Origin of the sequence: Curtobacterium flaccumfaciens (assembly GCF_018598405.1) — a bacterium.
Taxonomy (GTDB): Bacteria; Actinomycetota; Actinomycetes; order Actinomycetales; family Microbacteriaceae; genus Curtobacterium; species Curtobacterium aurantiacum.
The window spans coordinates 57,672-115,342 of the sequence record NZ_JAHEWS010000007.1; the positions used below are offsets into that span (position 1 = coordinate 57,672).

53 protein-coding genes and 2 riboswitches (2 of these 55 cut by a window edge) are annotated in these 57,671 nt (G+C 71.0%); of the genes, 25 read left to right on the top strand and 28 right to left on the bottom strand.

Translation table 11 applies throughout. The features are described 5' to 3' along the window. Nucleotides 1-58, top strand: partial view of a phosphotransferase gene (locus tag KK097_RS06110; protein ID WP_214529043.1) — the 3' portion only. Its footprint begins 941 nt before the window's first position; 58 of the gene's 999 nt are visible here — the last part of the coding sequence; its start codon lies off the left edge, out of view; its stop codon occupies nt 56-58. 208 nt (nt 59-266) lie between these two features. On the opposite strand, the gene KK097_RS06115 is transcribed toward KK097_RS06110, so the two are convergent. Beyond that, nucleotides 267-3,647 (bottom strand): ATP-dependent helicase, encoded by a 3,381-nt coding sequence (locus tag KK097_RS06115; protein ID WP_307858366.1) that lies wholly within the window; start codon nt 3,645-3,647, stop codon nt 267-269. Next, nucleotides 3,644-6,799, bottom strand: coding sequence for a UrvD/REP family ATP-dependent DNA helicase (locus KK097_RS06120; RefSeq protein WP_214544058.1), 3,156 nt, complete (start codon nt 6,797-6,799; stop codon nt 3,644-3,646). Before KK097_RS06120 ends, KK097_RS06115 begins: the two co-directional genes overlap by 4 nt. A gap of 128 nt (nt 6,800-6,927) precedes the next feature. Here KK097_RS06120 and KK097_RS06125 point away from each other — a divergent pair, with 128 nt between their 5' ends. Further along, nucleotides 6,928-7,152, top strand: a complete 225-nt coding sequence (locus KK097_RS06125) for a DUF3107 domain-containing protein (RefSeq protein ID WP_214529041.1) — start codon at nt 6,928-6,930, stop codon at nt 7,150-7,152. Between the two features lie 4 nt (nt 7,153-7,156). After that, entirely contained in the window at nt 7,157-7,453 is a 297-nt protein-coding gene (locus KK097_RS06130; protein WP_214544059.1) for a hypothetical protein, read from the top strand. A gap of 20 nt (nt 7,454-7,473) precedes the next feature. Here KK097_RS06130 and KK097_RS06135 read toward each other — a convergent pair whose 3' ends face one another. Further along, the gene (locus KK097_RS06135; RefSeq protein ID WP_307858367.1) at nt 7,474-8,187 is read right to left on the bottom strand and encodes a ferritin-like fold-containing protein; all 714 of its coding nucleotides are present in this window, start codon (nt 8,185-8,187) and stop codon (nt 7,474-7,476) included. Between the two features lie 159 nt (nt 8,188-8,346). Here KK097_RS06135 and KK097_RS06140 point away from each other — a divergent pair, with 159 nt between their 5' ends. Beyond that, nucleotides 8,347-9,864: a DEAD/DEAH box helicase gene (locus KK097_RS06140; protein ID WP_214529038.1), complete on the top strand. Its 1,518-nt coding sequence runs from the start codon at nt 8,347-8,349 to the stop codon at nt 9,862-9,864. 163 nt (nt 9,865-10,027) lie between these two features. Here the strand turns inward: KK097_RS06140 and KK097_RS06145 are convergent, their stop codons facing one another. Continuing rightward, a complete protein-coding gene (locus KK097_RS06145) occupies nt 10,028-10,900 on the bottom strand; it encodes a PHP domain-containing protein (protein WP_214529037.1) in 873 nt (290 codons plus the stop codon). A gap of 69 nt (nt 10,901-10,969) precedes the next feature. Between KK097_RS06145 and KK097_RS06150 the strand changes: the two genes are divergently transcribed. After that, a complete protein-coding gene (locus KK097_RS06150; RefSeq protein WP_214544060.1) occupies nt 10,970-12,454 on the top strand; it encodes an aminopeptidase P family protein in 1,485 nt (494 codons plus the stop codon). 10 nt (nt 12,455-12,464) lie between these two features. After that, nucleotides 12,465-12,941, top strand: a complete 477-nt coding sequence (locus KK097_RS17975) for a GNAT family N-acetyltransferase (RefSeq protein WP_214529035.1) — start codon at nt 12,465-12,467, stop codon at nt 12,939-12,941. Between the two features lie 395 nt (nt 12,942-13,336). Here KK097_RS17975 and KK097_RS06160 read toward each other — a convergent pair whose 3' ends face one another. After that, a complete protein-coding gene (locus KK097_RS06160; protein WP_214544061.1) occupies nt 13,337-14,230 on the bottom strand; it encodes a YflT domain-containing protein in 894 nt (297 codons plus the stop codon). A 118-nt stretch (nt 14,231-14,348) separates the two neighbouring features. On the opposite strand from KK097_RS06160, the gene KK097_RS06165 reads away from it, so the two are divergent. The 4 genes from KK097_RS06165 to KK097_RS06180 are packed head-to-tail and all read left to right on the top strand — an operon-like array spanning nt 14,349 to nt 18,230. Continuing rightward, the gene (locus KK097_RS06165) at nt 14,349-15,668 is read left to right on the top strand and encodes a magnesium transporter MgtE N-terminal domain-containing protein (protein ID WP_214529033.1); all 1,320 of its coding nucleotides are present in this window, start codon (nt 14,349-14,351) and stop codon (nt 15,666-15,668) included. A gap of 52 nt (nt 15,669-15,720) precedes the next feature. Then, nucleotides 15,721-16,218: a DUF1003 domain-containing protein gene (locus tag KK097_RS06170; RefSeq protein WP_214529062.1), complete on the top strand. Its 498-nt coding sequence runs from the start codon at nt 15,721-15,723 to the stop codon at nt 16,216-16,218. Next, nucleotides 16,211-17,371, top strand: coding sequence for a P-loop NTPase (locus tag KK097_RS06175; RefSeq protein ID WP_214544062.1), 1,161 nt, complete (start codon nt 16,211-16,213; stop codon nt 17,369-17,371). Before KK097_RS06170 ends, KK097_RS06175 begins: the two co-directional genes overlap by 8 nt. A 10-nt stretch (nt 17,372-17,381) precedes the next feature. Further along, nucleotides 17,382-18,230 carry a class I SAM-dependent methyltransferase gene (locus tag KK097_RS06180; protein ID WP_214529031.1) on the top strand — a complete coding sequence of 283 codons (849 nt, stop codon included), beginning with the start codon at nt 17,382-17,384 and terminating at the stop codon, nt 18,228-18,230. 82 nt (nt 18,231-18,312) lie between these two features. Here the strand turns inward: KK097_RS06180 and KK097_RS06185 are convergent, their stop codons facing one another. After that, nucleotides 18,313-18,681 carry a twin-arginine translocase TatA/TatE family subunit gene (locus KK097_RS06185; protein WP_214529030.1) on the bottom strand — a complete coding sequence of 123 codons (369 nt, stop codon included), beginning with the start codon at nt 18,679-18,681 and terminating at the stop codon, nt 18,313-18,315. Between the two features lie 64 nt (nt 18,682-18,745). Here KK097_RS06185 and KK097_RS06190 point away from each other — a divergent pair, with 64 nt between their 5' ends. After that, nucleotides 18,746-19,378, top strand: a complete 633-nt coding sequence (locus KK097_RS06190) for an O-methyltransferase (RefSeq protein ID WP_017887052.1) — start codon at nt 18,746-18,748, stop codon at nt 19,376-19,378. Between the two features lie 27 nt (nt 19,379-19,405). Here KK097_RS06190 and KK097_RS06195 read toward each other — a convergent pair whose 3' ends face one another. From KK097_RS06195 to dapE, 4 genes are all read right to left on the bottom strand, one after another. After that, entirely contained in the window at nt 19,406-20,125 is a 720-nt protein-coding gene (locus KK097_RS06195) for an AAA family ATPase (RefSeq protein WP_307858368.1), read from the bottom strand. Between the two features lie 114 nt (nt 20,126-20,239). Then, nucleotides 20,240-20,410 carry a DUF3117 domain-containing protein gene (locus KK097_RS06200; protein WP_017887054.1) on the bottom strand — a complete coding sequence of 57 codons (171 nt, stop codon included), beginning with the start codon at nt 20,408-20,410 and terminating at the stop codon, nt 20,240-20,242. 147 nt (nt 20,411-20,557) lie between these two features. Next, the gene (locus KK097_RS06205) at nt 20,558-21,802 is read right to left on the bottom strand and encodes a hypothetical protein (RefSeq protein WP_214544063.1); all 1,245 of its coding nucleotides are present in this window, start codon (nt 21,800-21,802) and stop codon (nt 20,558-20,560) included. Continuing rightward, nucleotides 21,787-22,869 (bottom strand): succinyl-diaminopimelate desuccinylase, encoded by a 1,083-nt coding sequence (gene dapE / locus KK097_RS06210; RefSeq protein WP_214544064.1) that lies wholly within the window; start codon nt 22,867-22,869, stop codon nt 21,787-21,789. The genes KK097_RS06205 and dapE overlap by 16 nt, the downstream gene beginning before the upstream one ends. Before the next feature lie 119 nt (nt 22,870-22,988). Between dapE and dapD the strand changes: the two genes are divergently transcribed. Next, nucleotides 22,989-23,954, top strand: coding sequence for a 2,3,4,5-tetrahydropyridine-2,6-dicarboxylate N-succinyltransferase (gene dapD, locus KK097_RS06215; RefSeq protein WP_214529027.1), 966 nt, complete (start codon nt 22,989-22,991; stop codon nt 23,952-23,954). 229 nt (nt 23,955-24,183) lie between these two features. Here the strand turns inward: dapD and KK097_RS06220 are convergent, their stop codons facing one another. The 7 genes from KK097_RS06220 to typA all read right to left on the bottom strand — a co-directional run bounded on the left by KK097_RS06220 (nt 24,184) and on the right by typA (nt 32,318). Beyond that, nucleotides 24,184-25,482 carry a citrate synthase gene (locus KK097_RS06220; RefSeq protein ID WP_214544114.1) on the bottom strand — a complete coding sequence of 433 codons (1,299 nt, stop codon included), beginning with the start codon at nt 25,480-25,482 and terminating at the stop codon, nt 24,184-24,186. A gap of 164 nt (nt 25,483-25,646) precedes the next feature. Beyond that, nucleotides 25,647-26,765 (bottom strand): succinyldiaminopimelate transaminase, encoded by a 1,119-nt coding sequence (gene dapC / locus KK097_RS06225; RefSeq protein ID WP_214544065.1) that lies wholly within the window; start codon nt 26,763-26,765, stop codon nt 25,647-25,649. An 11-nt stretch (nt 26,766-26,776) separates the two neighbouring features. After that, complete coding sequence (fdxA, locus tag KK097_RS06230) at nt 26,777-27,094, bottom strand: ferredoxin (protein ID WP_058728223.1); 318 nt, start codon at nt 27,092-27,094, stop codon at nt 26,777-26,779. Between the two features lie 35 nt (nt 27,095-27,129). Next, nucleotides 27,130-28,314: a PIG-L family deacetylase gene (locus KK097_RS06235; protein WP_214544066.1), complete on the bottom strand. Its 1,185-nt coding sequence runs from the start codon at nt 28,312-28,314 to the stop codon at nt 27,130-27,132. Between the two features lie 19 nt (nt 28,315-28,333). Further along, nucleotides 28,334-28,882, bottom strand: a complete 549-nt coding sequence (locus KK097_RS06240; protein WP_214529024.1) for a hypothetical protein — start codon at nt 28,880-28,882, stop codon at nt 28,334-28,336. A 218-nt stretch (nt 28,883-29,100) separates the two neighbouring features. Further along, a complete protein-coding gene (locus KK097_RS06245; protein WP_214529023.1) occupies nt 29,101-30,294 on the bottom strand; it encodes an amidohydrolase in 1,194 nt (397 codons plus the stop codon). Between the two features lie 101 nt (nt 30,295-30,395). After that, the gene (gene typA, locus KK097_RS06250) at nt 30,396-32,318 is read right to left on the bottom strand and encodes a translational GTPase TypA (protein WP_214529022.1); all 1,923 of its coding nucleotides are present in this window, start codon (nt 32,316-32,318) and stop codon (nt 30,396-30,398) included. A gap of 138 nt (nt 32,319-32,456) precedes the next feature. On the opposite strand from typA, the gene KK097_RS06255 reads away from it, so the two are divergent. From KK097_RS06255 to KK097_RS18390, 3 genes are all read left to right on the top strand, one after another. Continuing rightward, entirely contained in the window at nt 32,457-33,206 is a 750-nt protein-coding gene (locus tag KK097_RS06255) for a CPBP family intramembrane glutamic endopeptidase (protein ID WP_214544067.1), read from the top strand. Between the two features lie 76 nt (nt 33,207-33,282). After that, nucleotides 33,283-33,762 carry a peroxiredoxin gene (locus KK097_RS06260; RefSeq protein WP_214544068.1) on the top strand — a complete coding sequence of 160 codons (480 nt, stop codon included), beginning with the start codon at nt 33,283-33,285 and terminating at the stop codon, nt 33,760-33,762. A gap of 193 nt (nt 33,763-33,955) precedes the next feature. Beyond that, on the top strand, nt 33,956-34,507 hold the full coding sequence (locus KK097_RS18390) for a PH domain-containing protein (protein ID WP_214544069.1): 552 nt from the start codon (nt 33,956-33,958) through the stop codon (nt 34,505-34,507). A 109-nt stretch (nt 34,508-34,616) separates the two neighbouring features. On the opposite strand, the gene KK097_RS06270 is transcribed toward KK097_RS18390, so the two are convergent. After that, nucleotides 34,617-36,335 (bottom strand): ABC transporter family substrate-binding protein, encoded by a 1,719-nt coding sequence (locus tag KK097_RS06270; RefSeq protein WP_214544070.1) that lies wholly within the window; start codon nt 36,333-36,335, stop codon nt 34,617-34,619. Between the two features lie 256 nt (nt 36,336-36,591). Between KK097_RS06270 and KK097_RS06275 the strand changes: the two genes are divergently transcribed. Genes KK097_RS06275 through KK097_RS06285 form a run of 3 tightly spaced genes read left to right on the top strand, consistent with a single transcriptional unit; the run spans nt 36,592 to nt 40,651 of the window. Further along, nucleotides 36,592-37,572, top strand: a complete 981-nt coding sequence (locus KK097_RS06275; protein WP_214529017.1) for an ABC transporter permease — start codon at nt 36,592-36,594, stop codon at nt 37,570-37,572. A 3-nt stretch (nt 37,573-37,575) separates the two neighbouring features. Next, a complete protein-coding gene (locus KK097_RS06280; RefSeq protein WP_214529016.1) occupies nt 37,576-38,514 on the top strand; it encodes an ABC transporter permease in 939 nt (312 codons plus the stop codon). Then, complete coding sequence (locus KK097_RS06285; protein ID WP_214544071.1) at nt 38,507-40,651, top strand: dipeptide ABC transporter ATP-binding protein; 2,145 nt, start codon at nt 38,507-38,509, stop codon at nt 40,649-40,651. Before KK097_RS06280 ends, KK097_RS06285 begins: the two co-directional genes overlap by 8 nt. 104 nt (nt 40,652-40,755) lie before the next feature. Here KK097_RS06285 and KK097_RS06290 read toward each other — a convergent pair whose 3' ends face one another. The 8 genes from KK097_RS06290 to gcvT all read right to left on the bottom strand — a co-directional run bounded on the left by KK097_RS06290 (nt 40,756) and on the right by gcvT (nt 51,713). Beyond that, nucleotides 40,756-41,262, bottom strand: coding sequence for a PH domain-containing protein (locus tag KK097_RS06290; RefSeq protein WP_214529014.1), 507 nt, complete (start codon nt 41,260-41,262; stop codon nt 40,756-40,758). Nucleotides 41,263-41,324: 62 nt separating this feature from the next. Beyond that, nucleotides 41,325-43,067 (bottom strand): dipeptide ABC transporter ATP-binding protein, encoded by a 1,743-nt coding sequence (locus KK097_RS06295; protein WP_214529013.1) that lies wholly within the window; start codon nt 43,065-43,067, stop codon nt 41,325-41,327. Next, nucleotides 43,064-44,014 carry an ABC transporter permease gene (locus KK097_RS06300; RefSeq protein WP_214544072.1) on the bottom strand — a complete coding sequence of 317 codons (951 nt, stop codon included), beginning with the start codon at nt 44,012-44,014 and terminating at the stop codon, nt 43,064-43,066. Before KK097_RS06300 ends, KK097_RS06295 begins: the two co-directional genes overlap by 4 nt. Further along, a complete protein-coding gene (locus tag KK097_RS06305; RefSeq protein ID WP_110860579.1) occupies nt 44,004-44,933 on the bottom strand; it encodes an ABC transporter permease in 930 nt (309 codons plus the stop codon). Before KK097_RS06305 ends, KK097_RS06300 begins: the two co-directional genes overlap by 11 nt. A gap of 224 nt (nt 44,934-45,157) precedes the next feature. Further along, complete coding sequence (locus tag KK097_RS06310; protein WP_214544073.1) at nt 45,158-46,786, bottom strand: peptide ABC transporter substrate-binding protein; 1,629 nt, start codon at nt 46,784-46,786, stop codon at nt 45,158-45,160. 511 nt (nt 46,787-47,297) lie between these two features. Then, the gene (gene gcvP, locus KK097_RS06315; protein ID WP_214544074.1) at nt 47,298-50,219 is read right to left on the bottom strand and encodes an aminomethyl-transferring glycine dehydrogenase; all 2,922 of its coding nucleotides are present in this window, start codon (nt 50,217-50,219) and stop codon (nt 47,298-47,300) included. After that, on the bottom strand, nt 50,216-50,593 hold the full coding sequence (gene gcvH, locus KK097_RS06320; protein WP_214544075.1) for a glycine cleavage system protein GcvH: 378 nt from the start codon (nt 50,591-50,593) through the stop codon (nt 50,216-50,218). The genes gcvP and gcvH overlap by 4 nt, the downstream gene beginning before the upstream one ends. Nucleotides 50,594-50,597: 4 nt before the next feature. Beyond that, entirely contained in the window at nt 50,598-51,713 is a 1,116-nt protein-coding gene (gene gcvT / locus KK097_RS06325) for a glycine cleavage system aminomethyltransferase GcvT (RefSeq protein ID WP_250896500.1), read from the bottom strand. Between the two features lie 49 nt (nt 51,714-51,762). Next, nucleotides 51,763-51,864, bottom strand: a riboswitch (glycine riboswitch). Next, nucleotides 51,865-52,002: riboswitch (glycine riboswitch) on the bottom strand. Nucleotides 52,003-52,098: 96 nt separating this feature from the next. On the opposite strand from gcvT, the gene KK097_RS06330 reads away from it, so the two are divergent. From KK097_RS06330 to KK097_RS06345, 4 genes are read left to right on the top strand one after another with little or no spacing between them, the layout of a single operon-like run. Then, a complete protein-coding gene (locus KK097_RS06330; protein WP_214529007.1) occupies nt 52,099-52,473 on the top strand; it encodes a BlaI/MecI/CopY family transcriptional regulator in 375 nt (124 codons plus the stop codon). Nucleotides 52,474-52,486: 13 nt separating this feature from the next. Continuing rightward, nucleotides 52,487-53,224, top strand: coding sequence for a M48 family metalloprotease (locus KK097_RS18630; protein WP_214529006.1), 738 nt, complete (start codon nt 52,487-52,489; stop codon nt 53,222-53,224). A 37-nt stretch (nt 53,225-53,261) separates the two neighbouring features. Continuing rightward, nucleotides 53,262-53,744, top strand: a complete 483-nt coding sequence (locus KK097_RS06340; protein WP_214544077.1) for an FBP domain-containing protein — start codon at nt 53,262-53,264, stop codon at nt 53,742-53,744. Further along, complete coding sequence (locus tag KK097_RS06345; RefSeq protein WP_214544078.1) at nt 53,741-53,995, top strand: hypothetical protein; 255 nt, start codon at nt 53,741-53,743, stop codon at nt 53,993-53,995. The genes KK097_RS06340 and KK097_RS06345 overlap by 4 nt, the downstream gene beginning before the upstream one ends. A gap of 33 nt (nt 53,996-54,028) precedes the next feature. Here the strand turns inward: KK097_RS06345 and KK097_RS06350 are convergent, their stop codons facing one another. Next, nucleotides 54,029-54,913 (bottom strand): LysR substrate-binding domain-containing protein, encoded by an 885-nt coding sequence (locus KK097_RS06350; protein ID WP_214544079.1) that lies wholly within the window; start codon nt 54,911-54,913, stop codon nt 54,029-54,031. 68 nt (nt 54,914-54,981) lie between these two features. On the opposite strand from KK097_RS06350, the gene KK097_RS06355 reads away from it, so the two are divergent. Both KK097_RS06355 and KK097_RS06360 read left to right on the top strand, forming a co-directional pair. After that, complete coding sequence (locus KK097_RS06355) at nt 54,982-55,470, top strand: GNAT family N-acetyltransferase (protein ID WP_214529002.1); 489 nt, start codon at nt 54,982-54,984, stop codon at nt 55,468-55,470. Between the two features lie 46 nt (nt 55,471-55,516). Next, nucleotides 55,517-55,702, top strand: coding sequence for a hypothetical protein (locus tag KK097_RS06360; RefSeq protein ID WP_017887087.1), 186 nt, complete (start codon nt 55,517-55,519; stop codon nt 55,700-55,702). Between the two features lie 105 nt (nt 55,703-55,807). On the opposite strand, the gene KK097_RS06365 is transcribed toward KK097_RS06360, so the two are convergent. Beyond that, entirely contained in the window at nt 55,808-56,995 is a 1,188-nt protein-coding gene (locus tag KK097_RS06365; RefSeq protein WP_250896501.1) for a MalY/PatB family protein, read from the bottom strand. A 112-nt stretch (nt 56,996-57,107) separates the two neighbouring features. Between KK097_RS06365 and KK097_RS06370 the strand changes: the two genes are divergently transcribed. Continuing rightward, a protein-coding gene (locus KK097_RS06370; RefSeq protein WP_214544081.1) for an isocitrate lyase/PEP mutase family protein crosses the window boundary here: on the top strand, nt 57,108-57,671 show its 5' portion. It continues 213 nt past the right edge of the window; the window shows 564 of its 777 coding nt (coding positions 1-564); its start codon is at nt 57,108-57,110; the stop codon falls past the right edge of the window.

Consider the following 57,671-nt stretch of genomic DNA (forward strand, 5'->3'; position numbering starts at 1 on the left):
GATGGAGATCGGCGAGGTGGAGCAGTTGCTGTCCTCCACCGAGCGACGCCACGGCTGACGCCGTCGGCCTGCCCTTCGTGAGCAGGAATGGTCGGGTTGCTGCGGCGTACCCGACCATTGCTGCTCACGAAGGCCCGGCAGGGGCCGTGCTCGCGACCGCCTGGAGGCCCGGTGCCGTTTCCTGGGACCGGCTTCGGGCCTCCAGGGCGGAGCGCGCCCGTCCAGGGCGGAGCGCGCCCATCCAGGGCGAAGGGGCCCGCAGGACGTCAGCCGATCGCCTCCGACCACGCGCGCTCGAGACCGGCGCGGTCCAGCAGCTCGGTCGGACGGACCTCGAGGTCGTCGGCGACGAAGTAGAACACCGCGTCGACCTGGTCGAGCGGCCGACCGGTGAACTCGGCGTACGCGACGCGGTACAGCGCGAGCTGCAGGATGCGACGGGCGAGGTCGTCGGCGCCCGACGGTGCCTTGCCGGTCTTCCAGTCGACCACCTCGGCGCGCCCGTCGATCTCGTAGACGGCGTCGAGCTTGCAGACCACGCTGTGCCCGAGGAACGGGATGTGGATCTCCCGTTCGACCTCGATGGGGGTCAGCCCGGCCCACCGGGAGCGGGCGAACGTGGCCTGGAAGTCCGCCAGGCGGCGGGCGTCGTCGTCGGTGACCACGGCGTCCGGTGATGCGTCCGCGAGGTCGTCGGCGTCGAGGTCGAGTTCGCCGTCCCACACGTCGAGCGTCTCGAGGGCACCACCGCTCCGCGCCCGCTGCTCCACCCACTGGTGGAAGAGCGTGCCCAGCCGGGTGGCGCGGTACGGGCGCTCCGGCATCGGCCGACGGAGCCGCTCCGCCACGGAGTCGGGTTCTGTCAGGTAGTCCTTGAAGCCCGACGCCGGGACGCGGTGCGGGACGGCGACCGCGTGCTTCGCGTTCCGGGTGGCATGCCGTTCGGCGAGCAGCAGGTCGATGTCGGCCGCGAACCGACCGGAGGCACCGGGGTTCGCGTTCCGCACCCGCTCGGCGGCGGCCAGGACGCGCGGTGCACGCTGCCCGAACGGCACGTGCGGCCAGGTCTGGGTCGCGCCACTCTCACCCATCGGGTTCTCGTCGTGCACCGTGGTCTCCGGGATCGCCGCTCCGTCGATGACGCCCGCGTCGACCAGGTCACGGAGGTACCGGCTCGGCTCCGTCGGCCGGACACCACCGGCCCAGAAGGAGCCGGACACCAGCAGGTCGTGCTTGGCACGGGTCAGGGCGACGTACGTGAGTCGACGTTCCTCGTCCTCGTTGCGGGCCTTCACCTGTTCCTTGAAGGCGTCGATCGCCGTGGTGACGTCCTTCTGGGTCTCCTGCCCGCGCCACGCGAGCCGGGGCAGTTCGGCGGCGTCGCCGCGGAACTCGTACGGCAGTCGGCCGAAGCCGAGCCACCCGGACGAGCCCTCCTGCGGGCGCGCGGGCAACCCGCCCTCGACCATCCGGGGCACCGCGACGGCGTCCCACTCGAGGCCCTTGGACCCGTGGATGGTCAGGATCTGGACGGTGCCGGCCTCCGGTTCCTCGGACCGCGGGCCCATGTCGTCGCGCCGAGCGGCGGCGTCGATCCACCCGAGGAACGAGCCGAGGTCGGCACGGTCGTCGGTCGAGACGAACCCGGCGAGCTCGTCGATGAAGGCGTCGAGGTAGGCGCCGCTGCCCTGCTCGTGCGCGGCGACCTCGATGTCGAGCCGCATCTCCTGCACGACCAGGGTCACGAAGTCGACCAGGTCGCTTCCCGCACGGGACCGGAGCATCGCGAGCTGCCGGCCCAGGGCACGCATCCGGCTGCGACCGGCCGGGGTGATGCCCTCGAGCGCGCCGTGCTCGTCGGGGGCGGTCGCCACGAAGTCGAGCGCATCGACGATGGAGCCGTGCTCGCCGGCGGCCACGGAGGCCCGGAACGCAGCCGTCAACTCGTCGTCGAGGCGCTGCTGGGTGTGGTCGCGCTGGAACAGCCAACGGGCGAGCTGGTGCAGGGCGACGATGTCGGCCGCACCCACCCGCCACCGGGCTCCAGCGAGCAGCCGGATCAGGTCGTTGCCGGCGGCCGGGTCGTGCAGCACGCGCAGGCAGGCCACCAGGTCGACGATCTCCGGGCGCTGGAGCAGGCCCCCGGTGCCGAGCACGTGGTACGGCACCCCGCGGGCACCGAGCGCCGCCGTGAACGACGCCAGGTCCTTCCGTGCCCGCAACAGGAGCGCCATCGAGCCGGCCGGGTCCCGGCGGCGGCGGTCCTGGAACCAGGCGGCGACCTCGTCGGCCTCTTCCGGCAGGGTCTCGGGGAACACCACGCGCACGGTGCCGGCATCCGCACCGGGGCGCGGCGAGAGCCGCTCGACGTCCACCTCGGACGCCTCGGAGAGGGGCGCGACGATCGCGTTCGCCCCGGCGAGCACGTCGACCGGGTTGCGCCAGCTCGTCGACAGCGCGAACGTGACCGGTTCGGCGACCCCGGGCTCGTCGCCGCCGAAGTCGTGCGGGAACCGGGCGAGGTTCGCCGCACTGGCACCGCGGAACCCGTAGATGGACTGGTGCGGGTCGCCGACCGCCATCACCGAGTGCCCGCGGAACAGCCGGGCGAGGAACCGGGTCTGCACCACCGAGGTGTCCTGGTACTCGTCGAGGAGCACCACGCCGTACCGGCTCCGCAGGTCCGTCACGACCCGCGGAGCCGACTCCGCAGCGGCGAGCGCCAGGGCGATCTGGTCGGAGAACTCCACGAACCCGCGGTCGACCTTCTGTCGGCGGAACTCCGCGACGAGGTCGGCCAGGGGTTCGAGGGCACCGATGGCGGCGACCGCGTCGGTGATCGCCTTGTAGGGCTTGCCGCGGTTGCCGGGGAGTTCGAGCAGTTCGGAGAACTCCACTGCGAACCGGCGGAGGTCCTCGGGCTCGACGAGGTGCTCGGAGGAGGCTCCGGCGAGCGCCACCACGGCGGCGGTCAGCGTGTCGACGTCGCGGTCGAGCCCGGCGAGCCGGTCGTCGCGAGCGGCCACCACCACCCGGCGGGCGAGCTGCCAGGCCGATGGCTCGGTGAGCACCTGGGACTCGCCGTCGCGGCCGACGAGCAGCGCGTTCTCGCGGAAGACGGCGTTGGCGAAGGCGTTGTAGGTCGAGACGGTGGGCGCTTCGAAGGCGTCGCCGGGGGTGATCAGGCCGACGTCCTCGAGCGCGCGGATGCGGTCGTTGATGCGGACCGACAGTTCACCGGCGGCCTTGCGGGTGAAGGTCAGGCCGAGGACCTCGTCGGGGCGGACGTGGCCGTTGGCCAGGAGCCAGACGACGCGCGAGGCCATCGTCTCGGTCTTCCCGCTGCCGGCACCCGCGACGACGAGGGCCGGCACGAGCGGCGACTCGATGACGGCACGCTGCTGGGCCGTGGGGCGCGGGCGGCCGAGGGCGTCGGCGATGGCGTCGGCGCCGTGCCGGACGACGGGCGGAGCAGCGGCGGCCGTGCCGGCCATACCGGCCGCGCCAGCCACATCAGCCGCGCCGGCCACGCCAGCCCTGTCGGCAGTATCCGCCGTGTCGGTCGTGTCGGTCGTGTCCGCCGTGTCCGCCGTGTCCGCCGTGTCCGCCGTGTCCGCCGTGTCGGCCGTGTCGGTCGTCTCGCTCACCAGGTCACCTCCGCCACCACGTGGATCCGGCACTCGACGCCGGTCCGGGCCTTCTCGCAGTGGTCGTCCACGTTCGCCACGAAGGTCCTCCCGGCCATGCCCCGCGCCACACCGTGCAGTCGTTCGCGGTACGCCTCACGTGCCTGGGCGTCGAACGCGTGCTGCGTGCGCTCGGAGAAGGCGTTCCCGCCGCGGGGGTTCTGGACGAACACGAGCCGGGCATCGGCCATCGGCGATCCGGCCGGCACGCCCTCGACCGCGCCGTCCTCGACCGCGAGCTGGTAGGCGCCGAGCTGCGGGTGCTCGGGCATGTCGTTCTTCTCGCTGGGCATCGAACGGCCGGTCTTCAGGTCGACCACGCTGACGCGTCCCTCGGGGTCGACCTCGATGCGGTCGATGCTGCCCCGGATGCGCGCGGGCCCGGTGACGAGCGCGAACGAGGTCTCGGCGCCGAGCAGCCGTCGACCGGCGCTGGCGAACGTCCGGAGGTAGTCGCTCAGTCCCTCGATCATCCGCCGGGTGCGCGCGCGTTCGCGGTCGGCGACCCAGGGCGACTCGAACGTCAGCTCGTCCCACCGTGCCTCCACCCGGTCCCACAGCGACTCGACGTCGATCTCGGTGGCGTGCTCCATCGCTTCGTGCACGATCGTGCCGATGCCCATCGCGGGGCTCGGGGCGCCACCGCCGAAGGTCTGCGCGAACCAGTGCACCGGGCACTCCTCGAAGGTGCCGATCCGCGACGGCGACACCGACACGGCCGGTGCGACGGGCTCACCGCCCTCGACCTCGGGCGCAGGCTCGGCGTCGAGGTCGACCAGGGGGTCGTCCGTGGTCGGCTCGGCGAGTCCGTACCACTCGTCCGGGGCGGCGCCGGGCACCTCGGCCTCGGCCAAGCGGGCGAGGGCGGACGCGGCCTCGTGGTCACCCGAGGCGACGACCCGACGGCGCAGCGACCCGGCGAGGCCGCGCAGGGACAGCGGGTGCACCGTCGGCTGGCGGTCCGGCGGCACGGGGACGAGTCGGACGAAGGGCGACGGGGATTCGTCGTCGTTCGCGACGGTGCCGATGACGACCTGGGTGGTCGCACGCGACACGGCCCGGGCGAACAGGCGGAGTTCGTCGGCGACGACGGCGGCGCGGTCGTCGATCGGCGAACGTTCGACGCCGGCGGCGGCGCGGACCAGGCCGTCGGGGTCGAGCAGGCTGCCGCGGACCCGGGTGTTCGGCCAGACGCCGTCCTGCAGGCCGAGCACCACGACCACGTCGCACTCGAGTCCGATCGTCGCCGAGGGCGTCAGCACCCGCACCCGGCCGGCGGTCCGGTCCGGGCCGATCGAGTCCTCCGGCAGGTCGGCGCCGAGCAGGTCGTCGACGAAGACCCGCGCGGGGGCGTCCGGGGTGCGCTCGACGAAGCGCTTGGCTGCGGTGAACAGGCCGACGACGGCGTCCAGGTGTCGATCGGCCTCGCCGGCACCGACCCCGCCGGCTGCGGACTGGGCACCCCAGGACTTCGCGAGGCCGCTGCGTTCCCAGAGCCCCCAGAGGATCTCCTCGATGCTCGAGCCGGACTCGGCGTCGGTGCGGGCCTGCACCAGGCTCCGGGCCAGCCGGGTCGCCCGACGCGCGAAGCCCGCGTCCACCGTCGCGAGGCGCTCCGGTGCCCCCAGCGCGTCGACCAGCAGCTCGTCGGCGGTGCGGCTGCCGTCGCCCGCCAGTTCCTCTCGCCGCAGCGCGAGCCGGAGCCGTCGCATCGCCAGGGTGTCGAGGCCACCGAGGGGCCCGGTCGCGAAGGCGGTGGCCAGGGCCGCGTCGAGCGGCAGGACGCCGAGCGCCACAGCGGCCGCGTCGAGCAGGGCCCGCGCCGCCGAGTCGTCGCGCGGACGGACAGGTGCGGCACCGGCGGTCGCCGGGACCTCGGCCACGGAGAGCGCACGGACGAGCTCGGGGATGGCCGCACCGCTCCGGGTGACCACCGCCATCCGGTGCCAGGGCACGCCGTCGAGCAGCCGGTGTTCACGCAGCCGGCGGGCGATGGCGACCACGAGGGCGGACCGGCTCGCGGCTTCGAGGTGCACGACCGCGTCGGAGCGGGCGTCCGCGTCGTCCGCGGTCGCGCTGCGTTGCCGTCCGGCGGCTGCGGTGCCGATCCGGCCGGTGACGCCGGTGACCAGCGCGCGGATCGGGGCGGGGTGGCGGTGCACCGTCCGGAGGAAGAGCTCGTCGACGCGGTCCACTCCGAGCCGCACCGCGAGCCGACCGAGCACGTCCGGTTCGGCGCCGCGGAACGCCGACGCGGCGATGTCCGGGTCACCGAACGCCACGACCTGCACGCCGGAACGAGCGAGGGCCCCGAGCAGGGCGATCTCGCCCTCCACCAGTTCCTGCGTGTCGTCGACCACGAGCAGGCGGAGGGCGGCGATGCTCGCGGGCAGCTCCTGCCGCAGCACCGCTGCGGTGGCGTAGGCCACGAGCTCGCCGGAGTCGAGTCCGGTGGGCCGGAACGCGGTCACGGAGGCCCGGTAGTCGTCGACGAAGTCGCCCACCGCCCGCCACTCGGGGCGTCCGAGCTCGTCGCCGAGTTCCCGCATGTCGTCCGGTTCGACACCGGCGGCGACCGCGCGCATCATCACGTCGCGCAGAGCCGTGCGGAACCCCGCTCGCTCACGGACGACGGCGGTGATCGGGTCGGGCCACGCGGGTCCGGTGCCGTCGAGTTCGTGCCCGGCGAGCAGGTCGGCGATGATGCGGTCCTGCTCCCCGCCGGTGAGGAGCGTCGGCGGTTCCTGGTCCTGCGTCGCCGCCGCGTGGGTGACGATCTGGAACGCCAGGGAGTTCACGGTGCGAGCGAGGGCGCCCGGCACGACCCGGTCGACCGCCGTGGCCAGTCGGTCACGCAGCGCGGTCGCGGCCGTGCGGGACGAGGTCAGGGCGAGGACGGTCGCGTGGCCGTCCGGGGTGATCGCACCGGCGCGGTTCAGCCGGTCGGCGACGAGCCGTGCGAGCGTGGTCGTCTTGCCGCTGCCCGGCGCACCGATCACCGCGGCGTGACGGCCGTCCGGCAGCGCCAGCACCGCCGCCTGCGAGGGGTCATCCACCAGTGCGCGCGCGAACCCGGCATCCTCGGGAGCGGGCATCAGCGTGGTCTGCGGCACGCTCGTACGGTACCCAGGACCGCCGACAGCACCGCTGCGGACGCGCGGGGCTCTGGTCGTGTGACCGGCCGAGTGCGCCCGCGGCGAACGGCCGATACCGCACGGGACCCCTCGGATACGCTGTGGTCGTGGACATCAAGATCGGCATCATCAACAGCCCGCGCGAGATCGCGTTCGAGACCGCCCAGACCGCGGACCAGGTCGAGAAGGCCGTGTCCGAGGCCCTCACCGCGCAGGCGACCCACCTGTCGCTGCAGGACGACAAGGGCCGTCGCTTCATCGTGCCCGTCGCATCGCTCGCCTACGTCGAGGTCGGCGCGGAAGAGGCACGGCGCATCGGCTTCGTCGCCTGACGACGTGGAACTGCTCTTCGCCGTCCTCGGCGGCGTCCTGATCGGTGCCGTCGCGCACGTGGTCCTGCCGTGGCGGTCGAGCCGTGGCGTGCTCGTCGGCCCGGCGGTCGGCGGCATCGCCGCGGCCGTCCTCTGGGAAGCCCTGACCTGGGCCGGGTGGCGGTACGACGGCACCTGGATCTGGGTCGTGGCCCTGGTGGGGTCCGGCGTGGTCGCACTGGTGGTCGAGTGGCTGCTCGGGACGCAGCGCGACAAGCGCGACGCGGCGTACTACGAGCAGCTCAAGACCCGCGGCGCCTGACCCTCGAGCAGTCTGACCGCTCAGGCCGTCAGACCGAGGGCGTCCATCCGTCGGGTGTGCGCAGCGATGAGCTCGGTCCAGACCGGCTCGAGCCGCTCCTGGTCCTCACGGGCGTGCGACGCCAGTGCCGATCGCGCCACCAGCAGGGTGTCGCCGACCAGCCGTCGGCCCCACATCGCGAGCCGCGACCCGATCTGCGGGTCGTCCTCGATGTGTGCCGTGAGCTCCACGACGACCGCGGCTTCTTCACGCGCGTCGAACACCGAGCGCAGGCGCTGCCGCACGTCGACGGGCAGCGAGCGGAGCAGGTTGCCGAACAGGTCGTTCAGGATGCCGGCGGTGACGTACCCGGTCAGCATCGACTCGTACCAGTCGGCGCCGCTCGTGCGCTCGAGGAACAGGTCGATCGCCTCGCGGTGCGGGGCCATCAGCGCCGCCGGGTCCTCGCCGAGGCGCTCGATCTCGGCCACGATCGTCCGGTGCCGCTCGAGCGCCGTGGTCGCCAGGACCCCGGTGACCAGTCGGCCGGACAGGGTCGGAGCCGAGGCACCGGCCCGTCCCATCGTCTCGTAGACGGAGAGCTGCAGGTACGCGGCCTGCCCCAGGTAGACGTCGAGCTCGGGACTGACGTCATCGAGCGCGAGACGCTTGACCTGTGCGGCTCCGCGGGGGTTCCGCGATGCGAGCCATGCGGCAGCGAGCTGCGCCGCGCGCTTCCGGTTCCACCACGACACCACTCGACCAGCATAGAGGGCGCACCCCGAGGGACCTGCCGGTCGCCCCGCCAGGCGCCCGGACCGGACCGCCCGACTCCCCCAAGCACCCCGGCGCGCCCCGGAGGACGGCCCCATCGGTAGACTGGCCCGGACTTCCACCAGAACTAAGGTGATTCTTTGACTTTCTCAGACCTCAACATCGACCAGGACATCGTCGATGCACTGGCCGGCAAGGGCATCATCGAGCCCTTCCCGATCCAGGAACAGACCATCCCGCTCGGCCTGACCGGCCAGGACATCATCGGCCAGGCCAAGACGGGTACCGGCAAGACGCTCGGTTTCGGCCTGCCGCTGATCCAGCGACTCGGCGCCGACCCGGCGCACGGCGTGAAGGCGCTCGTCGTCGTCCCGACCCGTGAACTCGCGGTCCAGGTCACCGAGGACCTCGAACTCGCGGCCTCGAACCGCCCGACCACGATCGTCTCGATCTACGGCGGCAAGGCCTACGAAGGCCAGGTGGAGCAGCTCAAGGCCGGCGCCCAGATCGTCGTCGGCACGCCCGGGCGACTCATCGACCTGCAGCGGCAGCGTCTGCTCGACCTCTCCCACGTGCAGGAGGTCGTGCTCGACGAGGCCGACCGCATGCTCGACCTCGGGTTCCTGTCGGACATCGAGCGCATCTTCCAGGCCGTCCCCGAGGTGCGGCACACGATGCTGTTCTCGGCGACGATGCCGGCGCCGATCGTCGCCCTCGCCCGCCGGTTCATGAGCCGTCCGGTGCACATCCGGGCGACCGACCCGGACGAGGGCCTCATGCAGGCCAACATCAAGCACCTCATCTACCGGGCGCACTCGCTCGACAAGGACGAGGTCATCGCCCGCATCCTCCAGGCCGAGGGCCGCGGCAAGACCGTGATCTTCACCCGCACCAAGCGTGCGGCGGCGAAGCTGGTCGAGGAGCTGAAGGACCGCGGGTTCAACGCCGCGGCGGTGCACGGCGACCTCAACCAGGAGCAGCGCGAGCGCGCGATGGCGGCGTTCAAGGCCGGCAAGCGCGACGTGCTCATCGCCACCGACGTCGCTGCCCGTGGCATCGACGTCGACGACGTCACGCACGTGATCAACCACACGATCCCGGACGACCCGGACACGTACCTGCACCGTGCGGGCCGCACCGGCCGCGCTGGCAAGACCGGCATCGCGGTCACGTTCGTCGACTGGGACGACCTGCACAAGTGGACGCTGATCGACAAGGCCCTCGAGTTCGGCATCCCCGAGCCCGTCGAGACCTACTCGTCGTCGCCCCACCTGTTCGAGGAACTCGACATCCCCAAGGGCACCAAGGGCCGCCTGCCCGGCTCGTCGTCGCACGCGGCTTCTGCCGGTGCCCCCGCCGAGAAGCGCAGCGGCGACCGCCCGGCCGCGGGTGCTACGGGTTCGCGTGACGCGTCGCGTTCGCGGTCGCGCAGCCGCACCCGGTCAGGAGGCTCGGAGCAGTCCGCCCCGCAGGCGGCACCCACCGAGTCGGTCGCCCCCACCGCCGCGGCCGGCACCGAGGACGGCGCAGCCGCCGAGGGTGGTCCGACCACCGACGGCGCCGCGAAGCGCCGCCGTCGTCGCCGTCGTCGCGGTGCCGGCACCGGCGATGCCTCGGCGACCACCTCGGCACCGCAGGCCACGTCGGACGGCGAGTAGCGCCTCCAGACCGAAGGGCCCGTCGCTGACGCGACGGGCCCTTCGTCGTCCCCACCCGCGGACCGGCCCACGCGCGCAGCGACGGTCCACGTGGATGCAGGCGCGTGACCTGTCGCGCAGGCCGAAGACTCGTGTGTCGGCCGGTCGGCCGATCGGCCTGCCGTCAGGCCAGGCGGGAGCCGGGGCCGACGACCGGCGCGCTGCCGGTGGCCTCGGACACGATGGTGTCGAAGGAGACACGTGCGGTGCGGTGCTCCCCCAGCCGGTTCGGCTTGCCGGTGCCGTGGTAGTCGCTCGAACCGGTGACGAACAGGCCGTAGCGCGTCGCCCAGTCGAGCAGGGTGCGCTTGCCGTGCGCCAGGTTCTCGCGGTGGTCGACCTCGAGCCCGCCGAGCCCGGCGTCGACGAGGTCGCGGAGCATCGGCTCGTCGATGACGATCCCGCGCGAGGACGCCGCCGGGTGTGCGATGACGGGCACGCCGCCCGCCTGCCGGATGAGTTCGACGCCGCGCAGGGGCGAGGGCGCCTCGTGCGGTTCGTAGTAGCCGGACGCCGGGTGCAGGATGCCGCGGAACGCCGCGGACCGGTCGGACTCGAGCCCGCGGGCGACCAGGGCGTCGGCGATGTGCGGACGGCCGATCGTGGCACCGGGGCTGGACTGGGCCAGCACGTCCGCCCAGGTGATCGGGTGGTCCTCGGCGATGCGGTCGACCATGCGGTGGGCGCGGGAGAGCCGGCCGTCGCGGATGCGGGTGGTCTCCTCGACCAGGCCGGGGTGCTCGGGATCGACCAGGTAGCCGAGCACGTGGACGCTGCGGTACCCGATGCGGGTGCTCAGCTCGAGCCCGGGCAGCAGGGTCAGGGGCAGCTCACGAGCCGCGGCCGTGGCGTCCGCCCAGCCCGCGGTCGTGTCGTGGTCGGTCAGCGCGACGGCGTCGAGTCCGGCGGCCGCGGCCGCTCGGACGAGCTCCGCGGGACGCTCGGTGCCGTCGGAGACACTGGAGTGCGCGTGCAGGTCGATGAACGGGTCTGGCACGTCGCCAATGCTATCCACAGGTGAGCGGCCGCACAGGCCGGGTGTCCCGGGCGGTGCGATGATGGACGCATGGCCGACACGACTCCCCGCGCGACGAGCAACCGATCCACGACCCCCGGGTCCTCGACCTTCAAGGACTTCATCGGGTCGCAGTGGGCCGACCGCGGTGAAGAGCAGCCCGAGCCCCGCGAGCAGGCCGCGTTCGCCGCCGAGCGTCGCGCCCGCATCTCCGAGCTGCACCCTGGTCGCACGATCGTGGTGCCGGCCGGGCAGGCCAAGGTCCGCTCGAACGACTGCGACTACCCGTTCCGCCCGCACTCCACCTTCGCGCACCTGACCGGCTGGGGCACCGACACCGTCGTCGGCTCCGTGCTCGTGATGACGCCGAACGGTTCCGGCCACGACGCCACGCTGTACTTCCGCGCCACCGCCGGCCGCGACTCCGAGGAGTTCTACGCCAACCCCGAGATCGGTGAGTTCTGGGTCGGTCCGCGTCCATCGCTCGACGCCGTCGCCGCCGACCTCGGGCTGGCCACGGCCGACCTCGGCGAGTTCGCTGCCGTCGCCGACGCACTCGACTCTTCCGCGCTGCTGGTGCGCGAAGCCGACGACGACCTGACCCGCTCGCTCGACGTGCGCATCGGCAGCGCGATCGGTGGCGCCGACGAGACCGAGGGGTCCCCGGCGACCGACGACCTGCTCGCCCGCGACCTGTCCGAGCTGCGGCTGGTGAAGGACGCGTACGAGGTCCGTGAGCTCCGCAAGGCCGTCGACGCCACGAAGCACGGGTTTGACGACGTCATCGCCGACTTCGACGCCGTCCTCGCGCACCCGCGCGGGGAGCGCATCGTCGAGGGCACGTTCAACCGCCGCGCCCGCGCCGACGGCAACACCGTGGGCTACGACACCATCGCGGCCTCGGGCCACCACGCCTGCATCCTGCACTGGACCCGCAACGACGGCGCCGTGCAGCCGGGCGACCTCATCCTCATCGACGCCGGGGTCGAGGTCGACTCGTTCTACACGGCCGACATCACCCGCACGCTCCCGGTGAGCGGCATGTTCTCGCCCGTGCAGCGCATGGTCTACGACGCCGTGCTCGAAGCCGCCGACGCCGCGTTCGCCATCGTCAAGCCGGGCATCACGTTCCGCCAGGTGCACGCCACCGCGATGGAGGTCATCGCACGCAAGACCGCCGAGTGGGGCTTCCTGCCGGTGTCCGCCGCCGAGTCGCTCGAGCCGGACAACCAGTTCCACCGTCGCTACATGGTGCACGGCACGAGCCACCACCTCGGTCTCGACGTGCACGACTGCGCCAAGGCCCGCCGCGAGATGTACCTCGACGGCGTCGTGCAGGCCGGCATGGTCTTCACGATCGAGCCCGGGCTGTACTTCCAGCAGGACGACCTGACCGTGCCGGAGGAGTTCCGCGGCATCGGTGTCCGCATCGAGGACGACATCCTGGTGACCGAGGACGGCGCCGAGAACCTGTCGATCGGCATCCCCCGGACCCCCTCGGAAGTGGAGGGGTGGATCGCCCGCTCCGGCCGCTAGCCTTGAGCGGGTGACGACGCCCGAGGTCTCCCCGAACACCTTCTCGATCGAGGTCGAGCACTTCGACTCCCCCGACGCGCAGCGGCTCCGCGCAGCCCAGCGCCTGGAGATCGACCGGGCGTACGGCGGTGACACCGAGCCGGGCGAGAAGCCGACGGCCGAGTCGATCGCGGTGTTCTTCGTCGCGCGTGACGAGTCGGGCACGCCGTTGGCCTGCGGGGGCCTCCGGGTCGTCGAGGACAGCATCACCGAGATCAAGCGGATGTACGTCCGACCGGAATCCCGCGGCTCCGGTGTCGCGGCCGCCCTGCTGCGTCGGCTGGAGGAAGCCGCGCTCGACCTCGGGTCCCCGGCACTCGTGCTCGAGACGGGCACCGAGCAGAAGCGTGCCGTCGGCTTCTACCAGCGTGAGGGGTTCCGCCGGATCGCGAACTTCGGGCCCTACGTCGGTGCGCCCCTGTCGGTCTGCTACTCGAAGCTCCTCTAGGCGCGCCGAAGCCGCCCGGACCGCGCCGCGCCGCGCGCAAGACCGCACTGTGCCCGCGCCCGCACTTCGCCCGGTCACGACGTGCCGTCTACTCGAGGCCGAGCGGTCACGAACCGTCGTCGGGGCCGGTGCCGAACGACGATCTCTGACCGCTCGACGCCGTGCGCACGGGGTGTTGCGACCGCCGGACCGCCCGGACCGCCGGACCGCCCGGACCGCCGGACCGCCCGGACCGCCTGGACGCGCCGCTGCGGCCGCACGAAGTGCCGCCCGCGAAGCTCGTCGGCGACATTTCGTGCGACCTCGGCGGACGTGAGCGGTGTGTCGAGCGACCTGGCGGTCCATCGACCACGGAGCACGCGCGCCGGCGCCCGAGCGCAGCAGCCGGAGCGCGGCTAGCGGCGGTCGCTGTCCCCGCCGCTGTCGCCGTCACGCTGGGCGTCCGGCGAGGACGAGGGCTCCGGCGGCGTCGCCCCGGTGACCCGCTCGCCGTAGCGCGGCGGTTCCTCGGGCCGGCGTTCCGGCACCGGCGGGGCCGCGGGGGCGGGAGCCGTCTCCGGGGTCTCCCCGTACCGGGGTCCGTCGTTCGTGCCGTAGCGCGGCGGGCCCGAAGGCGCGCCCGTCTGCGCGCCGGGGGCCGACGTGCCGGGGTGTTGCGGGCCTCCCGGCTGCTGGTGCGGGGTGGCGTGCCCGCCGTACGGCGACTGCTGCTGCGGCGGGACCCCACCGGGGCCCGGACGCCACTGCTGCTGCTGCTGCTGCTGCTGCTGCTGGGGAGCGTCGTTCCAGTGCGTGGACGGGGTCGCCCCGTGCTCGCCGAGGATCCGCTGCGCCTGCCCCGTCAGCTGCGGGTTCACGACGATCTGGTAGTTCGTGGCGAGCACCTGGTGGACGCTCGTGAAGTCCCGCTGCCGCTTGGTGATCGCGAACGAAGCGATGCCGTAGAGCATGCCGAACGCGGCACCGATGATCGCCGCCGCGAGGATCAGGCCGCCCGCGCTCGGCGAGAAGAGGGTGAGCACGATGCCGAAGAAGATGCCGAGCCAGAGGCCGGACAGGGCGCCGGCGATGGCGGCACGGCCGTAGGTCATCTTGCCGGTGACCCGCTCGACCGTCTTCAGGTCGTTGCCGACGATGGAGAGCTGGTTGACGGGGAAGTCGGCCTCGGCCAGCTTCGCCACCACGCGCTGCGCATCGGGGTAGCTGTCGTACGTTCCCAGGACGTCGCCCTTGGGCAGCGTCGGGAACGCCTGGGCGGTCCTGCCGGCGAAGGGGCTCTGATTGCTCACCCAGCCATCATTCACCGCACACCTTGCAATCGCACGTGCACTCTCAGGGAAGCAGCCGATCCGAAGCCGCCGTCCGGCGCGAGCGAACGTCCACACGCGAGCGACTACGCTGGGTCGGGTGAGCGCCACGAAGGTCTTCGTCGCCCGCCTCGCCGGGTGCTCCGTCTTCGACCCCGCGGGCGACCGCGTCGGAAGGGTCCGGGACGTCCTGGTCGTCTACCGCCGGGCCGACCCCCCGCACGTCGTCGGGCTCATCGTCGAGGTGCCGGGCAAGCGCCGCATCTTCGTGAGCATCGGCCGCATCACCTCGATCGGTGCCGGGCAGGTCATCACGACCGGGATCGTGAACATGCGCCGCTTCGAGCAGCGCGGCGGCGAGGTCCGTGTCATCGCCGAGATGCTCGGCCGCAAGGTGCTCATCAAGAACCAGCGGATCCGCGCCACCATCGAGGACGTCGCGATCGAGGACCGCGGGCAGGGCGACTGGGAGGTCGCGCAGCTCTTCCTCCGCAAGCCGAAGACCACGCCGTCGCCGTTCGGCAAGGGCCCCACGACGTTCGCGACGTGGAACGAGGTCACCGAGGACGAGCTCCCCGGCGAGGCCCAGTCCGCCGAGCACGTCATCGCCGCGTACTCCGACCTGGTGCCCGCCGACCTCGCGTCGACGCTGCTCGACCTGCCCGCCGAGCGCCGGTTCGAGGTCGCGGAGGAACTCCCCGACGACCGGCTCGCCGACGTGCTCGAGGAGATGCCCGACCAGGAGCGCATCGAGATCCTCACGCGGCTGACGGACGCCCGTGCCGCCGACGTCCTCGACCAGATGCAGCCGGACGACGCCGCCGACGTCCTCGCCCAGTTCTCCGACGAGCGGAGCGAGGCGCTCCTGCAGCTCATGGAGCCGGAGGAGGCGCAGGACGTCCGCATGCTCCTGGAGTACGAGCCGGACACCGCCGGTGGTCTGATGACCACCGAGCCCGTGATCGTCTCCGCCGACGCCACCGTGGCCGAGGGCCTCGCGCTGGTCCGCCGCCACGAGCTGGCCCCGGTGCTCGGCGCCGCCGTCTGCGTCACCCTGCCGCCGTACGAACCGCCGACCGGCCGGTTCCTCGGGCTCGTGCACTTCCAGCGGATGCTCCGCTACCCGCCGAACGAGCGGCTCGGCACGCTCATCGACCAGCAGACCGAACCGGTCCGGGTCGACGCGAGCGCCGCCGAGGTCACCCGCATCATGGCGACCTACAACCTGCTGTCCGTCCCCGTGGTCGACGACGCCCACCGTCTCGTCGGGGTGGTGACGATCGACGATGTCCTCGACCACGTCCTGCCGGACGACTGGCGAAGTCAGGGCGAGGGGGAACCCTCGCCGCTTCCACGCCAACGCCCGCGCAGGACACCCGTGACGACGGGAAGGAGGACCACCCGTGGCCCGAACGGATGACAACCGTCGCGACCGAGACCGTCAAGAGGTCCGGCTCGACTCCCCCAAGGGCATGCGCACGCGTGTGCTCCCCACCCGCCGCCGCGGTCGCGGGGACACCTTCGGTCGCGCGACCGAGGGCATCGCACGCGGCATGGGCACGCCGTGGTTCCTCATCGGCCTCACGCTGTTCTGCGTGGTCTGGATGGGCTACAACACCCTCGCGCCGAAGCCGTGGCAGTTCGACTCGGCCGCGATCGGCTTCACGGCACTGACACTCGTGCTCTCGCTGCAGGCGTCGTACGCCGCCCCGCTGATCCTGCTCGCGCAGAACCGGCAGGACGACCGTGACCGCGTGCAGTTCGAGCAGGACCGTCAGCGGGCCGAGCGGAACCTGGCGGACACCGAGTACCTGGCACGCGAGGTCGTCGCCCTGCGCCTCGCGATGCGGGACATGGCCTCGAAGGACTTCATCCGCGCCGAGCTCCGCTCCCTGCTCGAGGAACTCGATCGCCGCGACGCCGACGAGGCCGGCTACGCGGACGAACACGACAGCTCCACCCGTGGCTGACGCCCTCCCCACCGACGAACAGCTCGGCACGGCGGTCCTCGCCGCGCTCGGCCGCGTCATCGACCCCGAGATCCGTCGCCCCGTCACGGAGCTCGACATGATCCGTGGGGTCGACGTGCAGCCGGGAGGCGCGGTGCGCGTCGACCTGCAGCTCACGATCGTCGGGTGCCCCGCCGCCGACACCATCGAGCGCGACGTGCGCGTCGCCGCCGGTTCCGTCCCGGGGGTCGCCGCGGTGGACGTCGACGTGTCCGTGATGGACCCCGCGACGCGCGCCGCGCTGACCGAGCGGCTGCGGGCTGGCCGGCCCAAGGGGGTCCAGTTCACCGCGGACTCGCTCACCCGGGTGATCGCCGTGACGAGTGGCAAGGGTGGCGTCGGCAAGTCCACGGTCACCGTGAACCTCGCCGTCGCGCTCGCCCGCCGGGGCTTGCGGGTCGGGGTCGTCGACGTCGACGTGCACGGCTTCAGCGTCCCCGGGCTGATGGGCCTGACGGACGAGCACGGCGTCGCACCGCGCCCGACTCGCGTCGACAGCATGATCCTGCCGCCGGTGGCCCACGACGTGAAGGTCGTGTCGATCGGCATGTTCGTCGACGACGTCTCCACCGCGGTGTCGTGGCGCGGCCCGATGCTGCACCGCACCGTGAACCAGTTCCTCACCGACGTGTTCTTCGGCGACCTCGACGTCCTGCTGCTCGACCTGCCGCCGGGCACCGGCGACGTCGCGATCTCGGTGGGGCAGCTGCTGCCGCACGCCGAGGTCCTCGTCGTCACGACCCCCCAGGCTGCAGCCGCCGACGTCGCCGAGCGCAGCGGGATCGTCGCCCGTCAGACCGGGCAGCGGGTCATCGGCGTGATCGAGAACATGGCGGGGCTCGTGCAGCGTGACGGCTCGGTCCTGCACCTGTTCGGCGAGGGCGGTGGCGCCGAGACCGCCGCACGGCTCTCCCGGGGGCAGGACACCCCCGTCCCGGTGCTCGGCAGCGTGCCGCTGTCCGTGCCGCTCCGGCTGGGCGGGGACACCGGCCTCCCCGTGGTGCTCGGCGCGCCCGAGGACCCGTCGGCGGTGGCCCTGACGGCCATCGCGGACCGGATCACGACGATGGGACGCGGGCTCGCCGGCCGGAAGCTCGGGTTGTCGCTGTCCTAGGCTCGTCGGCATGAGCTCCGATCACGTCGACGTCGACTGGGACCACGCACGCGCCACCAACCGCGCGAACTGGGACGACCGGGTGCCGATCCACGAGGGCGCCTACGCGATCGATGCCCTCGCCGACACCGACCACCGCTCCGACGTCGTGCGCGAGGACCTGCCAGCCCTGACGCCCTGGCTGCCGAACGGCTCGCTCGACGGCCTCGACGTCTGTCACCTGCAGTGCCACATCGGCACCGACACGGTGTCACTCGCCCGCGAGGGCGCCCGGCTGACCGGCGTCGACTTCTCCCCCGCCGCACTCGCCTCGGCCAGCGGGCTCGCGTCGCGGCTCGGACTCGACGTCGCCTGGGTCGAGACCGACGTCCTCGACGCCCGGGCAGCGGTCACCGGGGACTTCGACGTCGTCTACACGAGCATCGGCACGATCTGCTGGCTCCCCGACCTCGATCGGTGGGCCGCGCAGGTCGCCGGCCTGCTGCGCCCCGGCGGGGTGTTCTTCATCCGGGACGGCCACCCCGCCCTGTACGCCCTCGACGAGGACGCCGACGAGCTCGTCACCCGCTACCGCTACTTCCCGGACGGCACGGCACAGCAGTGGGACGATGCCGGCACCTACGCGGGCGACGGCACGGTGGCGAACACCCGGACCTTCGAGTGGCCGCACCCGCTGTCCGAGATCGTCAACGCCCTGCTCGGCGCCGGACTCCGGCTCCGCCGACTCGACGAGGGTCGCACCCTGCCGTGGCGGTTCAGCCCCCGCATGGTCGAGACCGGCACGGGGTCGTGGGCATGGCCGGAACACGACCGCGACCGTATCCCGACCACCTACACGATCGTCGCCACCCGCGACTGACGACGCGATCCCGGGACGGACTGGAGGCCCGGTGCCAGCTGGCACCGGGCCTCCAGTCCGTCGTCTGGGGACGTGACGAGCGTCAGGTCGCCTCGGCGTCGAAGGGTGCCGGTTCACCGGCTGCCAGCGGCACGACGGGAGCCGTCGCACGCACCTTGGACGCCGTGACCTGCGCCGTCTGGACGGCGGCGGCACCGGAGCCGGAGTCGAGCAGGGCGTCTCGGATGATGCGGCGCGGGTCGTACTGGCGCGGGTCGAGCTTCTGCCACTCGATGTCGTCGAACTCGGGGCCCATCTCGTCGCGCATCCGCTCCTTGGCGGTGTCGGCGAACCGGCGCACGGCCTTGACGAACTCGGCCAACTTCTGGGCGTACATCGGCAGGCGCTGCGGCCCGAGCAAGAGGACGCCGATGACCCCGATGATCAGGATCTTGTCGAGCGGGATGTCCACGCGAGCGAGCCTAACGCGTGCTGCTGCGTTGCACCTCTAGAGTTGTCTCCCGAACGGAGTGTGCGTGTCAGAGAAAGAGTCGAACTGGAAGTTCGCCGAGGACATCGTCTCGGAGACCGAGGCGATCGCCCGTGCTCGGGAGCACTCCCTGGAACTCGGGGTCGAAGCGATCTCGCCCGCGATCGGTGCGCAGATCGGGGTCATCGCCGCAGCCTCGCGAGCCACGAGCATCATCGAGATCGGCACCGGACTCGGCGTTTCCGGCCTGTACCTGCTCGCCGGTGCCCCGAACGCGACCCTGACGACGATCGACGTCGAGGTCGACCACCAGCAGTTCGCCCGCGACGCCTACATCAGCGCCGGCACCGCCCCCGCACGGATCCGGCTCATCCCCGGTCGGGCGAACCAGGTGCTCCCCCGCATGAACGAGGCCTCGTACGACGTCGTGCTCGTCGACGCCGACCCCGAGCACGTCATCGAGTACGTCGAGCACGGGCTGCGGCTCGCCCGCCTGGGTGGCACCGTCCTGGTGCCGCACGCGCTCTGGCGCGGACGTGTGGCCGACCCGGTGAAGCGCGACCGTGCCACCACGGACTTCCGGCTGCTGCTGACCGAGGTGTCGACCTCGGGAGCGGTGCGCAGCGCGCTGTCGCCGGCCGGTGACGGGCTGCTGCAGCTGACGAAGGTCACCAACTAGCGCTTGACCCGCCGGCGCTCGCGCAGGTCAGTCCAGGTGCCGCAGGTACCGCTCGGGCGACTCGAGGAACGCCCGCTGGTTCCGTACGAGGTCGAGATCGCTCCACGTGGTGCGCCGCAGACCCCACTCGCCGACCTCGTGGATCTCGGCCCCGGGGAACGCCGCGAGCACGGGTGAGTGCGTCGAGAGCACGATCTGTCCGACGCCGGTCTCCACGATGGACTGCAGCAGCCCGATGAGCGCCAGGCAGCCCGAGAACGACAGGGCCGACTCCGGCTCGTCGAGGATCCAGAGCCCGGGCCACTGCGACCGGTGGATCACGAAGTCGAGGAACGACTCCCCGTGGCTGCGCTCGTGGAACAGCGGTTCGTTGCCCCCGGGGTGCTCCTCGAGGTAGGTGAACACCCCGTGCATGGTCTCGGCACGCAGGAAGAACCCGGACCGCACGGCCCCGGGTTCGCGGTGCAGGGCGATGTGCTCCCAGAGCTGGGATTCGCTCGGGCGGGTGCTGTGCCCGGACTTCGTCGAACCGCCTTCGGGTCCCATGCCGAACGCGAGCGCCATCGCCTCGACCAGGGTGGACTTGCCCGCACCGTTCTCGCCGACCAGCACCGTCACCGGAGCGAGGTCGAGCCCGTCGTCGAGCAGCTGCCGGACGGGCGCGAGGGTCGCGGGCCAGGCGTCCCGGCGCATCGGGTCCGGCGCGTACTCCTCGACGCGGCGGATCGGCAGTCTCGTCCTCGGCACGGCCCCATCCTGCCGGAGCCGACCGACACCGCGGAGTGCAACCGGCTGCGGGCGGACAGACGGGAGGCCCGGAGCGTACACGCTCCGGGCCTCCCGTTCTGGTGCTTCGACGTACTAGGCCGAGACGACCTCAGCGAGTGCGTCGTGGAGTTCCTTGGCCTCGGCATCGTTGACCGAGACGACCAGGCGGCCTCCACCTTCGAGCGGAACCCGCACGATGATGAGTCGACCCTCCTTAACAGCCTCCATCGGCCCGTCACCGGTCCTCGGCTTCATGGCTGCCATCAGATGTCCCCTTTCGTGCAGTAAATGCAGCCCCATTATCCCGTATGGAGGGGGCAACTGCGAAACCGCCCAGATTGGGGGTGTCGAACGTGCCGTCCGGATGCTCCGCAGAACGCGGATCCACGGGCCTCCGGCGCCCCGCATCGATCACGGCGGGGTCCAGTCGTAGCCGTCGACCCACCACGTGTAGTACAGCCAGACCCACTGCAACCCGACGAACGCGACGACGACGGCCACGCGGTACACCCGCGACCGCGGCAGCGCGACGATGCCGAGCAGCGGTGCGATCGGCACGAGGATGCGCCAGGTGCTCGACTGCGGGAAGAACACCGCGAGCAGGTACACCAGGTACGCCACACCCCAGAGGCGCAGCTCGATCCCGATGGTGCGCGCGGCGGGCATGCACACGAAGGCCGCGAACCCGACGAGCGCCACGACGAGCAACACGGTGCCCGCGGGCTGCCCGAACCACCACCCGAACCCCTGCACCCAGGGCGCGAACGGCACGAGTTCCTTCCAGCCGATGTACGACGACCGCCAGGCGAGTTCGGTGTCCGTGTACGCCTTCGGCACCCCGGTGACCGCCCAGGCGATCGCGGGCCAGGCCAGGCCGACCAGACCGGACACCGTGGCGACCACGGCGGGCGGCACGAGCCCGCGGAGGGTCAGCGGCTCCGACGACCGCACCCACGCCGGACGGATGGCCCACGCGCCCACGAAGAGTACCACGAGGAAGGCGAAGGCGAGCCCGGTCGGCCGGGTCATGCCGAGCAGCAGCACCACGGGCAGCATCGCCCACCACCGCCGGTCCACCATGAGCAGCAGCGCGACGAGCAGCAGGAAGAGGCCCATCGACTCGGCGTAGGCGACCTGGAACATCGCCGACACCGGCGCGACGCAGAACAGCACGGTGGCGAACGTCGCCCGGGCCGGGTCGAGGAACCGGCCCATGAGCCGGCGGAACACGAGCGCGGCACCGAGGCCGGCGAGCAACGACACCGAGACCGCGACGAACTCGAACGACGCCCCGGTGAGCAGCATGAGCGCCCGGACCAGGAACGGGTACGCGGGCATGAACGCCCACGCGTTCTCGGTCACGTGCCCGGCGGCGTCGACCGGCAGCGTCGACGGGTACCCGCCCGTGGCGATCACGCGGTACCAGGCGCCGTCCCAGATCGACGCGAACGACAGGTAGCCCGGGCTCTGCACGGTGAACGAGTTCGCCGCCTGCACGCCCGCGAACGCGAGCATCATCGCGCCGGTGACGAGCCGGGCGAGCACGTAGACGATCGTGATGCGAACCCACCACGGCACGACCCGGTACCGGGCGCGCCAGCGGGTGCGAGCAGGGGTCCTCCGGGTGGCCCCCGCCGTCGTCAGGCCGTCAGCCACCGACGCAGCCCGGCCTCGACCGCGGTGATCTGCGCGACCGGGACCTGCTCGTCGTCGTGGTGGGCGAAGACCGGCTCACCGGGGCCGTAGTTGACCGCGGGGACGCCGAGCGCCGAGAACCGGGCGACGTCGGTCCAGCCGTACTTCGGGCGGGGTGCCGGCCCGCCGACCGCTGCGACGAAGTCCTGCGCGAGCGGGGCGTCGAGGCCGGGGCGGGCGCCGGCGGCGAGGTCGACGATCGTCACCTCGTACCCGTCGAACAGCTCGCGGATGTGCGCGACGGCCTCGTCGGCCGAGCGCGACGGGGCGAACCGGTAGTTCACGTGCACCATCGCCTCGTCCGGGATGATGTTGCCCGCGATTCCGCCGCTGATGCCCACGGCGTTCAGACCCTCGCGGTACTCGAGCCCGTCGACCGTGACGGTGCGCGGCTCGTACGCGGCCAGGGTGGCGAGGATCGGGGCGGTCTTGTGGATCGCGTTGTCGCCGATCCAGCTGCGCGCACTGTGCGAGCGCTTGCCGAAGGTGCGGATCTCGGCGCGCAGGTTGCCGTTGCAGCCGCCCTCGATCTGCGCCCCGGAGGGCTCCCCCAAGATCGCGAAGTCACCGGTGAGCAGCTCGGGCCGCGTGCGTGCGAGACGGCCGAGGCCGTTCAGGGCGTCGCTGACCTCTTCGTGGTCGTACCAGACCCAGGTCACGTCGACCGAGGGGTCGACCAGGTCGTACGCGAGCTTGAGCTGCACCGCGCAGCCGGCCTTCATGTCGACGGTGCCGCGGCCCCAGAGGATCTCGGTGCCGTCCTCGGCGGTGCGGAACTCGGTCGGCAGGTTGTCGTTGAGCGGCACGGTGTCGATGTGACCGGCGATGACGACGCGGCGGTCGCGGCCCAGGTTCGTCCGCGCCACGATCGCGTCGCCGTCACGGATCACCTCGAGGTGCGGCAGCGGTGCGAGCACGGCCTCGATCGCGTCGGCGAGGGCCTGCTCGTTGCCGGACACCGACTCGATGTCGCAGATGGCACGGGTGATGTCGATGGACGAGGCGGTGAGGTCGAGGTGCTCCGGCATGCGGGCAGCCTACCGGCCGCCCCTCGCACCGCCCCGGCAGTCCGGACGGTCGGGAACCCCACCGCCCCGGCCGTCCGGCCGGACGGTGCCCGCCGACGGCCGCTCGGTACCCTGGTGCCGTGACCGACACGACTGCCACCGACCGCCCGACCCATGCCTGGGGCCACGGCCTCGCGACGATCGCCGCTGACGGCACGACACTCGACACCTGGTACCCGGAGACGCGCCTGGGGGCGCTGCCCGCCGACGCCGTGTTCCCGGCCGAGCTGCAGGCGCACGTCGGTGACGACCCCCGCCGCGAGGTCCGGATCGAGGCCGTCACCACCGAGATCTCGATCGACGCCGCCCCGGCGAGCACCCCGGACGCGTACCTGCGCCTGCACCTGCTGAGCCACCTGCACGTCCGCCCGAACGCGGTGAACCTCGACGGCGTCTTCGGCCACCTGCCGATCGTCGCGTGGACGAACGCCGGCCCGGTGCACCCCGAGTCCCTGACGCGCCTGCGCCCGTCGCTGCAGCGCGCCGGGATCGCCGTGCACGCCGTCGACAAGTTCCCGCGCCTGCTCGACTACGTCGTGCCGGACCGCGTCCGGATCGGTGACGCCAACCGGGTCCGCCTCGGCGCCCACCTGGCACCGGGCACCACCGTCATGCACGAGGGCTTCGTGAACTTCAACGCCGGCACCCTCGGCGACGCCATGATCGAGGGCCGCGTCTCGCAGGGCGTCGTCGTCGGCAACGGCACGGACATCGGCGGCGGGGCCTCGATCATGGGCACGCTGTCCGGCGGCGGCACGCACCGTGTCTCGCTCGGGGAACGCGCGCTCCTCGGCGCGAACGCGGGGCTCGGCATCTCGCTCGGCGACGACTCCGTCATCGAGGCGGGCCTGTACGTCACGGCGGGCACGAAGGTGGTCCTGGTCGGCGCTGCCCCGAACCCCGACGGCACCCCGAAGACCGTCAAGGCCGCCGAGCTCTCCGGCACCCCGAACATCCTGTTCCGCCGCAACAGCGTCAGCGGCGCCGTCGAGGCGCTGCAGCGCAAGGGCGAGGGCATCCAGCTGAACACCGCGCTGCACGCGTAGCGCCCCGCACCCGACGCGCCCGACGCACCCGCCTGGAGGCCCGGCGCCCGTCCACGAGACCGGCACCGGGCCTCCAGGTCGTCGCGTCCAGTGCCCCGCCCCGCGAGCGGTCACGACCCACCGTCTGCGGGCGCCGACGGCGCACGAACCGTCGTTTCGTCACCCTCCGGACGACGGTTCGCGACCACTCGGCGGAGGTGATCGGCGCGTCCTGCCGCCCCGCGGTCGGTCAGCGCTTCGGGACGTCGCGCTCAGGCGCCCCCACGTAGAGCTGCTGCGGGCGACCGATCTTGTTGAGCGGATCGTTGTTGAGTTCGCGCCACTGCGCGATCCAGCCGGGCAGGCGGCCGATCGCGAACAGGACGGTGAACATCCGCGGCGGGAAGCCCATCGCCTTGTAGATGATGCCCGTGTAGAAGTCGACGTTCGGGTAGAGCTTGCGGCTGACGAAGTACTCGTCCTCGAGCGCGATCTGCTCGAGCTCCATCGCGATGTCGAGCAGGTCGTCCTGCACCCCGAGGGACTCGAGGACCTCGTGCGCGGACTCCTTCACGAGCTTGGCGCGCGGGTCGTAGTTCTTGTAGACGCGGTGCCCGAAGCCCATGAGCTTGACGCCCTGCTCCTTGTTCTTCACCCGCTCGACGAAGCGCGTGACGGGCTCGCCCGAGTCCTTGATCTGCTGGAGCATCTCGAGCACGGCCTCGTTCGCACCACCGTGCAGCGGACCGTACAGGGCGTTGATGCCGGCCGAGATCGAGGCGAACATGTTCGCCTTCGTCGAGCCGACCATGCGCACCGTCGAGGTCGAGGCGTTCTGCTCGTGGTCCTCGTGCAGGATCAGCAGCCGCTCGAGCGCCTTGGAGAGCACCGGGTTCGGCTGGTAGGTCTCGGCCATGGTGCCGAAGTTCAGGCGCAGGAAGTTGTCGACGAACGACAGCGAGTTGTCCGGGTACAGGAACGCCTGACCGATGGCCTTCTTGTGCGCGTAGGCGGCGATGACCGGGAGCTTGGCGAGCAACCGGACGGTCTGCAGCTCGACCTTCTCGGGGTCGTCGACGTCCATGTCGGCCTCGTAGTACGTGGACAGGGCGCTCACGGCGCTCGAGAGCACCGACATCGGGTGCGCCGAGTGCGGCAGGGCATCGAACAGCCGACGGAGGTCTTCGTGCAGCAGCGTGTGCCGTCGGATGCGGGCGTCGAACTGCTCGAGCTCGGTGGGGGTCGGCAGCTCGCCGTAGATCAGGAGCCAGGCGACCTCGAGGAAGGTGCAGTTCGCGGCGATCTGGTCGATCGGGTACCCGCGGTAGCGCAGGATCCCCTGGTCGCCGTCGATGTAGGTGATGGCGCTCTTCGTCGCACCGGTGTTCACGAACCCGTAGTCGAGCGTGTTCATCCCGGTCTGCTTCTTGAAGGTCGAGATGTCAATCGCGGACGCGCCGTCGACGCTCTGCAGGATCGGGAACTCCGCCGTGCCGCCCGGGAACGTCAGCGTCGCGGTCGCGCCCCGCTGTTCGGCGGCGGGACTCACGGGGACGGGCGTGGTGGGCGGTGTGGCCGTCTTCTGAGCGTCATTGGCAGTGTCAGTCACGAGGACAGCCTAATCGCGGCACCTGTCGCTCGTGCACACATCCCAGGTGACGATTTGGTTGTTCCCGCGGATTGCGGGCACCGACCGATGTACTCGTGTCCGTGCTACGCGGTGCCGAGTCGACGGCTGCTCGCCAGGCGCTGGGAGGCTGCGGCGATGCGTTCGTCGGTCGCTGTCAGGGCGACGCGGACGTGCTCACCACCGGCCGCACCGTAGAACGTGCCCGGTGCGACGAGGATCCCGCGGTCGGCGAGCCAGGCGACGGTGTCGAGTGCCGGTTCGCCGCGGGTGGCCCAGAGGTAGAGCCCCGCCTCGCTGTGGTCGATGCGGAAGCCGGCACCTTCGAGTGCCTGTCGGAGCATGTTCCGTCGAGCCCGGTACCGGGCCTTCTGCTGCTGCACGTGGGTCTCGTCCTGCAGCGCGACGACCATGGCCTGCTGCACGGGCAGCGGCGGCATGAGTCCGGCGTGCTTCCGGACCGCCAGGACGTCGGCCAGGATCGCCGCGTCACCGGCGACGAATGCGGCACGGTAGCCGGCGAGGTTCGACTGCTTCGACAGCGAGTACACGCTCAGCACGCCGTCGAGCGAGTCGCCGACGACCCGGGGGTCGAGGATCGTGGGGGTCGGGGTGGTGGCGTACTCCGTGTCCCAGCCGAGTTCGGCGTAGCACTCGTCGCCGACGATGACGGCACCGAGCTCGCGCGCTCGGGCGACGGCGGCGCGGAGCTCGTCGATCGACAGCACGCGGCCGTCCGGGTTGCCCGGGGAGTTCAGCCACACGAGCTTCGTGGTCGACGGCCACTCCGCGGGGTCGTCCGAGGCGAGGGCGTCGGCCCGGACCAGGGCTGCGCCGAGCTCGTACGTCGGGTACGCGGCGGCCGGGAACACCACGGTGTCACCGGGGCCGATGCCGAGCCAGAGCGCCAGGCCGGCGATGAACTCCTTCGAGCCGATCGTCGGCAGCGCGTTCGCCTCGGTCAGTGCGACGCCGTGACGCCGGCCGTACCAGTCGGCGATGGCCTGCCGCAGCGCCGGGGTGCCGGCGACCTGCGGGTAGGCGTGCGCGTCGGTGGCGGTGGCCAGTGCGGTCCGGACGACCTCGGGCGTGGGGTCGACGGGCGATCCGACGCTGAGGTCGACGATGCCGCCCTCGTACGCCGCGGCGCGCTGCTTGAACGGGACGAGCTGGTCCCAGGGGAAGTCGGGGAGGTCGAGCGCCACGAGGTGACCGGTCAGCCGCGCGGGGGCTCGGCCATGACGACCGGGTGGTCCTTGTGGATCACACCGACCTTCGCGGCACCGCCGGGCGAACCGACCTCTTCGAAGAACTCGACGTTGGCCTTGTAGTAGTCGGCCCACTCGTCGGGCAGGTCGTCCTCGTAGTAGATGGCCTCGACGGGGCAGACCGGCTCGCACGCACCGCAGTCGACGCACTCGTCGGGGTGGATGTAGAGGGAACGGTCGCCCTCGTAGATGCAGTCGACGGGGCATTCGTCGATGCAGGCGCGGTCCTTGACGTCGACACAGGGCTGGGCGATCACGTAGGTCACGGTTCGGGTGCTCCCTTCGACGAGCGGGTTCGAGTCTACTCGTGGCCCGGGGCCGTCCGGGACCGCAGCCCCGACAGGTCCGGCCAGGCGAGGACGAGTGCGGCGATCACCGCGGGGGCGAAGGTCCACACGTAGCCGGCCGCGTTGGCGAGGACGAGCGGCGAGCCCGCTCCCCCGACGGACACGAGCACCTGCGTCGCGACGAGGATCCCGATGCCGATCGCGGCGACCATCGCCCGGGAGCGGTAGACGAGCCGCACGCCGACGGTCAGGCCGAGCACGATCAGCGTCGTGATGACGAGGCCGACCGGGAACGAGCCCAGCGTCTGCTGGTGCGTCACCGTCCCGAGGCCACCGGCGAGCAGCCCGAGCAGCAGCGAGACCACGACCGCCGTGACCTTGCCCTGACCGGACATCTCCGCGTAGGTCTGCGGCGCCGCCGGCTGCGGGGCCGCGTCGTGCCGGAACGCCTCGACCGCCGGGGCGTGCTGCCGGACGCCGTGCGGCATCACCCACGACAGGGCGCTCGGGTCGGTGGGGTCCGCGGGGTCGACGGCGACCTGGGAGCGGTACTGCTCGACGGCCGCCCGCACCTTGGCCCGGACCGGCAGGACGTCGACCGTGACGTCGGCCTGCCCGCTGGCGGGGTCGACGATCATCGAGAACGGGACTTCTTCGGCACGAGCCGCGTACTGCGCCGCGTGGTGCATCCGCACGTGGTCCGGGTGCCCGTAGCCGCCGTCGTCGGCGTAGCTGATCACGGCGTCGGCTCCGGTGGAGCGGATCGCGGCGCGCACGTCGTCCACCACCTCGCCCAGGTCGGCCGCGGTCAGCGAGTCGGCCGTGGCGTCGGCCGCGGCGGTCGCGCGCCCGTCGGGGCCCCACTGCATGCCCGAGTCGACGTAACGACGCTCCGGCAGGTCGGTGGGCCGGGCACCCGGGCCGCCCAGCCAGAGGTGCTGGGGCCCGCCGAGTGCGGCGAGGGCCGCGGCGACCTCGGTCTCCCGGTGCCGCGCCACCCGCGCGGGATCACCCGCGAGCGGGGCCAGCTGCTCCGTGAGCATCTCCCCGCGCTCACCCCGGGTCGCGGTGAGCACGGTCACCTCGGCACCGCGCTCGAGCAGGGTCGCGATGGTCCCGCCCGACGAGAGCGTCTCGTCGTCGGGGTGGGCGTGCACGATCAGGACGCGCTCGGGGCGCGTGACGGGGGCCTTCGACATCGTCCCCAAGGGTACGGGACTAGCGGGGCGTGACGATGTAGGTCGCCGTGACGCCGCCGCTGTCCTTGCTGTCCGAGAAGGTCAGGACGACGCGGTACCCGTCGCTCCGGAACATGCCGAACGCACTGGACGAGTCGGCACGCTTCGCCGACTCGGTGTAGCCGGCGTCGGTGAGCTGCTGGGCGGCGGTCTGGAAGTCGTCGACCGAGGCCGCCCGGACCTGCGCGACCCACCCGGAGCCGTTCGGGCCGGCTCCTCCACCGAGCACGGTGCCGTCGACGAGCGGGACGTCGGCCGACGGGAACCCGTCCGGCACCTTGCCGTCCGAGGTCACGTCCGCGCCCTCGAGCGCGGTGTCGAGCGCACCGTCGATGCCACCCGCGACCGAGGACATGCCGTCCTGGATCGCCTTGCCGTCGATGCCGGACACCCCGTCTGCCACGTTCGAGGCGACGGAGGACCCCAGGTCGGTGGCCTGCTGCACGGCCTCGGTCGAGCAGCCGGTGAGTCCGGCCAGGGCGATGCCGGCAGCGACGGCGGCGATCAGCGGGGTACGGAGGGAACGCATGGCGCGACCGTAACGGACCTTTCGGGAGGCCCGGCGCGAGTTGGCTGTGAACGTCCCGTCCCCGGGGCGGTCACGTGGGCGGCGGGGCCGCCCCGGGCCTCCCCACCGGAGGCGGACCGTTCCGGGCGTACCGAGCGGAAACGGGCGTACCTGGTCGTTCGTTCCGACCAGGTACGCCCGTTTCCGCTTCCCACCGCACGTGCGATGGGAAGGAACGGTCAGGCGACGTACGCGCGCGTCGCCGCGACCAGGGCGTCGACGCCGACCGGGATCGCGGTCTCGGCCTGCGGCGCGTAGAACGGCGAGTGGTTGCTCGGGATCTCCTCGCCGCGGCGGAAGCGCTCCGGGTCGGTGATGCCCGTGAACCAGTACACGAGCGGCGCTCCGGCGGCGGTGGCGAGCTGCCCGACGTCCTCCGACGCCATGGCGAGCCCGATCTCCAGGTCACGGGCACCCGGCACGTCGGCGCGGATGGCCTCGAGCACGGTGGCGGCGGCCTCGGCGTCGTTCACGGTGACCTCGGCCCCCGGTGCACGGACGATCGTCGGCTCGGACAGTCCACCCGCCGTGCTCTCGGCGCGGACGATGCGCTCGATCGAGGCGATGATGCGCTGGCGGGTCTCCTCGTTGCGCGCACGGGTCGAGATCTCGATCACCGCCTCGTCGGGGATGATGTTCGCCCGAGTGCCGGCGTGGAAGCTGCCGACGGTGACGACGCCGGCGTCGCTCGGCGAGACCTCGCGGGCGACGACGGTCTGCAGCCGCACGACGGCCGACGCCGCGGTGACGACCGGGTCGAGGGAGGCCTGGGGCGCCGAACCGTGCGCCCCGCGGCCGTTGAACGTCACGGTGAGCCGGTCGCTCGACGCCATCACGGGGCCGGTGCCGACGGCGACGATGCCGACCGGGGCCGGCGCGGAGTGCTGCCCGAGCACGACGTCCGGCTTCGGGAACCGGTCGACCAGGCCGTCCTCGACCATCGCGCGGGCACCGGAGATCACTTCCTCCGCAGGCTGGAAGACGGCGACGACCGTGCCGCGCCAGTCCCCCGTCGTCGCGACGAGGCGCTCGAGCGTGCCGAGCAGCCACGTGACGTGGATGTCGTGGCCACAGGCGTGCATGGTCGGGACCTCGCGGCCCTCGTCGTCGGTGCCGACGTGCTCGCTGGCGTAGGGCAGGCCGGTCCGCTCCTGCACCGGCAGGCCGTCCATGTCGGCGCGGAGCCACACCACGGGGCCCTCGCCGTTCGTGACCACGCCGACGACGCCGGTGCCGCCGACGCCCGTCGTCACCTCGATCCCACCGATCTCGGCGAGCTTCGCGGCGATGACACCGGCGGTGCGGTGCTCCTGGAAGCCGAGCTCCGGGTGGGCGTGCAGGTCCTGGTAGATCGAGAGCAGGTCGAGAGTCACGCTGACCACGGTACAACCGCGGACGGCCCGGCCACCTGCTGCAGGTGACCGGGCCGTCGGACGGAGGGCGGGCCTCCGGGGTGTTGCTCGTGCTGGGGCGCTTACGCGTCCTGGCGCTTCAGGCGGGCGTAGGAGCGCTGGCGAGCCGACGCGTCGAGCTCGACCTTGCGGATGCGGACGGCGTCGGGGGTGACCTCGACGCACTCGTCCTCGCGCGCGAACTCGAGGCACTCCTCGAGCGAGAGCTGACGCGACGGGGTCATCGACTCGAACGTGTCGGCGTTGGCCGAACGCATGTTCGTGAGCTTCTTCTCCTTGGTGATGTTCACGTCCATGTCGTCGGCGCGCGAGTTCTCGCCGATGACCATGCCCTCGTAGACCTCTTCGGTGGGGTTGACGAAGAACGTCATCCGCTCCTGGAGGTTCGTGATGGCGAAGGGCGTGACCACACCGGAGCGGTCGGACACGATCGAGCCGTTGATGCGGGTCTGGATCGAACCGGCCCACTCGTCGTAGCCGTTGAAGATCGCGTTGGCGATGCCGGTGCCGCGGGTCTCCGTGAGGAACGACGTGCGGAAGCCGATGAGGCCACGCGACGGGACGATGAACTCCATGCGCACCCAGCCGGTGCCGTGGTTCGTCATGTTCTCCATGCGGCCCTTGCGCGCGGCCATGAGCTGCGTGATCGCGCCGAGGTACTCCTCCGGCGTGTCGATCGTCATGTGCTCGTACGGCTCCTGCAGCTTGCCGTTCTCGTCACGCTTCGTGACGACCTGCGGCTTGCCGACGGTGAGCTCGAAGCCCTCGCGACGCATCTGCTCGACCAGGATGGCGAGCGCCAGCTCACCACGGCCCTGGACCTCCCACGCATCGGGGCGACCGATGTCGAGGACCTTGAGCGAGACGTTGCCGATGAGCTCGCGGTCGAGGCGCTCCTTGACCATGCGGGCGGTGAGCTTGTGGCCCTTGACCTTGCCGACGAGCGGGCTGGTGTTCGTGCCGATCGTCATCGAGATCGCCGGGTCGTCGACCGTGATGGTCGGCAGCGGACGGACGTCCTCGGGGTCGGACAGGGTCTCACCGATGGTGATCGTGTCGAAACCGGCGACGGCGACGATGTCACCGGGGCCAGCCGACTCGGCCGGGTAGCGCTCGAGCGCCTTGGTGATGAGGAGCTCGGTGATGCGGGCGTTGACGACGGTGCCGTCGTGCTTGACCCACGCGACCGTCTGGCCCTTCTTCATCGTGCCGTGGAAGATGCGGAGCAGCGCGAGGCGGCCGAGGAACGGCGACGCGTCGAGGTTGGTGACGTGCGCCTGCAGCGGGTGCTCGTCGTCGTACTTCGGCGCCGGCACGTGCTGCAGGATGGCCTCGAACAGGGGCTCGAGGTCGTCGTTGTCGGGCAGCTCGCCGTCGTTCGGCTTGTTGCGCGACGCGGCACCGTTGCGGCCGGAGGCGTAGACGACGGGCACGTCGAGGATCGCGTCGAGGTCGAGGTCGTCGACCTCGTCCGACAGGTCGGAGGCCAGGCCGAGGAGCAGGTCCTGCGACTCGGAGACGACCTCGTCGATGCGGGAGTCGGGGCGGTCCGTCTTGTTGACGAGCAGGATCACCGGGAGCTTCGCGGCGAGCGCCTTGCGGAGCACGAAGCGGGTCTGGGGCAGCGGGCCCTCGGACGCGTCGACGAGCAGGACGACACCGTCGACCATGGACAGGCCACGCTCGACCTCGCCACCGAAGTCGGCGTGGCCGGGGGTGTCGATCACGTTGATGGTGATGGGACCGTCCGAGCCGAACTCGGTCGCGTGCTTCCCGTTGTAGAGCACCGACGTGTTCTTCGCGAGGATCGTGATGCCCTTCTCGCGCTCGAGGTCGTTCGAGTCCATCATGCGGTCTTCGCCCTCGAAGTGGGCGTCGAACGAGTTGGTCTGCGTGAGCATCGCATCGACGAGGGTGGTCTTGCCGTGGTCGACGTGTGCCACGATGGCGACGTTGCGCAGGTCGGACCGGGTGGCGAGCGCCATACAGGACATCCTTCAATTTCTGGGAGAGTGTCGGGCCAGCTGGTGATCAACCCTGTTGGTCGATCGGCACCGCACCCGTGGGCAGAACGCCCGACACGCCAGTCTACCGGTAGTTCGCAACAGACAGGAGTACTCACGATGAGCCGTCGGCGAACGTGGGCCGAGATCACGATCGTCCTGCTGCTCTCACTCGGTGCCAGCGCCCTCTGGTCGATCCTGCAGATCGTCGACGACCTGTCGCAGACGACCCCGCTCGGCGAGCAGTCGACGGCGATCAACACGTCGTCGACCACGGTGGAGTACGTCGACCTGGCCCGGCAGCTACTCGGCATCGCGGTCGACCTGGCTCCCGTCGCACTCGTCTGCTTCCTGCTCTGGAGCACGTCGCGGCCGCACCTCGGCCGGCTCGGCATCGACCGCTTCCGCGTGAAGCCCGACCTGGGTGGCCCGGCGCTCATCGCCCTGTGCATCGGGATCCCGGGGCTCGCGCTGTACTTCGCCGGTCGGGCCCTCGGCATCACGGTCGCCGTCGACCCCGCCGCCCTCAACTCGTACTGGTGGACGATCCCGGTCCTGCTGCTGTCCGCGATCCGCTCGGGCCTGCAGGAGGAGGTCATCGTCATCGGCTACCTGTACGCCCGGCTCGGTGACCTCGGGTGGGGCCGCTGGCAGATGATCCTGTCCACCGCCCTGCTGCGCGGCAGCTACCACCTGTACCAGGGCTTCGGGGCGTTCGTCGGCAACGCCGTGATGGGCGTCGTGTTCGGCTGGATCTACACGAAGTGGGGTCGGTTGCTGCCCCTGGTCATCACGCACTGCCTGCTCGACGCCGCGGTGTTCCTCGGCTACCCGTGGGTGGCGAACGCGTTCCCCGGGCTGTTCTCGTAGGCCGCGGAGCGCATCCACAGTCCGCACACAGCGCGCCGAGGGACAACCTCCGTGCCGCGCCCCTACCGTGAGACCCATGAGCATCCCCGCGATCGGCGAGTCCGCCCCGTCGTTCTCCCTGCCGGGGATGGTCGTGCGCGCCGGCGTGCGGACCGACGACGAGTACGACCTGTCCGCCGAGATCGGCCGGACCGTCGTGCTGGCCTTCTACCCCGGCGACGCCACCGTGGTCTGCACGGCCCAGCTCTGCAGCTACCAGGCCGAGCTCGACGCGTTCACCGACCTCGGTGCGACGGTGTGGGGCATCAGCCCGCAGGCACTCGACTCGCACGAGGGGTTCGCCCGCGACTCCTCGCTCGCGTTCCCGCTCCTCAGCGACACGGCGGGCTCCGTCATCCGGGCGTACGGGGTACAGGCACCGGGCATCGGTCTGCGACGATCCGTGTTCGTGATCGGCCCGGACGGCGTGGTCCGGTGGCGGCACGTCGGGCTGGTCGGTGTCCGGTTCCCGAAGGCCGAGACCATCCGAGAACAGATCGAACTGCTGGTCTCGTAGCGCTCGGCGTGGGAGTGCGCTGAACAGGCCGAGATGGGGTGTTGACACCCCGACCGCGGGCGACGACCATGGTCGGCACGAGGGTCCGTCCAGGATCTGCCTCCCCGGGGAATCGGGTCGTCCGGAGATACGCGCCGGTGTGTCACACCCGCTCCCCGGGCGTCTCCGGGGAGGCATCTCGTACCCTCGTCCGGTGCACACCACCATCGTCGCCCCGGGTCTTCGTCACCTCGCCCTCCTCTTCTGGGCCGCCGCCGTGGTGCTCGTGCCGCTCGCCATCGCCGGCGGCGGGTCCCCGTGGCTCACAGCCGTCCCGAGCCTCGCGGTCGCGTTCGTCGCGTGGGCCGTGCTCTGGCGGCCCCGGATCGAACTGACACCCGAGCACCTGCGCATCGTCGACGTGCGGCGGACCAGCACCTACACCTGGTCACGCATCAGCGAGGTCCGCACCAAGTACGGCATCGAGGTGGTCACCAGCGAGGGCGTGCGCCGCGTCTGGATCGCGACCCGCCCCACAGCGCGGCTCGATGCACACACCGGTGAGCAGCCGGGAGGCCCGGATCACCTGGACGTCGACGTTGCGGCCGCGCGGATGCTGGCCCGCGTGCCCGCCCCGGCACCGCAGGACGGCCCACCGCCCGCGAGCGTGACGGCTGCGCCGATCACGCACCGGACGCACGGGTGGACGATCCTGGCGATGGTCGTCCTCGGGATCGCGGCGTCGATGGCGGCGGCGCGGCTGTAGGCCCGGACGCGTGCGGTGCCCGGGGGCGCCGACGCAGAACGACACCCCCGACGTGGTGCGACGTCGAGGGTGCCGTTCGGGTGCGGGTCGTCCGTGTGCGGAGTGGCGACTACTTCGTGTAGCCGACGTCCTCCCACTTGACCGAGGACTGCTGGAACTGCGCCGGTCCGTAGTTCACCAGGTCCTTGCGCACGCCCCAGGCGTACGGCTCGGCGAACAGCGGGATCGTGCCGGCGACCTTGACGATCTTCTTGTCGATCTCCTGCGCGTCCTTGATGCGGGCGTCGGCGTCGAGCTCACCGTTCGCCTTGTCCCACGCGGCGCCGAGCGAGTCGTCCGTCACGCCGGCGTAGTTCTGCCCGGCGTCGGCGGGGTAGAAGATCGACTTCAGCGACGAGATCGGGAACGGCGTGCCCTGCCACGCGAAGTACGTGGCGTCGAAGTCACGCGTCTCGGTGGTGATGTACTTCGTGAAGAAGTCGTCGGTGGGCACGGTGTCGATGGTCACCTTGAAGCCGGCCTGCTTGGCCTGCTGCTGCACGAGCTGGGCGATGTTCGCCGAGTTCGGGTTGTCCGACGGGATCACGAACCGGACCTCGAGCGTCTTGCCGCCCTTGGTCGCGTAGCCGTCCGAACCGATCTCGTAGCCGGCGTCCTCGAGCTTCGCCTTGGCCTTCTCGACGCTGTAGCCGTAGACGCTCGACGCGTCGTCCTCGTAACCCTCCTGGCCGGGCAGGTAGACGAGGTTGTTGAGCACGTCGCCCGGGCTCTTCACCGGCGACAGGATCGCCTGGGCGAGGACCTTGCGGTTGAGTGACTGGGCGAACGCCTGGCGGACGTCCTGGTCCTTGAAGACCTCGGACGTGCCGTTCAGGGTCACGTGCCGCCAGGTCGTGCCGAGCGACCGCTCGATCTTCGAGTCGGAGCGCGAGTTCGCCGTCTTGAAGTTGTCGGCGCTGCCGTTCAGGTTGAACGCGTCGAGCTCCTTGTTGGCGTACGCCTGGGCGACTCCGTCACGGGAGACCGTCTTGAAGACGATCGTGTCGAGCTTGCCCTCGTCGCCCCACCACTTCGGGTTCTTCTCGAAGGTCACGACGCCACCGTTGGCGTCGAAGGACTTCAGGATGTACGGGCCACCGGAGACGTAGGTCTTGCCGTCGGCGGCGTACGGTCCCTTGGCCCACGCGGTGTTGAAGTGCTCGGGGGTGTCGACGGCCCAGTACGGGTAGATCGCGGTGAAGACCGAGGCCCAGTCGGCGTTGGTCTTCGAGAACGTCATGATGACGTCACGCTCATCGGAGCCCTGCTTGACCGAGTCCACGTCCTCCCACACGTTGGTGGCGAGGGGTGCGAAGGCCTTGTTCGTGCCGTTCAGCGCCTTCCAGTTCGCGATGACGTCCTTCGCGCTGATCGGGGTGCCGTCCGACCACACGGCCTTCGGGTTGATCTTGATCTCGACGGTCTGGGGCGACTCCTTCGTCAGCTCGATCGAGTCGACGAAGTCCTTGTTCGCCTCCCACTCGCCGTTCTCCTTGAACTGGATGAAGCTCGGCAGGTAGGCGCCGGAGATCGTGTTGTCGTCGACCGTCCCCGAGTCCAGGTTCTGCAGCTGCCAGTTCGCCGGAGCCGTGTCGATCGGCAGGGTGATGGACCCACCGTCCTGCACGTCCGCGCGGTCCGCGACGGTCCAGCCGGTCGACTTCAGCGACGACTCGGCGACCGCGGAACTGCTGTTGCCAGCCTGTCCGCCACCGGAGCAGCCCGCCAGCACGACGGCGGCAGCCGCAGCGGTGGCGAGGACGGCGATGCCCTTGATCCTCTTTCGCATGGCGAGGATTCCCTTTCGTTGTGGTTCGCGCAGATCGCGCTGGACCGCGGCGGCCCCCGCCGTCGCGCCTTGTTGGTTGAGAACCCTAGCCACATCCGAAGGCTGCACAAGGGGCTGTGCGATCAATCGAAACACGCTCGTAACGAATGTTGCATAACGTCACTTCCGTCGTCCCAGCCCCTCGCTCGAACGGCTAGCCTGTCGCCACCGACAACGCTGTCCGGACGGACGGCCGCACCCAGAGGTCACGAAGTACATGCTCGCCTTCATCGCAAAGCGGATCGTCAACTACGTCGTCCTGACGATCGTGGCGACCACGCTCGGGTACATCCTCGCCAGCAGCACGCTCAACCCGGCCGCCCGGTTCCTCGGGCGCAACCCGGCCGTGCCGCAGGGCACCATCGAAGCGTCCCTGCGCAAGCTCGGGGCCGATCCGGACACCCCGCTCCTCGTCCGCACCTGGGACTGGTGGGTCGGTCTGGTGACGCACGGCTCGCTCGGCATGAGCACCCGCGGCACCGAGGTGACCGCCGACATCGTCGCCCGGTCCGGCACGAGCCTCCGGCTGCTCGTGATCGGCACGCTGCTCGGCGCGATCCTCGGTGTGCTGCTCGGCGTCTGGAACGCGGTCAGGCAGTACCGCACGTCCGACCAGGTCTCGACGTACCTGTCGTTCGCGGTCCTCGCCACCCCGACCTTCGTCATCGCGGTGGTGCTGATGATCCTCGCGACCTCGCTCAACCAGGGCGTCGGGACGCAGGTGATCCGGTTCACCGGCGAGTACACGCCGGGGGTGAGCGGGTTCTTCCCGGTGCTCGGCGACCGGCTCGTGCACCTGCTGTTACCGACGATCTCGCTGACCATCGGCGCCGTCGCGACCTACTCGCGCTACCAGCGCTCGGCGATGCTCGACGTCCTGTCGAACGACTTCATCCGCACGGCACGGTCGAAGGGTCGCACCCGCGGCTCCGCGATCATGCGGCACGGCGTGCGGGTCGCCCTCATCCCGATGTCGACCTTCTTCGCGTACTCGTTCGGGTTGATCCTGACGGGTGCGAGCATCACCGAACTGGTCTTCAGCTGGCACGGCATGGGTGAGTACTTCGTGCAGAGCATCAGCAACAACGACATCAACGCGGCCGCGGGCACGATCCTCTTCACGGCGATCCTCGTGCTCATCGCAGGGACCCTCGCGGACCTGCTCTACGCCGCGCTCGACCCGCGAGTGAGGGTGTGACCCGTGTCTGTTCTCGACCCCACGACCACGACCACCGCCGGTGACCCCGGCGACGGCAACGCGGGCGTCCCGGCGCACGTGATCGAGGCGAAGGGCAGCCGCACACCCCTGTGGCGCAAGGTGTTCGGCACCTGGCGTGCACGGATCGGCGGCAGCGCCCTGCTCCTCATCATCCTCTGGGCGTTCCTCGGCCCGTACCTGTACCACTGGAACGCCGTCGACTCCGACGGGCTGGCATTCGGGATGCCACCGAGCGCCGCGCACTGGTTCGGCACGAACGACATCGGCCAGGACATCTACGCGCAGACCCTGGTCGGCCTGCAGAAGTCGCTGCTCATCGGCCTGATCGCCGGTCCCGCAGCGACCCTGATCGCCGGCATCGTCGGCGCGGTCGCCGGGTACTTCGGCGGCGTCACCGACCGGCTGCTCGTGTGGGTCATCGACCTGCTGCTCGTGATCCCGTCGTTCTACGCGCTCGTGCTGCTCAGCCCGGTGTTCAAGGACCTGACGTGGGTGGCCCTCATCGTCGGCCTCGCGGTGTTCAGCTGGATGGTGATGGCCCGCGTGATCCGCGGTCAGACGATGTCGCTGCGCGAACGCGACTACGTCAAGGCCGCCCGGTTCATGGGTGTCCCGGCGTTCACGATCATCCGGCGTCACATCCTGCCGAACGTGGCGTCGCTGCTCATCATCGACGCCACCCTCGGTGTCGGCGCCGCGATCCTGGCGGAGAGTTCGCTGAGCTTCTTCGGCTTCGGCATCCAGATCCCCGACGTCTCGCTCGGCACCCTGCTGGCCGCCGGCAGCCAGTCCGCCGTCACCCGCCCGTGGCTCTTCGTCCTGCCCGCCGCGACCCTCGTCGCGACCGTGCTCTCGACCAGCCTGCTCGGCGACGCCCTCCGCGACGCCATCGACCCCACCTCCGGAGCCAACCGTGACTGAACCGCTGCTCACCGTCTCCGACCTCTCGGTGACGTTCAACCCGAAGACGAAGCCGGTCTACGCCGTCCGCGGGGTGGACTACACCGTCGCACCCGGCGAGTTCCTCGGCATCGTGGGCGAGTCGGGGTCCGGCAAGTCGGTGTCCTCGATGGCGGTGATGGGTCTGCTGCCGTCGTCCGCCCAGGTGCAGGGCAGCATCACGTTCGACGGCCAGGAACTCGTCGGCAGGAACGACCGCGAGATGTCGCGACTGCGCGGTCGCGACATCGCGATGGTGTTCCAGGACCCGCTGTCCGCCCTGACGCCGGTGTACACGATCGGCCAGCAGATCATCGAGGGTCTGCGTCTGCACGACCGCTCGCTCACCCAGCACGCCGCACGCACCCGTGCCGAGGAACTCCTGCGCGTCGTCGGCATCCCGAACCCGGCGCGACGCCTCGACGCGTTCCCGCACGAGTTCTCCGGCGGCATGCGGCAGCGCGCGATGATCGCGATCGCCATCGCGAACGACCCGAAGCTGATCATCGCCGACGAGCCGACGACCGCGCTCGACGTGACCATCCAGGCGCAGATCCTCGACGTGCTGCAGACGGCGAAGGACATGACCGGTGCCGCCGTCGTGCTCATCACGCACGACCTCGGCGTCGTCGCCGGCAACGCCGACCGCGTCGCTGTGATGTACGCCGGCCGGATCGTCGAGACGGCGCCGGTCGTCCCGCTGTTCCGCGAGCCGGTGATGCCGTACACGATCGGGTTGCTCCGCTCGATGCCGAACATGACGTCCGCCCGCACCGAACGCCTCGTTCCGCTCGACGGCCGTCCGCCGCTGCTCACGCAGAAGCCGACCGGCTGCCCGTTCGCCGACCGCTGCCCGGCCGTCATCGACGCCTGCCGCGACGGTGAGCCGGCCCTCGTCGCACCGACGGTGCCGCAGAGCGCCGACAACCCGGTCCTGACCGGTGCCGTCCAGACGATCGGCAACGGGACCCTGCTCGACGACCACACCGCCGCGTGCATCCGCCGCGACGAGATCGCCGCCGGCACCCTCGAGCGCTCGGAGATCTTCCCCCGCCCGGACGACGTCCCCGAGGCGGCCGTCGACCACGGCGACGACGTCGTGCTCGAGCTCACCGACGTGGTGAAGACCTTCCCGCTCACGAAGGGCGCGCTGTTCCGCCGGCAGATCGGCGAGGTGCACGCGGTGGACGGCGTCTCCCTCACGCTCAAGCGCGGGCAGGTGCTCGGCCTGGTCGGCGAGTCCGGCTGCGGCAAGACGACCACCATCATGGAGGTCCTCGAACTCGCCGGGGCCCAGCACGGCACGATCCGGGTGAACGGCGTCGACACCGCTTCGCTGTCCAAGAAGGACCGTCTCGCGCTGCGCCGCGACATCCAGGTCGTGTTCCAGGACCCGATGGCGTCGATCGACCCACGGCTCGACATCGGCTCGGTGATCGGTGAGCCCCTCACCGTGCACGGGGTGCCGAAGGACGAGATCCGCCGACGGGTACGCGAGGTGCTCGAGCTGGTCGGCCTCGAGCCGAGCTACATCGACCGGTACCCGCACGAGTTCTCCGGCGGCCAGCGGCAGCGCATCGGCATCGCCCGTGCGCTCATCGTCGAGCCCAAGATCCTGGTGCTCGACGAGCCGGTCTCCGCGCTCGACGTCTCGGTGCAGGCCGGTGTGATCAACCTGCTCGAGGACCTCAAACACCGCCTCGGGTTGTCCTACCTGTTCGTGGCGCACGACCTGTCCGTGGTCCGGCACATCGCCGACGACGTCGCGGTCATGTACCTCGGCCGCATCGTCGAGTACGGCGACGGCGACGCGGTCTTCTCGGACCCGCAGCACCCGTACACCCGGGCACTGCTGTCGGCCGTGCCGGTGCCGGACCCCATGGCCGAGGCAGCCCGCGGGCGCATCCTGCTCGACGGCGACCTGCCCTCCCCCACGGAGCGCATCGACGGCTGCCGGTTCCGCACGCGCTGCCCGCTCTACCAGCTCCTGGACGAGGGCCGGCAGGAGCAGTGCCGGACGATCGACCCGGGTCTCGAGCCCGTGCACGGCCGCGGTGTCGCCTGCATCCAGACCGACCAGGAGCACCTGCTCACCGAGCGGGCCGGCGCGGTCGTCTGACGACGCCGGTCACGCCGTGGACGTGACCAGCAGACGGACGGGAGGCCATGTACCAGCTGGTACCGGGCCTCCCGTCCGTCGTGTGGTCGCGATCGCGAGCCGCGTCAGGCTCCCAGCCACAGGCTGAGCAGCGAGGCGGCGAGCAGCGCCAGCGCGGCCGCGCCGACCGCCAGCGCCGGTGTGTCCCAGCCCCGCACGACGTCACCGTCACCAGTGGCACCGCGGCGCTCCGACCACCGGTCGAGCAGCACCGTCATCTCGTCGGGCTGCCGCAGGACGGCCCGCTCACCGCGCCGGGCCGGTTTCGGCCGCGGCAGCGACGGCCCGCCCCAGCACTGGACCTTCCGGCCGGCGACCGTCTCGATCACGATCTGCCAGCGGAGCCGGACGTCGGCGACGGCGTGCCACGGCACCACGGTACGGCGGAGCGGGTTGCGCACCGTCACCGCATGGTCGTCGATGACGATGCACGGGCGGTAGGTCAGGACCCAGAGCGCCCAGACGAGCACGGCGATCGGGCCGGCGGCACGGAGGACGACGTCCCAGCTCCCCCGGAACGCCGCATCGCCGAGCAGGAAGAGGCCCAGGACGGCGACGAGGCCGGACGCCACCGCGCCCCCGCGACCAGCGCGGAGGACGACGGGGCGTCCGGCCTCGTTCGTGTCCAGGTGGATCAGCGTCCGAACTCGAACCCGGCGCCGGGGATGGCGGCCAGGAGGTCCTTCGTGTACTGCTCCTTCGGGTCGGCGAAGACCTCGTCGGTCGTCGCCTTCTCGACGATCTGCCCACGGCGCATGACGCACACGTTGTCCGCGACGAGGCGGACGACCGCGAGGTCGTGCGTGATGAACAGGTACGTCAGGCCGAGCTCGGTCTGCAGCTCGGTGAGCAGGTCGAGGATCTGCCCCTGCACGAGCACGTCGAGCGCGGAGACGGCCTCGTCGAGGACGATGACCTCCGGCTTGAGCGCGAGCGCGCGGGCGACGGCGATGCGCTGCCGCTGGCCGCCGGACAGCTCGTTCGGGTAGCGGTTCACCATCGACTTCGGCAGGGCGACCTGGTCGAGCAGCTCGAGCACGCGGGCCCGGCGCGAGGCCTTGTCGCCCACCTTGTGCGTGCTGAGCGGCTCGGCGATCGTGTTCCCGACGTTGTACATCGGGTCCAGCGAGCCGTACGGGTCCTGGAACACCGGCTGCACGCGGCGGCGGAAGTCGAAGAGGTCCTTGCCCTTCAGCGCGCCGATGTCGATGCCGTCGAACTGCACGGTGCCGCTCGTGATGCTCTCGAGCTGCAGGACGAGCTTCGCGACGGTCGACTTGCCCGAACCGGACTCGCCGACGAGCGCCGTGGTGGTGCCCTTCTGGATCGAGAACGACACGTCGTCGACGGCCTTGAGCTCGCGCGTGGCGAGGTTCTTGCCGCGCAGCTTGTAGACCTTCTCGAGGTTCTTCACCACGATGAGGTCCTCGGCCGGACGGTGCTCGCGCTCCTGGGCCCGGGCGATCAGCTCGGCGTCGTCGTTGCCGGCGTCGGCGATGTCGACCCGCTGGTGCTGCACCTTCGACTGGATGCGACGGCTGGCCAGCGACGGGGCCGCTGCGACGAGGCGCTGCGTGTACGGGTGCTGCGGGTTCGCCAGGATCTCCTTCGAGGGCCCGGCCTCGACGACCTGGCCCTTGTACATCACGACGAGCTTCTCGGCACGCTCGGCGGCGAGCCCGAGGTCGTGCGTGATGAACAGCACCGAGGTGCCGAAGTCGCGCGTCAGGGTCTCGAGGTGGTCGAGGATGACGCGCTGGACAGTGACGTCGAGCGCACTCGTCGGCTCGTCGGCGATGAGCAGCTGCGGGCGGCTCGACAGACCGATGCCGATGAGCACGCGCTGCCGCATGCCGCCGGAGAACTCGTGCGGGTACTGCTTCAGGCGGGTCGACGCGTCGCCGAGGCCGGCTTCCTGCAGGACTTCGACGGCACGGTCGCGGACGGCCTTCTTGCCGGTCGCCATGCCGTTCGCGCGGATCGCCTCTTCGACCTGGAAGCCGATCGACCACAGCGGGTTGAGGTTCGACATCGGGTCCTGTGGGACGTAGCCGATCTCCTTCCCGCGGATCTCCGACATCTCCTTGTCGCTCAGCCCGACGAGCTCGCGCCCGTTGAACTTGATCGAGCCGCCGGTCACCTCACCGGTACCAGGGAGGAGCTTGATGATCGCCTGCGCGCTCGTCGATTTGCCGGAACCGGACTCTCCGACGATCGCCAAGCGCTCGCCCTGCTCGAGGGTGAGGTTGACGCCGCGGACGGCCTGCACGAGGCCGCTCTGGGTCTTGAAGCCGACCTGCAGGTCGGTGATCTCGAGCAGTGGTGCGCCGGAACCGCCGGTGCGGCTGCTGTTCGGCTGGGTCAGTGTCTCGCTCATCGGCGGGCCCTCGCCTTCGGGTCGAGCGCATCGCGCACCACGTCACCGAGGAGCAGGAACGCGAGCACGGTGATGGACAGGGCGGCGGACGGCCAGAAGATCGTCGCCGGGTTGGTCCGGATCGACGTCTGGGCGGTGCCGATGTCGAGGCCCCAGCTGAGCGCCGACGGCGGGAGACCGATGCCGAGGAACGACAGGGTGGCCTCCGCCACGATGAACGTACCGAGCGACACGGTGGCGACGACGATGACCGGAGCCAGCGAGTTCGGGATGACGTGGCGGACGAGCGTCTTGAAGCGGCTGACGCCGAGCGCCGCCGATGCCATCACGTAGTCGGACTGCTTGGCGCTCAGGACGGCACCGCGCATGATGCGGGCGATCTGCGGCCAGGCGAAGGCCGCGAGCACGAGCGCGACCGTGATGGCGTTCCGGGCGGGGATCACCGACATGATCACGATCGCGCCGAGGATCGTCGGGATCGAGAAGAAGATGTCCGCGATGCGGGACACGATCGTGTCGAGCCAGCCGCCGTAGAAACCGGCCAGCGAACCGATGATGATGCCGACGAGCGACACCAGGACCGTCGCGACGATGCCGACGATGACCGAGTTCTGGGCGCCCCAGATCACACGGGCGTAGACGTCGTAGCCCTGCCGGGTGTAGCCGAGGGGGTGGCCGGGACGCGGGCCCTCGTCACTGAAGTCGAGGTTCGACGCCCGCGGGTCGACGTGCGTGAAGAGTCCGGGGAAGATCGCGACGACGACGATGAGCAGGATCAGGACCGAGGAGATCCAGAACGTCGGGCGGGTCCGCATGGACTCCCACGCGTCGGTCCACAGCGATCGGGTCTTCTCGTCCTCGTTGACCTGGTCCACCGCCTGGAGCGGGGTCTCCTCGATCGGGGCGACGTAGTGCGTCGCCGAACGGGGTGCGGCGTTACTTGGCATAGCGGATCCTCGGGTCCAGGACGGCGTAGAGCAGGTCGACCAGGAGGTTGGCGAGCATGAAGATGATGACCATCACGGCGACGAAGGACACGACAGTGGGGCCCTCGCCGAGCTTGACGGCGCGGAACACCGTGCCGCCGACACCGTTGATGTTGAAGATGCCCTCGGTGACGACCGCGCCGACCATCAGGTTGCCGATGTCGACGCCCAGGTAGGTCACCACGGGGATGAGCGAGTTGCGGAAGATGTGCACGCCGACGACACGACGACGCGGCAGGCCCTTCGCGGTGGCGGTCCGCACGAAGTCGGCGCTGGTGTTCTCGGCGACGCTCGCACGGGTCAGGCGCACGATGTACGCGAACGACACCGACGCGAGCACGATCGCCGGCAGCACGAGCTCCGACCAGGGTGCGTCACCGGACACCGTGACCCGGAACAACCCGAGCTTGATGCCGAACACGTACTGCAGGACGAACCCGACGACGAAGGTCGGCACCGAGATGAGCAGCAGCGACACGACGAGCGCGGTGGCGTCGAACAGCTTGCCCTTGCGCAGACCGGCGATGACACCGACGACGATGCCGGCGACGGCTTCGAACACGAGCGCCAGGATGGCCAGGCGTGCGGTGATCGGGAACGCCTGGGCGAGCTGCGAGCTGACCGGCTGGCCCGAGTAGGTCAGACCCAGGTCACCGCGGAAGACGCCACCGATCCAGAGCAGGTACTGGATGATGAACGGCTTGTCGAGGTTGTACTGCTGTCGCAGCGTCTCGATCACCTGCGGCGACGGCTGACGGTCGCCGAACAGCGCGGCGATCGGGTCGCCGGGCAGCGAGAAGACCATGAAGTAGATGAGGAACGTGGCCCCGAAGAACACGGGGATGAGTTGCAGGAGGCGCTTGCCGAGGTACCAGAGCATCAGATCACTGCCCGGTCCGGAGCGATGTCGATCAGGTTCATTGTGGTGAGGGGTGGACGGTCCGAGGGTCGGCACGGAAGTCCGGTGCGGGAGGGCGCCCGCGGTGTGGGGAAGGTCTTACCGCCGCGGTACGGGGGTTCGGGGACCTGAGTGGTCCCCGAACCCCCGTCCGGTGGTCGCGAGGCAGGATACCTGCTCGCGTGGTGGTCTCTACGAGACCAGGGTCAGTTCTTGACCTCGATGTCGTAGTACAGCGGCACCGAGTTCCAGCCGAACTTGACGTTCGACACGTTGTCCGCGTTCCAGACACCGGTCACGTTGGAGTACCAGAGCGGGATCTCGGGCAGGTCCTCGAACAGGAGTTCCTGAGCCTGGTCGAAGATCTTGTTGCCCTCTTCGACGGTCGCAGCCGAACGGCCCTCGGCGAGCAGGTCGTTGTACTCCTTGGAGTCGTACCGGGAGTAGTTGTTCGACGAGCCCTCACCCATGGTCGGGCCGAGGAAGTTGTACAGCGACGGGTAGTCGGCCTGCCAACCGGTGCGGCTGCCGCCCGTGAGCTTGTCGTTCGTCTGGAGGTCCAGGGCTTCCTGGAACGTCGGGATCGCGTTGCCCTCGGCTTTGATGCCGAGCGTGTTCGAGATCGAGTTCGTGACCGCGGTCACCCAGGCCTCGTGTCCACCATCGGCGTTGTACGTGATGGTGAGCGTGTCGTCGTACTTCGAGATCTTGTCGGCCTCGGCCCAGAGCTTCTTGGCCTCGGACTTGTTGAACTCGAGCACGTCGGCGCCCTTGAGGTCATCGCTCCAGCCGTCGATCACCGGGGAGGTGAAGTCCTTGGCGGGGGTACGGGTGCCGTCGAAGATCTTGTCGGTGATCTGCTCACGGTTGATCGCCATCGAGACCGCCTCGCGACGGAGCTTGCCCTCTTCGCCCTTCCAGTGGTCGAGGTAGTAGGGCAGGTAGATCGCCTGGAAGATCGCGGCGGCCTGGTTGACGTTCGAGTCCGGGAAGTCGGACTTGTAGGTCGCGAAAGCAGCGTCCGGCACGGCGTCGAGGACGTCGAGGTTGCCGCCCTGGGCGTCGGAGTACGCGGTGTCCTGCGAGGTGTAGAACGTGATCGTCAGACCACCGTTCTTCGGCTTGCGCTTGCCCTCGTAGTCCTTGTTGGTGACGAGCTTGATCGACTGGTTGTGCGTCCAGGCGTTCTTGCCGTCGAGCTTGTAGGGACCGTTGCCGATCGGGTTCTCGCCGAACGCCTTGGTGTCGTCGTAGAACGCCGACGGCAGCGGCACGAACGCCGAGTAGCCGAGCGACAGCGGGAAGTCCGACTGCGCCGACTTCAGCGTGACCGTGAACTCGTCGTCGTCGACGACCTTGAGGCCGGTCAGCTTCGAGTCCTTCTCGGCGTCGTAGCCCTCGATGTTCTCGAAGAAGTAGCTCGCGCCCTGGGCGTTCGACTTCTGTGCAGCCCAGTCCCACGCCTTGGTGAACGACTCGGCCGTGACCTTCTCGCCGTTGGTGAAGGTGTAGTTCGTGTTGAGCGTGATGTCGAACGTCTTCGAGTCATCGGTGTCGATGCTCTTGGCGACCTCCTTGACCGGCTTGCCGTCGGCGTCGTACGAGACGAGGCCTTCGAAGAGCGAGTCGATGATCTTGCCGCCACCGGTCTCGGTGGTGTTCGACGGGATCAGCGGGTTCTGCGGCTCGCTGCCGTTCGTGGTGACGATCCCGGACGCGTTCGCCGAGCCCGAGTCACCGCCGTTCGACGAGCTGTTACTGGAGCAGGCGGTCAGGGCGAGTGCTGTGGCCCCGAGCACGGCGAGGGCTGAGAGCCCGGCGCGCTTCTTGATCAAGGTTCCTCCTGGTGCATGGGACGCGCAAGGGCACAGCGGTGTCACCCGGGCGCGTTTGACCTTTGCACTGTAGGCAAGGTGAACAGCGGCGTCCAAACCCTGGGGCGAACGGTTACACGCCGGTAACCAACTTGCACGATCGTTGCGGGACGATGCAAGATTCGCGCGCGTGCCGGTGAAGGGTGCGTTTTTGTTGCATCTGCATGAAATCCGTTGCAGTCCGGCACACTTCTGTGCAAGTCGGCGACGGCCGAGCATCGCTCAGGGGTGTGCCTCAGGAGCGCTGTCGAGTGGTCACGACCTGCCGTGGGTACCGCGTCGAGTGGTCACGAACAGTCGCTCGGCGCGGGTCCGGACGACGGTTCGCGACCAGTCGACGGAACTGAGCGGTGTGTCGTGACACGCCCCGTCGGCCGATCCCGCCGGGACGCCACCGTGCCCCGCCCGGAGGACCGGACGGGGCACGAAGCGCGGGGCGACGAGCACGACGGGGCGTCGGCGCCGGTCGGGATCAGGCGAACGCCTCGATCGGCGGGCAGGCGCAGACCAGGTTGCGGTCACCGTAGGCCTGGTCGATGCGACGCACCGGCGGCCAGTACTTCCGGCCGCTGATTCCGGGCAGCGGGTAGACGGCCTGCTCGCGGGTGTAGGCGTGCTCCCACTCCCCCGAGATCACCGACGAAGCGGTGTGCGGCGCGTGCACGAGCGGGTTGTCGTCCGCCGGCCACTCCCCGCGCTCCACCGCTGCGGCCTCGGCCCGGATCGCGAGCATGGCGTCGACGAAGCGGTCGAGCTCGGCGAGGTCCTCGCTCTCCGTCGGCTCGACCATGAGCGTGCCCGCGACCGGGAACGACATCGTCGGCGCGTGGAAGCCGTAGTCGACCAGGCGCTTCGCGACGTCGTCGACCGTGATGCCGGTGGTGTCGCGCAGCGGGCGGAGGTCGAGGATGCACTCGTGCGCGACCAGTCCGTCGTCGCCCGTGTACAGCACCGGGAACGCGTCGCGGAGACGGGCCGCGATGTAGTTCGCGCCGAGCACGGCGGCCTCGGTCGCCCGGGTGAGGCCCTCGAGCCCCATCATCCGGACGTAGGTCCACGTGATCGGCAGGATGCTCGGGCTCCCGTACGGCGCAGCGCTCACCGGACCAGCGGCGTGCGCCAGGCGGTCGTCGGCCTCGGCCACCGTCGCGCCGGAGCGCCGGTCGGCCTGCTGCGCGAACGGGTGCCCGGGAAGGAACGGCGCCAGGTGCGCCTTCGCAGCGACGGGACCCACGCCGGGGCCGCCACCGCCGTGCGGGATGCAGAAGGTCTTGTGCAGGTTGAGGTGCGACACGTCGCCGCCGAAGTCGCCGAATCGGGCATGCCCGAGGAGCGCGTTGAGGTTCGCACCGTCTACGTAGACCTGGCCGCCGGCGTCGTGCACGGCGTCGCAGATCTCGCGGATGTCGTGCTCGTAGACGCCGTGGGTGGACGGGTACGTGATCATCAGGGCCGCGAGGGTGTCGGCGTGGGCGGCGACGCGGGCCCGGAGGTCCTCGAGGTCGACGTTGCCGTTCTCGTCGCAGGCCACCACGACGACCTTCATGCCGGCGAGCACCGCGGACGCGGCGTTCGTGCCGTGCGCGCTCGACGGGATCAGGCAGACCGTCCGGTCCTCGTCGCCACGAGCCCGGTGGTACCCGCGGATGGCCAGCAGGCCGGCGAGTTCGCCCTGGCTGCCGGCGTTCGGCTGCAGGGACACCGTGTCGTACCCGGTGACCTCGGCGAGCCACGACTCGAGGTCGCCGATCATGTCGAGGTACCCCTCGACGTCCTCGCGCGGTGCGAACGGGTGGATGTTCGCGAACTCCGGCCAGGTCACGGCGGCCATCTCGGTCGCCGCGTTGAGCTTCATCGTGCAGCTGCCGAGCGGGATCATGCCGCGGTCGAGCGCGTAGTCCTTGTCGGACAGGTGCTTGAGGTACCGCATCATGCGGGTCTCGCTGCGGTGCGCGCTGAACACGGGGTGCGTCAGGTAGTCGCTCTCGCGTTGCAGGGCGGCCGGGAGGCCCGTGGCCGCGTCGCGCACGGCGGTCTCGGTCGCGGGGACCGTCACGTCCACCGCCCCGAGCACGCGGGCGATCGCCACCACGTCGTCGGGTGTGGTCGTCTCGTCGACGGACAGCTGGAACGTGTCGGCGTCCACGACGTGCAGCAGGTAGCCGGCGTCCTGTGCTGCCGCGACGATCGCCTCGGCGCGGCCGACGGCCCGGAGGGTGAGCGTGTCGAAGTACGCGTCGTGCACGACCTCGACGCCGGCGTCACGGGCCACCGCGGCGAGCGCACCCGTGGTCCGTGCGACACGACCGGCGATGAACCGCAGGCCCTCGGGCCCGTGGTAGACCGCGTACATCGAGGCCATCACGGCGAGCAGGACCTGCGCGGTGCAGATGTTGCTCGTCGCCTTCTCGCGGCGGATGTGCTGCTCGCGGGTCTGCAGGCTGAGGCGGTAGGCCATCTGACCGTCGGCGTCGAAGGACACCCCGACCAGCCGACCGGGGAGCTGACGCTCGAGGCCGGCGCGCACGGCCAGGTAGCCGGCGTGCGGGCCACCGAAGCCGAGTGGCACGCCGAAGCGCTGGCTCGTCCCGACCGCGACATCGGCGCCGAGGTCGCCGGGGCTGGCGAGCAGGGTCATCGCGAGCAGGTCGGCTGCGACGACGGCGATGCCGCCACCGGCGTGGACCCGCTCGATGACGGACGACGGGTCGACGATGCGGCCCGAGGCGCCCGGGTACTGCAGGATGACGCCGAACGCGCCGTCGAGCTGGTCGTCGCTCGGGCCGTCGGCAGCGTCGAACGCACGCAGCGTGATGCCCACCGCGTCGGCACGGTGGTCGAGGAGTGCACGGGTCTGCGGCAGCAGGTCGGCGTCGACGAGGAACGCGTCGCCCTTGACCTTCGAAGCCCGGCGGGCGAGGAGCATGCCCTCGACCACGGCGGTTCCCTCGTCGAGCATCGAGGCGCCGGCGGTGGCCATGCCGGTCAGGTCGGACACCATCGTCTGGAAGTTGATGAGTGCTTCGAGACGGCCCTGCGAGATCTCCGGCTGGTAGGGCGTGTACGCCGTGTACCAGCTCGGGTTCTCGAGCACGTTGCGCTGGATCACCGCGGGGGTGTGGGTGCCGTGGTAGCCGAGGCCGATCATGGCGCGGCGGACCGTGTTGCGACCGGCCTTCGCACGGAGCTCGGCGAATGCCTCGGTCTCGCCGACGGCGGCCGGGATCACCGAGTCGACGACGGGGCCGACGTGGATGGACTCCGGGATCGCGGCACGGACCAGGGCGTCGAGCGACGGCTGCCCGACGACGTCGAGCATGGCCTGCTGGTCGGCCGGGGTGGTGCCGATGTGGCGGTCGGCGAAGGAGGTCTGGAGGTTCTCGAACGCGGTCATGCGATGGAGGCCCGGTACGCGTCGTGGTCCATCAGGTCCTCGGGGAACGAGGCGCCGTCGACCTTGATCTTCACGAGCCAGCCGGCACCGAAGGGGTCCTGGTTGACGGTGTCGGGGGTGTCGACGACGGCGTCGTTCACCGCGATGACCTCGCCCTCGATCGGGGCGAAGAGCTCGCCGACGCTCTTGGTCGACTCGATCTCACCGATCTGCTCGCCTGCGGTGGTGGCGGTGCCGACGGCGGGGAGCTCGACGTAGACGACGTCACCGAGCTGCTCGGCGGCGTGGTCGGTGATGCCGACGGTGACGGTGTCGCCCTCGACGAGCAGCCACTCGTGGTCGGCCGTGTACTGGAGTGCGGTCTGGTCGGTCATGGGATCAGCCTTTCGAGGCGCGGCGGTAGAAGGGGAACGCGGAGACGGTGCTGGGGACGGCCGTCCCGCGGACGTCGATGTGGAGGACCTGTGCCCCGTCCGACACGGCGGCGAGTGCGGCCGGGTCGACGAAGGCCATCGCGACGGGGTGGCCGAGCGTCGGCGAGAGCGCACCAGAGGTCACGGTGCCGACGACCGTGCCGTCGAGCACGACGTCGTAGCCGGCGCGGGGGGCACGGCGGCCTTCGGTCACCAGGCCGACGAGCACGCGGGCGTCCGCGGACGGGGTGACGCCGGCTGCACCGACGAACTCGCCGTCCTTGGCGACGACGCGGCCGAGGCCGGCCTGGGCCGGACGGACGTCGGTGCCGAGCTCGTGCCCGTACAACGGCATACCGGCCTCGAGCCGCAGGGTGTCGCGGGCCGCGAGCCCGGCGGGGACGACCCCTCGGTCGGCACCGGCCTCGAGCAGGGCGTCCCAGAGGACCGGGGCGGTGTCCGGGTCGAGGTAGACCTCGAAGCCGTCCTCGCCGGTGTACCCGGTGCGCGCGACGAGCACGTCGGCGCCGTCGAACAGGGCGTGCAGGACGCGGTAGTAGCCGAGCTCGTCGAGCGGGGTCTCGGGCTGCAGACGGTCGGCGACGACGAGGGCGTCGAGCGTGCCGGCCGCCGCGGGTCCCTGGATCGCGACGAGGGCGGTGGTGTCGGAGTCGTCGGAGACCTCGACGTCGAAGCCCGCAGCCCGGGTGGTCAGCGCGTCGACCGCCACGTCACGGTTGGACGCGTTCGCGACGACGAGGAAGACGTCGTCGTCGGTGCGGTACACGACGAGGTCGTCGAGGATCCCGCCGTCCTCGGCGAGCAGCAGCGAGTACTTGGCGCGGCCGACGGGCATCGCACCGAACGAGCCGGCGAGCGCGTGGTCGAGGAAGGCGACGGCGTCGGTGCCGGTCACCCCGATCTCGGCCATGTGCGACAGGTCGAAGACGCCGGCGGCCTGGCGCACGGCGTGGTGCTCGGCCAGGTCGGACGAGTAGCGCACGGGCATGCGGTAGCCGGCGAAGTCGGTGAAGGTGGCACCGGCTGCTTCGTGAGCAGACTCGAGTGGGGACGAACGCATGGCGGAGTTCTCCTGGCATCGGCAGGGCCCGGCGACGATCGCCGGGTGGAACTCCCCCTCTGTCATGGGCCTGAGAGTTTCACCGCGGCCCGTGAGGTCCGGCGGCTTTCACCGTGGGCGAGACGACCGAGCGTCTGCTTTTCAGAGTGGCCTGTCCGCTGCGGTGTGGGACCTGAGAGATTGACGGGGGGATTGCTCCTTCGGTGCCGTGCGTGCGCCCGGGGGCACGGTGTACCCGGGGGCACGACGTACCCGGGGGCACGTGCACGGCGTCTCCCGCGACGGATGAGCGGCCGGTGTGTTCAGTTGTCCGCCCAGAGCATACCGAGGCCGCGTTACGAGCGTGTGTCGTGGCCCGGTCTTCGACATCTCGTAGAATGCGGGGATGGCCGGACAACGATCGCGCCCCAGGGGGCAGCTGGAACAGGCGGTGCTCGAGGCACTCCGCTCCGCCGACGCCGGGCTCACCGCACGCCAGGTGCTCGACGCGTTCCCCGAGCCCCGCCCCGCACTGACGACCGTCCTCACCGTGCTCGACCGCCTCGGCCGCAAGGGCCAGGTGGAACGGGAGCAGCACGACGACGCTCCCCTGACGTTCCGCGCCGTGCACAGTCGCGACGAGCAGACCGCGTCCCTGATGTCGAGCGCGCTGGCAGCCTCGTCCGATCGCGAGGCAGCGCTGCTGCAGTTCACCGGCTCGCTCGCCTCGGACGACCTCGAGGCCCTGCGCCGCGCCCTCGACGCCCGCGCCCGCTCCTGACCGGCTGCGCACCGTGGTCGTCGCCGGCATCGCGCTCATCGTCCTCGCACTCGCGGTGGTGGTCTTCGCGCCCCGGGTCCTGACCCGCTCCGCGTGGACGATCGACCTGCCCCGTACCGCGCTGGTCTGCTGGTCGGTCGCGGTCCTGCTCGGCGTCGTGGGCTTCGTGGCCGGCATCACCCTGGTGGTGCTCGCCGACCGCCCGGTCACCGAGCTGTTCGGCGGTGACGGTTCCCCAACGCACGGGTTCAACGTCGGCGTCGCCCTGCTGGCCGTCATCGCGTTCGTCGTCGCCGTGCGCGTCCGCCCGGGCCCCGAGCACGAGGCCGTCCGTCAGGCGATGCGCTCCGGCGTCGCACCGCACCGGGAGATCGACGGCACCCCCGTCGCCGTCGTCGAGGCCGACCACGCGCTGGCGTGCGCCGTGCCGGGGCGGAGCGGTGGCGTCCTCGTCAGCACCGGCTTGGCAGACCGGTTGCGCACCGACGAACTGGAGGCCGTGGTCGCCCACGAACGCGCCCACCTGACCCAGCACCACGCGGCTGCGGTCGCGGTCGCCGAATCGATCGAGCGTGCGGTCCCGTGGGTGCCCGGTGCCCGCGCCATGGCGCGGTCGACGCGCGTGCTCGTGGAGTTCGCCGCGGACGACGCGGCGGCCCGTCGTGTCGGACGCGACGCCCTGCGCCGGGCGGTGCTGGTGGCGGACGGGAGCAGCGCGCTCGGGGCGATCCGCGCCTCCAGGCTGTCGTAGCGCCCCTGTCGGAGGCGAGGAATAGGGTGTCAGCACCGTGAAGCCACTGACCGAAGCCGACATCCGATCGTCGTTCGTGAACGCCACCCCCGACGAACTCGCCCAGCTGCCGATCCCCGGCCTGCACGAGATGCTCTGGGACGAACGCGAGTTCCTGGGCTGGCGCGACCCGCAGGCCGCCCGCCGCGGGTACATCGTGTCCTGGATCGACGAGCGCCCGGTGGGCATCGTCGTCCGCTCCGCCGGTGGTTCCCTGCGCCCGGGCATCGCCGCGATGTGCTCGTTCTGCCACTCGCCGCAGCCCGCGACCCAGGTCCGCCTGTTCTCCGCCGCGCGTGCCGGTGAGTCCGGCCGCAACGGCAACACGATCGGCACGTACATCTGCGAGGACCTCGGGTGCTCGATGCTCATCCGCACCGCGCCGCCGCACCTCAACCCACCGGCGACCATCGCGATGCGCGGCGCCGCCCTGCTCCAGCGCGTGCAGAACTTCACCGCGGACATCATGAGGTCGGCGTGAGCCGGTTCGGCACCGCTCGCTGGGCCGTGGTCGAGGAACTCGGCGACGGCCGGTGGCGGCTCACCCTGCGTGACGAGGCCGACGACGAACTCGGCGCGTTCGGGCTGGGCGTCGAGGGGCCGTGGGACCCGGACGTCGAACCGCACGTCGGGTTCGTGCTCGTGCAGCTCAGGTTGACACTGCGGGGCGCACGACCGTGGCGGATCGACGAGCTCGGTGACCACCGGGCACCCGTCCTGTCACTCGGCTGAGCGGGATCGTCCAGCCGACGTCGGTCCGCTCGGTCAGTCCGCGGTGACGAAGTTCCGCAGGATCTCACGGTCGTCATCGGCGCGCATCGCCCAGGCGAGCTCGCTGCGGTGGTCGCTGCCCTCGAGCGGCAGGAGCGCCACCGTGTCGGGTGCGGCGCGCGCGGCGCTCTCCGGCACCACCGTGACACCGAGGCCCACCCCGACCAGGTGCAGCACGGTCGCCCAGGTCGTGGCCTCCTGCACGATGACGGGTCGGCGCCCACCGGCGGTGACCGGTGCGAGGTTGCGCTCGGTCGCCAGTGCCCCCGCGACCGACGGGAAGAACACGAACGGCTCGTCGACCAGCTCGGTCCCCCGGATGTGCTCGCGGTCGGCCAGACGGTGCCCGCGCGGGACGGCGGCGACGAAGGCCTCGGAGCGGAACGGCAGCAGGCGCACGGCGGGGTCCGGGTCGGCGTCGCGCACCACCGCCAGGTCGAGTTCACCGCGGACGATCCGGGCGAGCAGCGTCGACGAGTACCCCTCGGTCAGTTCCACCCGGACCAGGGGGTAGCGCTCCCGGAACGCCTGCACGCGTTCGATCGGACCGAGGGGCAGCGCGGAGACGACGAACCCGACGTCGAGCCGACCGACCTCGCCGCGACCGACCCGCACCGTCTCGTCGAGGTCTCTCCGCACCTGGCCGAGCAGCGAGCGAGCACGACCCTGCAGCACCCGGCCGGCGGGGGTCAGCGCGACGCTCCGGCTCGTCCGGACGAACAGGTCGACACCGAGCGAGCGCTCCGTACGGCGGATCTGCTGGGACAGTGCGGGCTGGGCGATCCGCAGCTGTTCGGCCGCTCGCCCGAAGTGCAGCTCGTCGGCGACGGCCAGGAACGCCCGCAGCTGCCGGAGGTCGACGTCGGATTCTCGATCCATGCACACAGCGTATCAATCAGCGCGAACGAGTATTGGACGTGACTGCATCGGCAGCCGACGATGGATGCATGCCCGAAGCGACCTCCACCGTCACCATCACCGACCTCGCCACCCCCGCGGACGCCGAGGCGTTCCGCACGCTCAACGAAGCCTGGATCACCCGGTACTTCACCCTGGAGGACGAGGACCGCGTGTTCCTCGGCGACCCCGTCGGCCGCGTGGTGGAGCGGGGTGGCGCCGTCCTGGTGGCCCGGCTCGACGGCCGGGTCATCGGGTGCATCGGGGTCGTGCCCACCACCCCGGGCGTGTTCGAGCTCGTGAAGATGGCCGTCTCCCCCGACCACCAGGGGCACGGCACCGGACGGAAGCTCATCGCCGCGGCGCTCGACCGGGCGCGCGAACTCGGCGCCCACCGGGTCGACCTGGAGAGCAACGCGCAGCTCACCAGCGCCGTGCACCTGTACGAGGCGTTCGGCTTCCGGCACCTGCGCGAGGACGAGATTGCCCCGAGCCCGTACGTGCGGGCCGACGTGCACATGACGCTCGACCTGCACTGATGCTCGACCTGCACTGACGGCGGCCCGGTCCCGGTACGCTCGCGGCATGGCGACGTACGAGGTGCAGGCGGTCCGCGAGGCCGGCGCGTGGCAGGTCTTCATCGACGGCTTCATGGTGACCGAGGTGTCCCGGTGGCCGTCCGTCGGGTTCGTGGCCCGCGAACTCCTCGCGATGGACCGCGACGACGACCTGCGCATCCGCGTCGTCGGCCGCAACCAGTACGTGGCCTGACCCCGGCGGGCTCGAGTGAGCAGAAGACATCGAGTGCGTGCCGCCGACCCGACGTCTTGTACTCACTCGGTGCCGCGTAGCCGGCAAACGACGCCGCTCCGCAGGTCACGCGACGTGCCAGACCAGCCCCTCCTGCGCGCTCGACGGGTACGCCGAGGCGATCCGGAACACGGCTTCGCGCAGAGTCTCCGGTGAGCACGCCAGGTTGAGCCGGACGAACCCGCGCCCCTCGGACCCGAACCCCAGACCGGAGTTCAGTGCGACGTAGGCGTTCTCGCGCAGCGGCACCGCCGGGTCGTCCCCGAGGCCGATCCCGCGGAAGTCGAGCCATGCCAGGTACCCGGCGCGCGGCCGGGTGTAGACGACTCCGGGCAGGTGCTCGGCCAGCAACTTGGCGAGCAGTCGGTCGTTCGCCACGATGCGTGCCACGACGTCGTCGAGCCAGTCGGTCGCGAGGGTGAACGCCGCCAGGTTCGCGTGCAGCCCGAGGATGCTCGTGCGGCAGGCGACCTCTTCCCACAGGGTGTCGAGCAGCGCGGCGGTCCGGGGATCCCCGGCGACGATGACCGAGCACTTGACGCCGGCGAGGTTCCACCCCTTGCTCGCCGAGGTCACGCACACGCTCCGGGCACCGAGCGGTTCGGCGACGGCGGCGAACGGGGTGAACTGCACGCCCGGGTGGGTCAGGGGGGCGTGGATCTCGTCGCTGATGACGAGGACGTCGTACTTCGCGGCCAGTTCGGCGATCGCGACGAGGTCGGCCCGGTCGTGCACGAGTCCGACGGGGTTGTGCGGATTGCAGAGCAGGAAGACGCCGACCCCGTCGGCGAATGCCCGCTCGAGGCCCTCGAGGTCGAGCCGGTACTGCCCCCACTGCTCGAGCAGCGGGACCTCCTCGACCTGACATCGAGCCTCTTCGACGAGCTCGAAGAACGGCGGGTACACCGGCGGCGTGATCGCGACGCGGCCGCCGTCGGGCAGGGCGAGCCGCAGCGACTCGACGATCCCGACGCTGACGTCGGTGGCCAGGTGGATCCGCGACGGGTCGATCTCCCAGCCCCAGCGGTCCAGCGCGAACTGCGCGAAGGCGGGAGCGAGCGGACCGGGGCCGTCGAGGTACCCGAGGTCGGACTGCGAGACCCGTTCGATCAGGGCCTGCCGGATCGCCGGCGCGACGTCGTGGTCCATCTCGGCGACGAACAGGGGCAGCACGTCGGGCGCGTACCGCGTCCACTTGATGCTCGTCCGGACCCCGCGGAGCGTGCCGACCGGGTCCTGCTCGTCGCTCGCCATGCGTCCCAGCATGCCCCTGCCCGGAGGCCCGGCGCGACTCCCGACGTCATCCCACGTCGTCTTTGGCTGGGCTCGCGGCCGGGGGCCGCCCCGTCGGCCTACGCTCGGCCGCATGAGCACGAGCACCGCCGACAAGGCCGTCACCCTCAAGCAGCTGCACGAAGCCCCCGAGATCCTGCGGGTCGTGAACGTGTGGGACGCGATCACCGCCAAGGTCGTCAGCGACCTGCCCGGCACGAAGGCGATCGCCACCGCCGGGCACTCGATCGCTGCGTCGTACGGGTACGAGGACGGCGGCATGCCCCTCGACCTCGCCCTGTCCGGGGCAGCGGTCGTCGCCGCCGCCACGGACCTGCCGGTCACCGCTGACCTGGACGACGGCTACGAGGACCCCGCCGAGACGATCCGCCGCGCCATCGGCTCGGGCATCGTGGGCGCCAACGTCGAGGACCGACTGCGTCCCTTCGACGAGGCGGTCGCCCGCGTCGCCGCGATCACCGCTGCGGCACAGGCCGAGGGCGTCGACTTCCAGCTGAACGCCCGCACCGACGCGATCGTGCGCGGCGGCGAGCGCCCGATCGACGAGAGCATCGAGGACGCGATCGCTCGCGGCACGGCGTTCCTGGACAACGGTGCCGCGCTGGTCTTCGTGCCCGGCGCGATCGAGCGTTCCGTG

What these genes read in the sequence shown, in the direction of transcription:
- KK097_RS06150 (WP_214544060.1), top strand. Translation starts at nt 10,970, where the DNA reads ATGGCCGACACGACTCCCCGCGCGACGAGCAACCGATCCACGACCCCC.
- KK097_RS06170 (WP_214529062.1), top strand. Translation starts at nt 15,721, where the DNA reads ATGCGCACGCGTGTGCTCCCCACCCGCCGCCGCGGTCGCGGGGACACC.
- KK097_RS06180 (WP_214529031.1), top strand. Translation starts at nt 17,382, where the DNA reads ATGAGCTCCGATCACGTCGACGTCGACTGGGACCACGCACGCGCCACC.
- KK097_RS06200 (WP_017887054.1), bottom strand. Translation starts at nt 20,410, where the DNA reads ATGGCAGCCATGAAGCCGAGGACCGGTGACGGGCCGATGGAGGCTGTT.
- dapE (WP_214544064.1), bottom strand. Translation starts at nt 22,869, where the DNA reads ATGCCGGAGCACCTCGACCTCACCGCCTCGTCCATCGACATCACCCGT.
- KK097_RS06235 (WP_214544066.1), bottom strand. Translation starts at nt 28,314, where the DNA reads ATGTCGAAGGCCCCCGTCACGCGCCCCGAGCGCGTCCTGATCGTGCAC.
- KK097_RS06240 (WP_214529024.1), bottom strand. Translation starts at nt 28,882, where the DNA reads ATGCGTTCCCTCCGTACCCCGCTGATCGCCGCCGTCGCTGCCGGCATC.
- typA (WP_214529022.1), bottom strand. Translation starts at nt 32,318, where the DNA reads ATGGCGCTCGCCACCCGGTCCGACCTGCGCAACGTCGCCATCGTGGCA.
- KK097_RS06255 (WP_214544067.1), top strand. Translation starts at nt 32,457, where the DNA reads ATGAGCCGTCGGCGAACGTGGGCCGAGATCACGATCGTCCTGCTGCTC.
- KK097_RS06260 (WP_214544068.1), top strand. Translation starts at nt 33,283, where the DNA reads ATGAGCATCCCCGCGATCGGCGAGTCCGCCCCGTCGTTCTCCCTGCCG.
- KK097_RS06270 (WP_214544070.1), bottom strand. Translation starts at nt 36,335, where the DNA reads ATGCGAAAGAGGATCAAGGGCATCGCCGTCCTCGCCACCGCTGCGGCT.
- KK097_RS06275 (WP_214529017.1), top strand. Translation starts at nt 36,592, where the DNA reads ATGCTCGCCTTCATCGCAAAGCGGATCGTCAACTACGTCGTCCTGACG.
- KK097_RS06295 (WP_214529013.1), bottom strand. Translation starts at nt 43,067, where the DNA reads ATGAGCGAGACACTGACCCAGCCGAACAGCAGCCGCACCGGCGGTTCC.
- KK097_RS06300 (WP_214544072.1), bottom strand. Translation starts at nt 44,014, where the DNA reads ATGCCAAGTAACGCCGCACCCCGTTCGGCGACGCACTACGTCGCCCCG.
- KK097_RS06305 (WP_110860579.1), bottom strand. Translation starts at nt 44,933, where the DNA reads ATGCTCTGGTACCTCGGCAAGCGCCTCCTGCAACTCATCCCCGTGTTC.
- gcvP (WP_214544074.1), bottom strand. Translation starts at nt 50,219, where the DNA reads ATGACCGCGTTCGAGAACCTCCAGACCTCCTTCGCCGACCGCCACATC.
- gcvH (WP_214544075.1), bottom strand. Translation starts at nt 50,593, where the DNA reads ATGACCGACCAGACCGCACTCCAGTACACGGCCGACCACGAGTGGCTG.
- gcvT (WP_250896500.1), bottom strand. Translation starts at nt 51,713, where the DNA reads ATGCGTTCGTCCCCACTCGAGTCTGCTCACGAAGCAGCCGGTGCCACC.
- KK097_RS06330 (WP_214529007.1), top strand. Translation starts at nt 52,099, where the DNA reads ATGGCCGGACAACGATCGCGCCCCAGGGGGCAGCTGGAACAGGCGGTG.
- KK097_RS06350 (WP_214544079.1), bottom strand. Translation starts at nt 54,913, where the DNA reads ATGGATCGAGAATCCGACGTCGACCTCCGGCAGCTGCGGGCGTTCCTG.
- KK097_RS06355 (WP_214529002.1), top strand. Translation starts at nt 54,982, where the DNA reads ATGCCCGAAGCGACCTCCACCGTCACCATCACCGACCTCGCCACCCCC.
- KK097_RS06360 (WP_017887087.1), top strand. Translation starts at nt 55,517, where the DNA reads ATGGCGACGTACGAGGTGCAGGCGGTCCGCGAGGCCGGCGCGTGGCAG.
- KK097_RS06365 (WP_250896501.1), bottom strand. Translation starts at nt 56,995, where the DNA reads ATGGCGAGCGACGAGCAGGACCCGGTCGGCACGCTCCGCGGGGTCCGG.